57 protein-coding genes (1 of these 57 running past the window's edge) are annotated in these 56327 nt (G+C 64.7%); 28 read left to right on the top strand and 29 right to left on the bottom strand.

Features of this window, described 5'->3' with window-relative positions:
• The coding region (locus AWC27_RS07080; RefSeq protein ID WP_139836818.1) for a PE family protein at positions 1–990 on the bottom strand (990 nt) is incomplete at its 3' end.
• A 308-nt stretch (positions 991–1298) separates the two neighbouring features.
• On the opposite strand from AWC27_RS07080, the gene AWC27_RS07085 reads away from it, so the two are divergent.
• Positions 1299–2465: an MFS transporter gene (locus tag AWC27_RS07085; RefSeq protein WP_085669847.1), complete on the top strand. Its 1167-nt coding sequence runs from the start codon at positions 1299–1301 to the stop codon at positions 2463–2465.
• Here the strand turns inward: AWC27_RS07085 and moeA are convergent.
• Genes moeA through queC form a run of 4 tightly spaced genes read right to left on the bottom strand, consistent with a single transcriptional unit; the run spans position 2462 to position 5414 of the window.
• Positions 2462–3667, bottom strand: a complete 1206-nt coding sequence (gene moeA, locus AWC27_RS07090; RefSeq protein WP_085670054.1) for a molybdopterin molybdotransferase MoeA — start codon at positions 3665–3667, stop codon at positions 2462–2464. The two genes, AWC27_RS07085 and moeA, sit on opposite strands and share 4 nt — an antisense overlap.
• Before the next feature lie 19 nt (positions 3668–3686).
• A complete protein-coding gene (gene queD / locus AWC27_RS07095; protein WP_211281581.1) occupies positions 3687–4091 on the bottom strand; it encodes a 6-carboxytetrahydropterin synthase QueD in 405 nt (134 codons plus the stop codon).
• Positions 4088–4723, bottom strand: a complete 636-nt coding sequence (gene queE / locus AWC27_RS07100; protein ID WP_085669848.1) for a 7-carboxy-7-deazaguanine synthase — start codon at positions 4721–4723, stop codon at positions 4088–4090. Before queE ends, queD begins: the two co-directional genes overlap by 4 nt.
• A gap of 1 nt (position 4724) precedes the next feature.
• Positions 4725–5414 carry a 7-cyano-7-deazaguanine synthase QueC gene (gene queC / locus AWC27_RS07105; RefSeq protein ID WP_085669849.1) on the bottom strand — a complete coding sequence of 230 codons (690 nt, stop codon included), beginning with the start codon at positions 5412–5414 and terminating at the stop codon, positions 4725–4727.
• Between the two features lie 72 nt (positions 5415–5486).
• Here queC and AWC27_RS07110 point away from each other — a divergent pair, with 72 nt between their 5' ends.
• Positions 5487–5891, top strand: coding sequence for a hypothetical protein (locus AWC27_RS07110; protein ID WP_085669850.1), 405 nt, complete (start codon positions 5487–5489; stop codon positions 5889–5891).
• Between the two features lie 25 nt (positions 5892–5916).
• Here AWC27_RS07110 and AWC27_RS07115 read toward each other — a convergent pair whose 3' ends face one another.
• Positions 5917–6411 (bottom strand): cupin domain-containing protein, encoded by a 495-nt coding sequence (locus AWC27_RS07115; protein WP_085669851.1) that lies wholly within the window; start codon positions 6409–6411, stop codon positions 5917–5919.
• A 233-nt stretch (positions 6412–6644) separates the two neighbouring features.
• Between AWC27_RS07115 and groL the strand changes: the two genes are divergently transcribed.
• Entirely contained in the window at positions 6645–8270 is a 1626-nt protein-coding gene (groL, locus tag AWC27_RS07120) for a chaperonin GroEL (RefSeq protein WP_085669852.1), read from the top strand.
• A 147-nt stretch (positions 8271–8417) separates the two neighbouring features.
• On the opposite strand, the gene AWC27_RS07125 is transcribed toward groL, so the two are convergent.
• The 3 genes from AWC27_RS07125 to AWC27_RS07135 all read right to left on the bottom strand — a co-directional run bounded on the left by AWC27_RS07125 (position 8418) and on the right by AWC27_RS07135 (position 12137).
• Positions 8418–8819: a hypothetical protein gene (locus tag AWC27_RS07125; RefSeq protein ID WP_085669853.1), complete on the bottom strand. Its 402-nt coding sequence runs from the start codon at positions 8817–8819 to the stop codon at positions 8418–8420.
• Positions 8820–8841: 22 nt separating this feature from the next.
• The gene (locus AWC27_RS07130) at positions 8842–10329 is read right to left on the bottom strand and encodes a PPE family protein (RefSeq protein WP_085669854.1); all 1488 of its coding nucleotides are present in this window, start codon (positions 10327–10329) and stop codon (positions 8842–8844) included.
• A gap of 80 nt (positions 10330–10409) precedes the next feature.
• Positions 10410–12137, bottom strand: coding sequence for an N-acyl-D-amino-acid deacylase family protein (locus AWC27_RS07135; RefSeq protein ID WP_085669855.1), 1728 nt, complete (start codon positions 12135–12137; stop codon positions 10410–10412).
• Between the two features lie 17 nt (positions 12138–12154).
• Between AWC27_RS07135 and AWC27_RS07140 the strand changes: the two genes are divergently transcribed.
• From AWC27_RS07140 to AWC27_RS07150, 3 genes are read left to right on the top strand one after another with little or no spacing between them, the layout of a single operon-like run.
• Positions 12155–12526 carry a VOC family protein gene (locus AWC27_RS07140; protein WP_083113165.1) on the top strand — a complete coding sequence of 124 codons (372 nt, stop codon included), beginning with the start codon at positions 12155–12157 and terminating at the stop codon, positions 12524–12526.
• A gap of 10 nt (positions 12527–12536) precedes the next feature.
• Positions 12537–13052 carry a mycothiol transferase gene (locus AWC27_RS07145; protein WP_083113164.1) on the top strand — a complete coding sequence of 172 codons (516 nt, stop codon included), beginning with the start codon at positions 12537–12539 and terminating at the stop codon, positions 13050–13052.
• A gap of 9 nt (positions 13053–13061) precedes the next feature.
• Positions 13062–13928: a hypothetical protein gene (locus tag AWC27_RS07150; protein WP_085669856.1), complete on the top strand. Its 867-nt coding sequence runs from the start codon at positions 13062–13064 to the stop codon at positions 13926–13928.
• Between the two features lie 9 nt (positions 13929–13937).
• On the opposite strand, the gene AWC27_RS07155 is transcribed toward AWC27_RS07150, so the two are convergent.
• The 8 genes from AWC27_RS07155 to AWC27_RS07190 form a co-directional block, all read right to left on the bottom strand.
• Positions 13938–14642, bottom strand: a complete 705-nt coding sequence (locus AWC27_RS07155) for an anti-sigma factor (protein ID WP_083113162.1) — start codon at positions 14640–14642, stop codon at positions 13938–13940.
• Positions 14639–15202, bottom strand: coding sequence for a sigma-70 family RNA polymerase sigma factor (locus AWC27_RS07160; protein ID WP_085669857.1), 564 nt, complete (start codon positions 15200–15202; stop codon positions 14639–14641). Before AWC27_RS07160 ends, AWC27_RS07155 begins: the two co-directional genes overlap by 4 nt.
• Before the next feature lie 48 nt (positions 15203–15250).
• On the bottom strand, positions 15251–16042 hold the full coding sequence (locus AWC27_RS07165; protein ID WP_083113160.1) for a DUF1295 domain-containing protein: 792 nt from the start codon (positions 16040–16042) through the stop codon (positions 15251–15253).
• Entirely contained in the window at positions 16039–17301 is a 1263-nt protein-coding gene (locus AWC27_RS07170) for a class I SAM-dependent methyltransferase (protein WP_245846914.1), read from the bottom strand. The genes AWC27_RS07165 and AWC27_RS07170 overlap by 4 nt, the downstream gene beginning before the upstream one ends.
• Positions 17298–18008 carry a DUF1365 domain-containing protein gene (locus AWC27_RS07175; RefSeq protein WP_085669858.1) on the bottom strand — a complete coding sequence of 237 codons (711 nt, stop codon included), beginning with the start codon at positions 18006–18008 and terminating at the stop codon, positions 17298–17300. The genes AWC27_RS07170 and AWC27_RS07175 overlap by 4 nt, the downstream gene beginning before the upstream one ends.
• Positions 18002–19315, bottom strand: a complete 1314-nt coding sequence (locus tag AWC27_RS07180; RefSeq protein ID WP_085670056.1) for an NAD(P)/FAD-dependent oxidoreductase — start codon at positions 19313–19315, stop codon at positions 18002–18004. The genes AWC27_RS07175 and AWC27_RS07180 overlap by 7 nt, the downstream gene beginning before the upstream one ends.
• A gap of 61 nt (positions 19316–19376) precedes the next feature.
• Positions 19377–22268: an MMPL/RND family transporter gene (locus tag AWC27_RS07185; RefSeq protein WP_085669859.1), complete on the bottom strand. Its 2892-nt coding sequence runs from the start codon at positions 22266–22268 to the stop codon at positions 19377–19379.
• Positions 22265–22687: an MmpS family transport accessory protein gene (locus AWC27_RS07190; RefSeq protein ID WP_083113156.1), complete on the bottom strand. Its 423-nt coding sequence runs from the start codon at positions 22685–22687 to the stop codon at positions 22265–22267. The genes AWC27_RS07185 and AWC27_RS07190 overlap by 4 nt, the downstream gene beginning before the upstream one ends.
• Positions 22688–22935: 248 nt before the next feature.
• Here AWC27_RS07190 and AWC27_RS07195 point away from each other — a divergent pair, with 248 nt between their 5' ends.
• The 3 genes from AWC27_RS07195 to AWC27_RS07205 all read left to right on the top strand — a co-directional run bounded on the left by AWC27_RS07195 (position 22936) and on the right by AWC27_RS07205 (position 27115).
• Entirely contained in the window at positions 22936–23622 is a 687-nt protein-coding gene (locus AWC27_RS07195) for a TetR/AcrR family transcriptional regulator (protein WP_083113155.1), read from the top strand.
• Positions 23623–23762: 140 nt separating this feature from the next.
• A complete protein-coding gene (locus tag AWC27_RS07200) occupies positions 23763–24173 on the top strand; it encodes an MmpS family transport accessory protein (protein ID WP_245846931.1) in 411 nt (136 codons plus the stop codon).
• Positions 24170–27115 (top strand): MMPL/RND family transporter, encoded by a 2946-nt coding sequence (locus AWC27_RS07205; protein ID WP_083113153.1) that lies wholly within the window; start codon positions 24170–24172, stop codon positions 27113–27115. Before AWC27_RS07200 ends, AWC27_RS07205 begins: the two co-directional genes overlap by 4 nt.
• Before the next feature lie 5 nt (positions 27116–27120).
• Here AWC27_RS07205 and AWC27_RS07210 read toward each other — a convergent pair whose 3' ends face one another.
• The gene (locus tag AWC27_RS07210) at positions 27121–28017 is read right to left on the bottom strand and encodes an alpha/beta fold hydrolase (RefSeq protein WP_245846916.1); all 897 of its coding nucleotides are present in this window, start codon (positions 28015–28017) and stop codon (positions 27121–27123) included.
• Between the two features lie 221 nt (positions 28018–28238).
• On the opposite strand from AWC27_RS07210, the gene AWC27_RS07215 reads away from it, so the two are divergent.
• The 3 genes from AWC27_RS07215 to AWC27_RS07225 are packed head-to-tail and all read left to right on the top strand — an operon-like array spanning position 28239 to position 30766.
• Positions 28239–29363, top strand: a complete 1125-nt coding sequence (locus AWC27_RS07215; RefSeq protein WP_083113152.1) for an acyl-CoA dehydrogenase family protein — start codon at positions 28239–28241, stop codon at positions 29361–29363.
• A 12-nt stretch (positions 29364–29375) separates the two neighbouring features.
• The gene (locus tag AWC27_RS07220; protein ID WP_083113151.1) at positions 29376–29819 is read left to right on the top strand and encodes a thioesterase family protein; all 444 of its coding nucleotides are present in this window, start codon (positions 29376–29378) and stop codon (positions 29817–29819) included.
• Positions 29816–30766 (top strand): DMT family transporter, encoded by a 951-nt coding sequence (locus tag AWC27_RS07225; RefSeq protein WP_085669860.1) that lies wholly within the window; start codon positions 29816–29818, stop codon positions 30764–30766. The genes AWC27_RS07220 and AWC27_RS07225 overlap by 4 nt, the downstream gene beginning before the upstream one ends.
• Here AWC27_RS07225 and AWC27_RS07230 read toward each other — a convergent pair.
• The 5 genes from AWC27_RS07230 to AWC27_RS07250 all read right to left on the bottom strand — a co-directional run bounded on the left by AWC27_RS07230 (position 30761) and on the right by AWC27_RS07250 (position 35763).
• Positions 30761–31084 carry a hypothetical protein gene (locus AWC27_RS07230; RefSeq protein WP_083113149.1) on the bottom strand — a complete coding sequence of 108 codons (324 nt, stop codon included), beginning with the start codon at positions 31082–31084 and terminating at the stop codon, positions 30761–30763. The genes AWC27_RS07225 and AWC27_RS07230 overlap by 6 nt on opposite strands.
• Before the next feature lie 254 nt (positions 31085–31338).
• Positions 31339–31809 (bottom strand): DUF5078 domain-containing protein, encoded by a 471-nt coding sequence (locus AWC27_RS07235; RefSeq protein ID WP_083113148.1) that lies wholly within the window; start codon positions 31807–31809, stop codon positions 31339–31341.
• A gap of 66 nt (positions 31810–31875) precedes the next feature.
• A complete protein-coding gene (locus AWC27_RS07240; protein WP_083113147.1) occupies positions 31876–32814 on the bottom strand; it encodes a crotonase/enoyl-CoA hydratase family protein in 939 nt (312 codons plus the stop codon).
• Positions 32815–32846: 32 nt separating this feature from the next.
• Positions 32847–33530, bottom strand: coding sequence for a DedA family protein (locus AWC27_RS07245; RefSeq protein ID WP_083113146.1), 684 nt, complete (start codon positions 33528–33530; stop codon positions 32847–32849).
• A gap of 196 nt (positions 33531–33726) precedes the next feature.
• Positions 33727–35763 carry a prolyl oligopeptidase family serine peptidase gene (locus AWC27_RS07250; protein ID WP_211281589.1) on the bottom strand — a complete coding sequence of 679 codons (2037 nt, stop codon included), beginning with the start codon at positions 35761–35763 and terminating at the stop codon, positions 33727–33729.
• Between the two features lie 75 nt (positions 35764–35838).
• Here AWC27_RS07250 and exaC point away from each other — a divergent pair, with 75 nt between their 5' ends.
• From exaC to AWC27_RS07270, 4 genes are read left to right on the top strand one after another with little or no spacing between them, the layout of a single operon-like run.
• On the top strand, positions 35839–37362 hold the full coding sequence (exaC, locus tag AWC27_RS07255) for an acetaldehyde dehydrogenase ExaC (protein WP_083113144.1): 1524 nt from the start codon (positions 35839–35841) through the stop codon (positions 37360–37362).
• The gene (locus tag AWC27_RS07260) at positions 37362–37841 is read left to right on the top strand and encodes a DUF779 domain-containing protein (RefSeq protein WP_083113143.1); all 480 of its coding nucleotides are present in this window, start codon (positions 37362–37364) and stop codon (positions 37839–37841) included. The genes exaC and AWC27_RS07260 overlap by 1 nt, the downstream gene beginning before the upstream one ends.
• A 20-nt stretch (positions 37842–37861) precedes the next feature.
• Complete coding sequence (locus AWC27_RS07265; RefSeq protein WP_211281253.1) at positions 37862–38140, top strand: putative holin; 279 nt, start codon at positions 37862–37864, stop codon at positions 38138–38140.
• Positions 38133–38714 (top strand): hypothetical protein, encoded by a 582-nt coding sequence (locus AWC27_RS07270; protein ID WP_085669863.1) that lies wholly within the window; start codon positions 38133–38135, stop codon positions 38712–38714. Before AWC27_RS07265 ends, AWC27_RS07270 begins: the two co-directional genes overlap by 8 nt.
• A gap of 12 nt (positions 38715–38726) precedes the next feature.
• Here the strand turns inward: AWC27_RS07270 and AWC27_RS07275 are convergent, their stop codons facing one another.
• On the bottom strand, positions 38727–40412 hold the full coding sequence (locus tag AWC27_RS07275) for a helix-turn-helix domain-containing protein (protein WP_085669864.1): 1686 nt from the start codon (positions 40410–40412) through the stop codon (positions 38727–38729).
• Positions 40413–40606: 194 nt separating this feature from the next.
• Here AWC27_RS07275 and AWC27_RS07280 point away from each other — a divergent pair, with 194 nt between their 5' ends.
• The 3 genes from AWC27_RS07280 to AWC27_RS07295 all read left to right on the top strand — a co-directional run bounded on the left by AWC27_RS07280 (position 40607) and on the right by AWC27_RS07295 (position 43722).
• The gene (locus tag AWC27_RS07280) at positions 40607–41212 is read left to right on the top strand and encodes a TetR/AcrR family transcriptional regulator (RefSeq protein WP_083113140.1); all 606 of its coding nucleotides are present in this window, start codon (positions 40607–40609) and stop codon (positions 41210–41212) included.
• 839 nt (positions 41213–42051) lie between these two features.
• Positions 42052–43446, top strand: coding sequence for a dihydrolipoyl dehydrogenase (lpdA, locus tag AWC27_RS07290; protein WP_083113138.1), 1395 nt, complete (start codon positions 42052–42054; stop codon positions 43444–43446).
• A 3-nt stretch (positions 43447–43449) separates the two neighbouring features.
• Complete coding sequence (locus AWC27_RS07295) at positions 43450–43722, top strand: hypothetical protein (RefSeq protein WP_083113137.1); 273 nt, start codon at positions 43450–43452, stop codon at positions 43720–43722.
• Positions 43723–43724: 2 nt separating this feature from the next.
• On the opposite strand, the gene AWC27_RS07300 is transcribed toward AWC27_RS07295, so the two are convergent.
• Complete coding sequence (locus AWC27_RS07300) at positions 43725–44300, bottom strand: carboxymuconolactone decarboxylase family protein (protein WP_083113136.1); 576 nt, start codon at positions 44298–44300, stop codon at positions 43725–43727.
• Positions 44297–45721 (bottom strand): acetate metabolism transcriptional regulator RamB, encoded by a 1425-nt coding sequence (gene ramB, locus AWC27_RS07305; protein WP_083113135.1) that lies wholly within the window; start codon positions 45719–45721, stop codon positions 44297–44299. The genes AWC27_RS07300 and ramB overlap by 4 nt, the downstream gene beginning before the upstream one ends.
• Before the next feature lie 161 nt (positions 45722–45882).
• Between ramB and AWC27_RS07310 the strand changes: the two genes are divergently transcribed.
• The 3 genes from AWC27_RS07310 to AWC27_RS07320 all read left to right on the top strand — a co-directional run bounded on the left by AWC27_RS07310 (position 45883) and on the right by AWC27_RS07320 (position 49260).
• Complete coding sequence (locus AWC27_RS07310) at positions 45883–46677, top strand: acyl-[acyl-carrier-protein] thioesterase (RefSeq protein ID WP_083113184.1); 795 nt, start codon at positions 45883–45885, stop codon at positions 46675–46677.
• Between the two features lie 262 nt (positions 46678–46939).
• Complete coding sequence (gene aceA, locus AWC27_RS07315) at positions 46940–48226, top strand: isocitrate lyase (protein ID WP_085669866.1); 1287 nt, start codon at positions 46940–46942, stop codon at positions 48224–48226.
• Positions 48227–48396: 170 nt separating this feature from the next.
• Positions 48397–49260: a 3-hydroxybutyryl-CoA dehydrogenase gene (locus AWC27_RS07320; protein WP_085669867.1), complete on the top strand. Its 864-nt coding sequence runs from the start codon at positions 48397–48399 to the stop codon at positions 49258–49260.
• Positions 49261–49269: 9 nt separating this feature from the next.
• Here AWC27_RS07320 and pcaA read toward each other — a convergent pair whose 3' ends face one another.
• Both pcaA and AWC27_RS07330 read right to left on the bottom strand, forming a co-directional pair.
• Positions 49270–50133 carry a cyclopropane mycolic acid synthase PcaA gene (pcaA, locus tag AWC27_RS07325; RefSeq protein WP_085669868.1) on the bottom strand — a complete coding sequence of 288 codons (864 nt, stop codon included), beginning with the start codon at positions 50131–50133 and terminating at the stop codon, positions 49270–49272.
• A gap of 451 nt (positions 50134–50584) precedes the next feature.
• The gene (locus tag AWC27_RS07330) at positions 50585–51319 is read right to left on the bottom strand and encodes a TetR/AcrR family transcriptional regulator (RefSeq protein ID WP_085669870.1); all 735 of its coding nucleotides are present in this window, start codon (positions 51317–51319) and stop codon (positions 50585–50587) included.
• Between the two features lie 135 nt (positions 51320–51454).
• Between AWC27_RS07330 and AWC27_RS07335 the strand changes: the two genes are divergently transcribed.
• The 6 genes from AWC27_RS07335 (at position 51455) to deoC (ending at position 55709) form a co-directional block, all read left to right on the top strand.
• Positions 51455–52813 (top strand): DUF445 domain-containing protein, encoded by a 1359-nt coding sequence (locus tag AWC27_RS07335; protein WP_085670057.1) that lies wholly within the window; start codon positions 51455–51457, stop codon positions 52811–52813.
• Positions 52814–52909: 96 nt separating this feature from the next.
• Positions 52910–53332 (top strand): helix-turn-helix domain-containing protein, encoded by a 423-nt coding sequence (locus tag AWC27_RS07340; protein WP_085669871.1) that lies wholly within the window; start codon positions 52910–52912, stop codon positions 53330–53332.
• 285 nt (positions 53333–53617) lie between these two features.
• A complete protein-coding gene (gene hbhA, locus AWC27_RS07345) occupies positions 53618–54214 on the top strand; it encodes a heparin-binding hemagglutinin HbhA (RefSeq protein ID WP_083113182.1) in 597 nt (198 codons plus the stop codon).
• A 98-nt stretch (positions 54215–54312) separates the two neighbouring features.
• Complete coding sequence (locus AWC27_RS07350; RefSeq protein WP_085669872.1) at positions 54313–54600, top strand: DUF2516 family protein; 288 nt, start codon at positions 54313–54315, stop codon at positions 54598–54600.
• 3 nt (positions 54601–54603) lie between these two features.
• On the top strand, positions 54604–55029 hold the full coding sequence (locus AWC27_RS07355) for a DUF2599 domain-containing protein (protein ID WP_085669873.1): 426 nt from the start codon (positions 54604–54606) through the stop codon (positions 55027–55029).
• Positions 55029–55709 (top strand): deoxyribose-phosphate aldolase, encoded by a 681-nt coding sequence (deoC, locus tag AWC27_RS07360; RefSeq protein WP_085669874.1) that lies wholly within the window; start codon positions 55029–55031, stop codon positions 55707–55709. The genes AWC27_RS07355 and deoC overlap by 1 nt, the downstream gene beginning before the upstream one ends.
• Before the next feature lie 5 nt (positions 55710–55714).
• Here deoC and AWC27_RS07365 read toward each other — a convergent pair whose 3' ends face one another.
• Positions 55715–56327: the 3' portion of an LmeA family phospholipid-binding protein gene (locus tag AWC27_RS07365; RefSeq protein WP_211281582.1), read on the bottom strand. The gene runs 437 nt beyond the window's last position; only the last 613 of its 1050 coding nucleotides appear in the window; the start codon falls outside the window, past its right edge; it ends in the stop codon at positions 55715–55717.

Here is a 56327-nt window from a genome sequence, read left to right on the forward strand (position 1 = left end):
GGTCTCTGCTACGGCAATGGCGGCGCCCCCGGCGCCGCCATTGCCGTAGCAGAGACCGCCGTTGCCGTCGGTGCCCCCGGCCCCGCCGGCAGCGGCGGGGGTAACGCCGCCGGCGCCGCCGGCGCCGCCGACGCCGCCGTCGCCGTAGAAAGCGCCCGCGTTGCCGCCATGTCCGCCGACCCCGCCGAAGATTTGTCCCCCACCGCCGATCCCGCCGGCGCCGCCGTTACCGAACAAGAGGCTGGATCCGCCGGCCCCTCCGGCGCCACCGGAAGTGGCGCCGCTGAGCCCGCCGGTCCCGCCGGCGCCGCCGGCGCCGAACAAGCCGACGCCGCCGGCGCCACCGTTCCCACCGGCGCCGGTGAGGCTTATTCCGCCGGTGCCGCCGGCCCCGCCGACACTGAACAACCCGCCGGCCCCGCCTTGACCGCCGACCCCACCAGCCCCGGCGGCCCCGGTGCCTCCGGCGCCACCGGCGCCGGCCGTACCGAGCAACAGTCCGGCCGCCCCGCCTCGGCCACCAGCTCCACCGGTGGGGCCGACGGCACCGGATCCACCGGCGCCGCCGTTGCCGATCAATATCCCGCCGTCGCCGCCGTTGGCGCCGGTCCCCGCTGCGCCGCTGGTCCCGTTCCCGATCAACGGGCGCCCCAGCAGGGCCTGGGTGGGTGCGTTCACCAGGTCCAGGATGGGCTGCAATGGCGACGCTGCTGCCGCCTCTGCGCTGGCATATGCGCCTGCGCCGCTGGTCAGGGTTCGCACGAAGTGGTCATGCCAGGCCGTCGCCTGCGCGCTGGCCGCCTGGAACGCCTGACCGTGCGCGCCGAACAGCGCGGCGATTTGCCCCGAGATCTCATCGGCGGCTGCGGCGACAACCGAGCTCGTCGGGGTCGCCGCCACCGCGCCGGCCTGGCTGAGCGAGGAGCCGATGCCGGCCAAATCCGTTGCCGCCACGGTCAATAGTTGGGGCGTCACTACCACATAAGACATTTGCTTTCCTCATATTTCGATTCGGACCGCACAGAAGTTGAATGGATCATATTGAGGTGGTAATAACTCGCCCCGAATTGATGCCGAACGTTACCTAATGGTGATATTCAGCAGGCTAAATATAAAGCCATTTTACAGTGGACAAAGAAATGCAGATTAATTCGTCAAATGTAAAATTTTTTGTCCTGCTTACGGCCAAAAACGCACGTGTGCAGGGCGGAAGCGCCTACTGTCGTAGGTGTGGACTCGCTGGAGAGGTGTAAAGAATTTCGACGCACAGGCATGGTGATAGCTGTTCGGCGACACGGCTGCGCCGCGCAAAAATCGGCGTAACCGCTGCATTTATCGCCCACGCTGTGGTGTTTTCGTCGTGGGCCGCCCACATCCCGCATGTCAAGGCCGAGCTGGGCCTGTCCGACGCGGCGTTGGGCACTGCGCTCTTCGGCGCGCCGCTGGGCTCGGTGTTGGCCACCGTGCTCAGCCACTGGGCGCTGCCGCGGTGGGGTAGCCACCGGCTGGTTCAGGTCACCCTCGTCGGCTACACGGCGGCCGGTTCGACGGTAGGGCTGGCGGCCTCTGGGGCGTGGCTGTTCGCGGTGCTGGCGGTGTGGGGCTTTTTCCAGGGCGCAATGGACGTCGCGATGAACACCCAGGCCGCGACGGTCGAGCGGCTGGCGCGTGCCCCGATCATGGCGCGCTTTCACGGGATGTGGAGCGTCGGCGCGCTGCTGGGCGCCATGATCGGTGCAGCGTGCGTGAGTGTGGGCATCGGCCTTACCCCTCAACTGGCGGTCGTGGGGGTCGTCGTGCTGGTTGTCGTGGAGGTGCTCACTCGACACCTGGTTGCCGACCAGGCGGCAGAGCCCGCGCCAGCCGCCGGCCAGCCCAAGCGGGCGTGGCTGACCAGAACCGTGGCGATCCTGGCGGCGGTCTCGTTCGCGTCCTTCCTGTGCGAGGGCGCTGCCACCGACTGGTCGGCCAACTACCTGCACAACGTCGTCGGCGCCGGTGCAGGCGTCTCCGCGCTGAGCTATGCGGCCTACACCCTGACGATGGTCGTCACCCGGTTGGGCGCGATACGCCTTCATGCGCGGGTTTCCAGCCGCCGGCTGCTGCCCGCTCTTGCCCTGCTGGCCGTGGTGGGTATGAGCGTGATGCTGGCGACCGCCCACCCGGTGATCAGCGTGATCGGATTCGCCTGCTTGGGAGCCGGGGTGGCCCTGCTGGTGCCTACCGCGTTCAGCGCGGCGTATTCGGCCAGCAGCGCGGGCTCCGCGATTGCCATCGTCGCCGCAACGGGTTGGGTGGGCTATCTGCTGGGCCCGCCACTGATCGGCCGGCTCTCGGGATACTTCGGATTGCCGGCGGCGCTGGTCACCATTCCGGTGACCATCTCCATCGCCGGGATCGCCATCCTGTGCACCACCGCTTTCGATGCGGCCGACGAATTCCACCGCGAGGTTGCTAGCCGTTAGGTCAGGTCCCAGACCTGCAGCTCGGTTCCGGCGGCCACTTCTGCGACGTCCTCCGGGATGTCCAGCAGCGCGTTGGCCGACGCCAGCCAACGCAGATGATGCGACGCCGGCGGGCCGAAACTGATGACCGTGCCGCTGTCATGATCCAGAACCGCGCGCCGGAATTGTCGCTTGCCCCGCGGCGACGTCAACGCCTCGGTGAGCACCGCGGTCTGGTGCGGCCGTTGCGGATCGGGCAGGCCCATCGCCAGGCGCAGCGCGGGCCGGATGAAGACCTCGAAGGAGACCAGCGCGCTGACGGGATTTCCGGGCAGGGTGATGATCGGCGTGCCGGCCACGCGTCCGATGCCCTGCGGCATGCCGGGCTGCATCGCCACCTTGACGAACTCCACTCCTTGATCGCCACTGCGCCCGAAGGCGTCCTTGACAACCTCGTAAGCGCCGGCGCTCACTCCGCCGCTGGTGATGATCAGGTCGGCCTCGGCCGCATACCGGTCGAGAACCGAGCTGAACTGTGCGACGTCGTCGCCGGCGGTCGGGGTGGCGACCACCACTGCTCCGGCCTCGCGCACGGCGGCGGCCAGCATGATCGAGTTGGATTCATAGATCTGCCCCGGCAGTAGTGGGCTGCCCGGTGCCACCAACTCCGTTCCGGTAGAGATCACCAGCACCCGCTGTCGCGGGATTGCCGTCAGCTCCGCCAATCCCAGCGCCGACGCGAGCCCGAGCACCGCGGGCGTCACCAGCTGGCCCTTGCGCAGCACGGTGGTCCCGGCGTTGACGTCTTCACCCGCGCGGCGGATGTGCTGGCCGGGGTTGGAGGGCTGCCGGATCGTCACGGTCTCCGCGCCGCCGTCGGTGGCTTCGACCGGTACCACGGCCGTCGCCCCGGACGGCACCGGCGCCCCGGTCATGATCCGATGGACGGTGCCGGGTTGCAGTGCCAACACATCGGTGCGGCCGGCCGGAATGTCCTCGGCAACCGGCAGCACCACCGGGTGTTCGGCGGTGGCGCCTGCGACGTCTTCGGCGCGTACCGCATACCCGTCCATCGCCGAGTTGTCGAAAACCGGCAGCGACAGTGGCGCCACCACGTCATCGGCCAGGGCCAGCCCTTGTGCCTCCGTCAGCGAAACCGTGACCGGCGCACGGGCGCCGATCATCTCCCTGACGGCACGCTGATGTTCGTCGACTGACCGCAAGACTGATTGCACCTGGTCATTATCGCCACGCCAGTTCAACCCCCGAGTCCCCGCCATGTGGCCCACGGTAAACGCAGCAGCTCGTGCACGTCTCACGGACGGTTACCGCCGCAATCATCGGCAGCGAGTGCTCCAGTTCGTGCCAAATCCATTCCGCGAGCCGCTCGCTGGTGGGGTTCTCCAGTCCCGGGATGTCGTTGAGGTAGTAGTGATCCAGGCGGGAAAGCACGGGTTTGCAGGCATCCTTGATCGCCGCGAAATCCATCACCCAACCGCTCGCCGCATCCACCGGGCCACTGACGTGTACCGAAAAGCGGTAGGAGTGACCGTGCAGCCGCGAACATTTGTGAGTACCGGGCAGGTTCGGCAGCCGGTGAGCGGCTTCGAAGGTGAACTCCCGGATGATCTCCACTGCTGCGGTCACGGAATCTCCAGATACTTGTGGGTTTGCAGGCTTAGTCGCCACCGCGGGCGCCTTAGACAGAATTCGACTGCGGCGGCGGTGTTTTCGCGCAATGCGGACCCGTCCATCGGCGACAGGCGAAACGATCCGAAATCCAGCTGCTCGAACTGCTCGGGGTCTCCGCCGTCTTGGGGGTAAACCAATTTCAGCTCATCGCCTGACGTCACGGATAGCGGCGCGCCGATCTTCGGGCTGACGCAGATCCAGTCGATGCCGGGCGGTGGCAACCGTGTCCCGTTGGTTTCGATGGCGATGTAGAAGCCTTCAGCGTGCAGCGCGGCCACCAAGGCCGTATCGACTTGCAGTAGCGGTTCGCCGCCCGTGCACACCACCATCCGGTGCTCGCGGCCCGTCTCCGACCAGGCCTGGGCAATGGCCGACGCGAGGTTTTCAGCACTTGCGAAACGTCCGCCGCCGGGCCCGTCGATCCCGACGAAGTCGGTGTCGCAGAACTTGCAGATCGCGCGCTTGCGGTCCGCTTCACGGCCGGTCCACAGGTTGCAGCTGGCGAACCTGCAGAAGACTGCGGGACGGCCGGTGTGAAAACCCTCGCCCTGCAGCGTGTAGAAGATTTCCTTGACCGTGTAGCCCATGTCATGCCACGCGATCCAGCAGCGGATCCACGGCGCCGGCGTCGGCGAAGCCCTTGGCCCGCAACAGGCAGGAATCGCAGTGTCTGCAGGGTTTTCCGGCGTCGTCGGGGTCGTAGCACGACGACGTGCAGCCGTAGTCGACAGCCAACTTCAGCCCGGTGCTGATGATCTGGGCCTTCGTCATATGGATCAGCGGTGTGTGAATTGTCAGGGCAGCGTCGGTTATCGCGGCTTTGGTGGCCAGCCGCGCCAGTTCCTGGAATGCGGCGATGTACTCGGGACGGCAATCTGGATATCCCGAATAGTCCAGCGCGTTCACGCCGATGAAGACGTCCTGCGCACCGACGGTCTCGGCGTAGGCAAGCGCGAATGACAAAAAGATCGTGTTGCGGGCCGGCACGTAGGTCGACGGGATGTCCGCGGTCAATTCCTCGACACTGGCGTGCTTGGGTACATCGAGGTCGGCGGTCAGGGCCGATCCGCCGAAGACACGCAGATCTATGTCGGCAACGACGTGGCGTGCGACGCCCTGGGCTTGTGCGACGCGCCGCGCGGCGTCTAGCTCGACCGCATGGCGCTGGCCATAGCGAAACGAAAGCGCGTACGGCGTGTATCCCTCGTGCTTGGCGATGGCCAGCAGCGTTGTTGAGTCCAGACCCCCGCTGAGCAGGATGACCGCCGGCTTTTCCATGTTTTCAGGGTTGCCGAACAGGCGGTTCTTCGAATCAGTGAAGTCGCCAGCCGCGGCGCTTATGGTGGACCGATGGACCAGATGGGTGGGGTGAGCGACGGGCCGCCACCTGTAACGAGCCTCGGGCAGGCCGTCGACCCCGACGCCCCGGTGCGCCTGGAATTCTTCCCGGTGCATAAGCCTGTGCGGGTTACTTTTCACACGGCCGAGTTGCAGGCATTGTGCCCGGCGGTGGCCGGCATTCAGCCCGATGTCTACCAGGCCGAGATTTCCTATACCGCTTTAACCCACGCCATCGAGTCGAAATCGCTCAAGCTGTGGTTGGTGGCATTTCGGGATCGGCGGATCTTCGCCGAGCACTTGGCCATCGAGCTGCACGACGGCGTGGCGGCTCACGCGCCGGCGGTGGGTGACGTACGGATACGCCTGACCCAGAACGTGCGGGGCGGCATCGTCACGGTCATAGAGCATCCATGACTGCGGTTTCGGGCGCACGGCAGATTTAGGTCACCCAGTGGTTGTCGTGACGGACGAACCACTCGCGTCGTTCGTCGTCGGTCATGTCCGCCAACTCGGTGAATCCCTCGAAATAGGCCTCGCGCGGTGCGCCGGGGGCGAACAGCATCAGAATCGACGCCGGCTCGTCCGCCTCGTTGCGGAAACCGTGGATCCCGCCAGGCGGGACATAGAGGAAGTCGCCCTGACGACCGTCGACCCAATCTGCGCCGTTGTACAGCTGCATCCTCCCCGACAACACGAAAAACGCCTCCGACATGGCGCGGTGAAAGTGGGGTCCCGGACCGCCCCCGGCAGGTGCGATGTCGACCTGGTACAGGCCGTAGTCACCGTCGGTGGCCTGCTGGGTGGCAAGGTAGTGGTACTTGTTGGCAGAGGTCTGGTAATCCGGCGGTTCGTCCGCGCGCTTGAGCCAGGCGCTGACTTCGGGTTCGGCTTTGGTGTAGCGAGCTTTCGGATAGGGCGGTACGACGAGGGACATGCCTCAAGTCTGCCCGCGTTCAGATAGCCACGAAGCGACCTTGCACTCGGCATAGGCGAGTGCTAAGAATGACGTTGGCACTCGTGACAGGCGAGTGCTAGGTCGGGACGGTGAGGCCCAGCTCCAAGAAGCTGTGCCGTCCGTCGCGGGCACTGCGCCCGGCCAGCGTAAGTAACGGGGTGGCCCTCACCCGGTGACCCGTTTCATTCCCAATCCGGAGGAATCACTTCGCAATGGCCAAGACAATTGCGTACGACGAAGAGGCCCGTCGCGGCCTCGAGCGGGGCCTGAATGCCCTCGCCGACGCGGTAAAGGTGACGTTGGGCCCCAAGGGCCGCAACGTCGTCCTGGAGAAGAAGTGGGGCGCTCCCACGATCACCAACGATGGTGTGTCCATCGCCAAGGAGATCGAGCTGGAGGACCCGTACGAGAAGATCGGCGCCGAGCTGGTCAAGGAAGTTGCCAAGAAGACCGACGACGTCGCCGGTGACGGCACGACGACGGCCACCGTGTTGGCCCAGGCGCTGGTCAAGGAGGGCCTGCGCAACGTAGCGGCCGGCGCCAACCCGCTGGGTCTCAAGCGCGGCATCGAGAAGGCCGTCGAGAAGATCACCGAGACCCTGCTCAAGTCGGCTAAGGACGTCGAGACCAAGGAGCAGATCGCGGCCACCGCGGCCATCTCCGCGGGCGACCAGTCGATCGGCGACTTGATCGCCGAGGCGATGGACAAGGTCGGCAATGAGGGCGTCATCACCGTCGAGGAGTCCAACACCTTCGGCCTGCAGCTCGAGCTCACCGAGGGCATGCGGTTCGACAAGGGCTACATCTCGGGCTACTTCGTCACCGACGCCGAGCGTCAGGAGGCCGTCCTCGAGGACCCTTACATCCTGTTGGTCGCCTCCAAGGTGTCGACGGTCAAGGACCTGTTGCCGCTGCTGGAGAAGGTCATCCAGGGCGGCAAGCCGCTGCTGATCATCGCCGAGGACGTCGAGGGCGAGGCTTTGAGCACCCTGGTCGTCAACAAGATCCGCGGCACCTTCAAGTCGGTCGCCGTCAAGGCTCCCGGCTTCGGTGACCGCCGTAAGGCGATGCTGCAGGACATGGCCATCCTCACCGGTGGTCAGGTCATCAGCGAAGAGGTCGGCCTGTCCCTGGAGACCGCCGACATCTCCCTGCTGGGCAAGGCCCGCAAGGTGGTCATCACCAAGGACGAGACCACCATCGTCGAGGGTGCCGGTGACTCCGACGCCATCGCCGGTCGGGTGAGCCAGATCCGCGCCGAGATCGAGAACAGCGACTCCGACTACGACCGGGAGAAGCTGCAGGAGCGCCTGGCCAAGCTGGCCGGCGGTGTTGCGGTGATCAAGGCCGGAGCTGCCACCGAGGTGGAGCTCAAGGAGCGCAAGCACCGTATCGAGGACGCAGTCCGCAACGCCAAGGCGGCCGTCGAGGAGGGCATCGTCGCCGGCGGCGGCGTGGCCCTGCTGCAGTCGGCTCCGACGCTGGCCGAGCTGAACCTCACCGGTGACGAGGCTACCGGCGCCAACATCGTCAAGGTGGCGCTCGAGGCTCCGCTGAAGCAGATCGCCTTCAACTCCGGGCTGGAGCCCGGTGTGGTGGCCGAGAAGGTCCGCAACTCGCCCGCCGGTACCGGCCTGAACGCCGCCACCGGTGAGTACGAGGACCTGCTCAAGGCCGGCGTTGCCGACCCGGTCAAGGTGACTCGTTCGGCGCTGCAGAACGCGGCGTCCATCGCGGGCCTGTTCCTCACGACCGAGGCCGTCGTTGCCGACAAGCCGGAGAAGGCGGCCGCTCCTGCGGGCGACCCCACCGGCGGCATGGGCGGTATGGACTTCTAGGTCCCAACCACGAAAAAGCCCGGCCTGCCCTGAGCAGGCCGGGCTTTCTCGTTGCGCCGAGACTGCGCCCAACTGCCACCGAACGACCCTGGAGCACGCGCTCAGCGCAGCCTCGGCGGCACCACCGCAGTCTCGGCGCGGCAGCAGCTAGGCCGGTAGCGAAAACACCACGCAGTCATGCAGACAGCCCTTGGCAGCCGCGGGGGAGTCGGCCTCGCGGTGCAACAGCGCGCGGGTGGGCGCCACAACCAGCCGGGCCGTCTCAGCGCCGGCATCAACCAGCTCCGCCGTGCCGTCGACGATCAGCGAGTAACCGCCCGGCTCGCGCGGGGGCCACACCAGTGTCACGTCGCTGCGCTGGGCGAGATTGTTGCGGGTGCGCCCGCCGATAAGGCCCACGTCGACCATCGCTGCCCGCATCACAGGTTCGACGGTCACAGTGTGGGCGTGGTAGCTGTCATCGACAGTGATCAGGTAGGCGAACGGGAAGCTTGGCATTGCCGCGGACAAGCGTTCGAGGTCTACCTTTTTGGCCCTTTTGGCACCCATGGTTCGAGGATAGGTGGACGAGTCAGTCCGACCGGATCGGCAATGGGATGCCGTCCTCGGTCTCGCTGAGCTCACGTTCGCTCGGCGGGAAGAAGTTCGACTTCGGGATGCTGGCGCCGGTCCCCGTAGTGCCGCCGGTGCCGCCCGGCGCGATTCCCGCCTCACGCGGTGCGGCGGTGTTGCGTAGACCCGAGTCGCCGCTACCCGAGTTGTAGAAACCGCTGTAGCCGCTGGCGCTGGAGCGCAGGCCCGAGTTGGCAGCCGAGCCGCCGGTTGCACTGGCGGGAGCAGCAGCGCCGTTGGCGTGAGAGGACTCGAGACCGCTCACCGGCCCAGCCGCCGCAGGTGCCGCGGCCGGGGCCGCGGCAGCGCTGGTCATGCCGGAGTTCAAGGCGGTAGCCACGCCGGGGTGCAGGCTGCCCGTATTCGCCAGCGCCGAGTTGAGTAGACCTGAGCCCAGTGCCGCCGTCCCCAGGCCGCCCGTGGCGTTGGCCAGGCCCGCATCCGGGCTGACACTGCTGCCGTCCACTCCGGAATGCAGTGAGCCGGTGGTCATGCCGCTGCCAGTGCCCAGGCTCGCGCCGATGGATCCCGAGTTTCCCAGACCATTGTTGAGCGAGCCGGAATTGCCGATACCGGTGTTGCCGCTGCCGGAATTGAATAGGCCGGTATTGCCCGTACCGGAATTTCCGAAGCCGACATTGCCGCTGCCTGAGTTGAAGCCGCCGAAGCCGACCGCGTGGTCGCCGGTGAGCCCGAACCCAAGGGCCCAGCTGCCGGTATTGCCGAAGCCGACGTTGCCGCTACCCAGGTTGCCCATGCCCAGGTTGAAGTTGCCGGTGTTGCCGCTGCCCATATTGCGGTTACCGGTGTTGCCGCTGCCCCAGTTGTTGTTACCGATGTTGTTGTTGCCGATGTTTCCGCTGCCGGTGTTGTTGAAGCCCAAGTTGAAGCCGTTTTTGCTGATGTCGATGCCGAGGTTGCGCAGCACCTGCTGCCAGGGCGCCAGTTGTGCCGCCGCCGACGATGCATCGAAGTGATAAGCCGCCATCGCCGCGACATCCAGCGCCCACATCTGCTCGTATGCGGCCTCGATGTCCATGATTGCGGGAGTGTTGAAGCCCAGCCAGTTCGTGGCCGCCAACACCTGCATCAACCCGCGGTTGGCCGCGACAACCGCCGGCTGCACGGTGGCCATCAGCGCCGCTTCGAACGCGGAGGCGATGGCCGTCGCCTGTGCAGCCGCTTGTTCCGCTTGTGCTGCCGCCGCACTCAGCCACGTCATGTACTGCGTCGCGACGGCCATCATTGCCTGCGACGCAGGACCCAGCCACGACCCGCTGGTCATGTCTGCCGTCACGGAGCCGAACGACTCCACTGACGACAGCAAATCCGCGGCGAGGCCGTTCCAAGCCTCGGCCGCGGCAAGCAGCGGTCCCGACCCGGGACCGGCGAACATCAGTGCCGAATTGATCTCTGGCGGCAACCACGCGAAATGCGGGTTTGTCACCTACTCAAACTACCTGGCAGCGATCATTGCCGTGGGCATATCGGGATAATCGCGAGAGGGCGTTCAGCAACTCCCCAGTATCAGGTGCAAACGGGGGCAGACTGGCGACCGCGTACCAGTTTGCCAGGGCGAGCCTCAGTAGGAACACCGTTCTCAGCTATCACTTCACCCGACACCACGGTCGCGACGTAACCCTCGGCTGTCTGGTCCAGCCGGCGCCCGCCGGCGGGCAGGTCGTAGGTGATCACCGGCTTGTGCAGGCGCAGCGCGGCGTGGTCGATGACGTTGAGGTCGGCCTTATAGCCGACGGCGATGCGTCCCCGGTCGCCCAGGCCGGCGACGCGCGCCGGCACCGACGTCAGTTCGCGGACCGCCTCGCTGACGGTGAACCGTCCCGATGCACGATCGCGGGCCCAGTGCGCCAGGAAGTACGTGGAGTAGCTGGCGTCGCAGATCATGCCGTAGTGGGCGCCGCCGTCGCCGAGCCCGAGCACCACATCGTCGCGATGCAGCAATTTGCCGACGGTGTCCAGCGAGTTGTTCTCCAGGTTGCTCGTCGCCACCAACAGCATCGCGCGGCCGTCGTCGTCGAGTAGCCGGTCGTAGGCCTCCTCCATCGGGTTCACCCCGCGCGCGCGAGCCCGTGCTCCGATGCTGTCGGAGGGATTGGGTTCGTAGTCGGGGTTGTCGCCCAGCGGGAAAATCCAGTCCCACATCTGCGCCACGTACAAGATCGGGTGGCCCTGCCCGGGCTTGTCGGCCAGAATGCGGGCACGGACTTCGGGCTTGCGCATTTCGGCGACGCGTTCGGACAGCGGCAGGTGCGCGATCTCGCGGTAGCTCGGATACAGCACGAACGGGTTGGCGGTGAGCTGCAGCCCGATGATCAGACCGATCGGACGCGGCAGCAGCTGTGCGCTGACGTCGCCGCCTGCGGCGTTCGCCTTTTCGATCATGGTGATGGCATCCGGCCACGTCGGGTCTCCGGCGTTGGCGACCACCAACGTGAAGGTGACGGGCAGCCCGACGTCCTCGGCGACGTCGAACACCGTCTGCAGCACCGGCTGGTAGCCGCCGGCCGGAATGTCGGGTACGAACTGCAGTAGCCCGCCGCCGCCGTCGACGACACCGCGGGCGATCTCCTCGATCTCTTCCCGCGCCGCGTCGTAGCTGGGGATCGGTGAACCGCTTTCGGTCTTGTGGATCGTCAGTCGCGACGATGCGAAGCCCAGCGCCCCGATCTCCATCGCTTCCTTGGCCAGCGCCCGCATCTTCGCCAGGTCCTCGGCGGTGGCCGGCTCGCGGTCGGCGCCGCGCTGACCCATCACGTACACCCGCAACGGAGAGTGCGGCAGATAGGCCGCCACATCGATATCGCGCCGGCCGGCTTCCAGGGCGTCCAGATACTCCGGAAACGTCTCCCACGTCCACGGCAGGCCATCGGTCATGACGACACCGGGAATGTCCTCCACGCCGGCCATCACGTCGACGAGCACGTCGTGGTCCTCGGAGCGGCACGGCGCGAAGCCCACCCCGCAGTTGCCCATCACCACTGTCGTCACGCCGTGCGCCGACGACGGCGTCAGCCGGTCCGACCAGATGGCCTGGCCGTCGTAGTGGGTGTGCAGGTCGACGAAGCCCGGGGTGACCAGCAGGCCGCTGGCATCGATCTCACGCGAGGCGGTGGCACCGTTCACCGTCCCCACTGCGACTATGACGCCATCCTGTACCGCAACGTCACCCACATACGGCTCACCTCCCAGCCCGTCCACGATGGTGCCGTTGCGGATGAGGAGGTCGTAGCTCATCCAACTAATCTACGACCGTGATCGATCACCTAGGAATCAACTGCGCCGACTATCCGAAATCGCAAGAGTTCTACGACTCAGTGCTGGCCGTGCTGGGCTATTCGCGGCAAATGGATTTCGGAGTCGCGATCGGTTACGGCCACGACGGCAAGCCGTCATTCTGGATCGCCGAGGGCTCGACCATGGGCCCAAATCGAGAGACCCATATCGCATTTCAAGCCGCCGACGAGGCCGCGGTGCGCGCGTTCCACGAAGCGGCAGTGCGCGTGGGTGCCGAGTCGCTGCATGCACCACGGCTGTGGCCGGAATACCACCCGGGCTACTTCGGCGCATTTGTGCGCGACCCCGATGGCAACAACGTCGAAGCGGTCTGGCACGGCGGTCCGTAGTGTCGCTGGTATGGCTAGCACCGACCGCGCCGCGCAGGAACTGCTCCGGGACGCGTTCACCCGATTGATCGAACACGCCGAAGAACTGACCGACGGTCTTACCGACGACATCGCCGACTACCGGCCGACTCCGAGCGCCAACAGCATCGCGTGGTTGCTCTGGCACAGTGCCCGGGTCCAGGACATCCAGGTGGCCCATCTGGCCGGAGTCGAGGAGCTGTGGACCCGCGACGGCTGGGTCGATCGCTTCGGTCTGGACCTGCCACGCAACGACACCGGCTACGGCCACGGTGCCGAAGAGGTGGCTAAGGTGCGAGCCCCCGCCGATCTGCTGTCCGGCTACTACCACGCCGTGCACGGGCTCACCCTGGAATACGTGGGCACCGTGACCGCCGACGAACTGGCGCGCGTCGTGGACACCAACTGGGATCCGCCGGTCACCGCCAGCGCGCGACTGGTCAGCATCATCGACGACTGTGCGCAACACCTCGGCCAGGCGGCCTACCTGCGGGGGATAGCCCAGTAAGTTCTAAGCGTGCGATTCCTGCTTGCGGCGGTGTGCTGGCTGCTCGCCACGGCTGCGCTGGCGATCGCGATTCCTGCGCTGTGGGCGCAGCGCAACATCGTCGACGAGGACGGCTACGCCGCGCTGGCCCAGCGTGCGGCCGGCGACACCGCGCTGCAGTCGGCGATGGCCTCAGAACTCACCACCCGGGCCATGGCACTCATCGCCGAGCACGGCGGCGGGCGCTATGCCGTGGACGGTTCGGTGGTGCACGCCGCCGCGACTGCCTTCACCGCCAGCTCGTCGTTCCCGCCGCTGTTCGCCCAAGTGAACCGGGCGGCGCACCGGTGGCTGTTCAGCGATCCGCTGCCCAACGGTGAGCAATGGGCGGTCGACGTCGCCCCGATGCTCAAGGACAGCTCGTTTCGGCAAATCTTGAGCAGCCACAACGTGAAGGTGCCGGACACGCTGAAGGTCCCTCTGACGGTCACCGCGGTCTCCGGGGCGTCCGGGCCGCAATCGATTCGGCAAGGACAGCTGCACCGGCTCGCGGTGTGGGGGCCCTGGGTGAGTTTCGGGGCGGCCGCACTCAGCGGCGTCTTCGGGCTGCTGACCCTGCTCGCCGCACGCCGCCGCGGCAAGGCGATGACCAGCCTCGGGGTCGGCGCGCTACTGGTCGGTGCGGCCGGATGGGCCGTGATCGAGGCCGGCGGGGGCTATGTAAACGAGGCGCTGAATCGGACCACCGGTGACATCCGCCGGATCGCCGACGCGATGTTCGGCCATGCCGAGGGCAGCTTGCATCTGTGGCTGAACGTGACGCTGCTCGCCGGGGTGGCGCTGGTCGCACTGGGTGTGCTGCTCGCCGTACTGGGCGGCTTGTTCAAGCGGTCCTAGCGAGGCCGGTTATTTGAGCGGCAACTCGGCCAGTATCGGACTGGTCGGCTGCACCGATCCGGTGCCGGGTTCGACGGTGAACGCCAATGCCGTTGAGCCGCCGAGGTTGTCCAGCATCGCCTTGGTCGACGGCGTCACCGCCGCGGTGCCCATCGTGCCGGCCGACGTCGCGCCGTCGGCTCCGATCAACCACATCTGATAGACGGTGCCGGGTGAGGGTGGGGGCACATTGTTCATCACCAGCATTCCGGCATTGCGGTCACGGGAGAACATCACCGTGGCCGTGCCGCCGCCCAGCGGACGGGAGACCGTTTGCACATCCGGTGCCGCAAGGATCTGCTCGGCGACCGTCGGCGTTGGCGCCGGCCGGGTGAAGACCCCGACACCGAAGGCGGCCAGACCCACCACGATCGCCGCCGCTGCCGCGAAAAATGCGGTGCGCCAACGTGCTTGGCCTTGAGCGGCCGACTTGTCGGCCGCTGTGGCGGCCAGGATTTCGGCCCGCAGATGTTCTGGTGGTTCCGCGAGCGTTGCGGCCGAGAGCACGGCCATGGTCTCGCGGACGGCGCGAACTTCGTCGTTGAACGCAGCCGCGATCGGCGGCGAGGCGGCCGCCACCCGCCGGCCTATCTCGGCTCGTTCTTCATCCGATACGGCGTCCAGCGCATACGGGGCCGCCAGCTCGAGCAGTTCGAAGTCGGTCGGGTCGGTCATGACACGTCCAGACAGTTGCGCAGGCCACGCAGGCCATCGCGGATGCGTGACTTGATGGTCGAGAGGTTGGTGGCCAACCGCTGCGACACCTCGACATACGTCAGTCCGCCGTAGTAGGCCAGCTCGACGCACTCCCGTTGGGCATCGGTCAGGCCCTGCAGGCAGTCAGCCACCCGGCGCCGCTCGTCACCGGCGATCGCCGACTCGGCGACGACATCACTGTCGGGTACGACATTGGCCACGCCATAGCGCGATTCCCGCTGACTGCCGGCTTGCTCGCTGCGGACCCGGTCGACGGCGCGCCGGTGGGCCATGGTCAGCAGCCAGGCCAGCGCCGAGCCCTTGGTGGAGTCGAATTGCGACGCGCCTCGCCACACCTCGAGGTAGATCTCCTGGGTGGTCTCTTCGCTGTAGCCGGTATCACGTAACACCCTGGTCACCAGTCCGTACACCCGGGTTTTCGTCTGGTCGTAGAACACCGCGAATGCGGCAGCGTCGCCCCGGGCGACCCGGCGCAGCAAGGCGTCCAGGTCGCTGCTCAGCTGCGGCGGTCCGGTCATCGATCGGTAGCCTAGCGCCAGCCGGGGCCAAAACCGATAAGCCGGTATTCACCGTCGTGCCGATCGGGGTGGGCGCGGTATGAAATATGCTGTCCGATTTTGGTATTCGGAAAATCCGGGGCGGCCCTTCATGTACTTCTCGGTGAGCCGCGCCCCGCTCACATCCACCAGGAAATACGTCATCAACAACGGCGAGACGACCGTAATCAGCGGTACCCAGCCGTTGATGGTGATCAGCCAGAGCCCCCACCAGACACAGGCGTCGCCGAAGTAGTTGGGATGGCGCGTCCAGGCCCACAGCCCGCGGTCCATGATCACGCCGCGATTGGCGGGGTCGGCCTTGAATTTCCGCAGCTGCCGGTCGCCTACCGCTTCGAAGACGACGCCGATCAGCCACACGCACACCCCCACGCCCAGTACCGGCCACAACGGCTTGGGCGTCGGCCCGCCGACCGCGGACAGCTGCAGCGGGAAGGAGATGAACAGCGTCAAGAAGCCCTGCAACACGAACACCTTGCGCACCACCTGGCCCACCGAGGCGCCGCGCAGCAGGTCGACGTAACGCGGATCTTCACCCTTGCCCGCACTCTTGCGGTACATGTGCCAGCTCAGCCGGCAACCCCAAATGGTCACCAGCGCCAGCAACAGCCATCGGCGCGCCGGATCCCCATGCCCGATCACGGCGGCGACGGCGGCCACCGCGATAAACCCGATGCCCCAAGCGGTGTCGACGACGTTGTAGCGGCCGATCCTTCGGCCGATCAGGAAGGTGACCGAATGCACCACCGTCAGCGCCAGAGCCGAGGCGCCGGTTACCGCCAAGATGCCGGTCTCGGTCATGGCGTGCCGTCCCGTTCGAACGTCCACTGGTAGACGTCCAGATAACCCGACCGGAATCCGGCCTCCGAGTACGCCAGATACAGCTCCCACATGCGTCCGAACACCTCGTCGAAACCCAACTGCGCCAATCGATCTCGCCGCTGCAAGAATCGCTGCCGCCACAGCCGCAGGGTTTCGGCGTAATGCGGTCGCAGCGAGGCCGTGTCGACCGTGCGCAACCCGGTGTGGCGCTCGGTGATACCGACGATGGCCTCGGTGGACGGTAGCAGTCCGCCGGGGAAGATGTACTTCTGTATCCAGGTGTGGGTGTTGCGGGTGGCCAGCATCCGCTCGTGCGGCATGGTGATCGCCTGGATCGCGACCCGTCCACCGGGCCGCACGAGTTGTTCCAAGGCGGCGAAATACGTGGGCCACGAACGGTATCCGACCGCCTCCACCATTTCGACCGAGACCACGCAGTCGTAGCTGCCCCGCACATCGCGGTAGTCGCACAGCTCGATCTCAACCAGGTGAGACAGGTCCGCAAGAGCGACCCGCTGCTGCGCCAGCCGCTGCTGTTCGACCGACAAGGTCACCGAGCGGATGTGGGCCCCACGGGCGGCCGCCCGGATGCACAACTCGCCCCAGCCGGTGCCGATCTCGAGGACCCGGCTGCCGCGTTGCACCCCGGCCATGTCCAGCAGCCGGTCGATCTTGCGATGCTGGGCCGCCGCGAGGTCGGACCACGATGCCGGCAGTTGGGTGAACAGCGCACTGGAATAGGTCATGGTCTCGTCGAGGAACTCGGCGAATAACTCATTCGACAGGTCGTAGTGCTCGGCGACGTTGCGGCGGGCCTGATCCCGGCTGGGGTCTCGCCACGTCGGCTGAAAGGCCGGCGCGAGCGGGCGCAGCCAGTGCAGCCCGCGCGGAACCAGGTCGGCCACCGATTCGGCCAGCACGGTCAGCACCGCGGTGAGTTCGGTCGACGACCATTCGCCGGCCATGTAGGACTCGCCGAAGCCGATCAGGCCGTGGCGTCCGATCCGCCGGGCCATCGCGTCGGGCTGATGAATCCTCAGGGTGGGCAGGGTCGGGTCGGCGGCACCGACCACCATGCCATCGGGGTAGACCAGCCGCAGCGGCAGGCGGGCGGCCGCGCGGCGCAGCAGCCGGTCGACAATGCCCGCCGACAGCGTCGCCACAGGCCCGGAGGGCACCTGCGCGACCGCCGGCCAGCGCTGGTAATCAATTGCGGTGCAAGTAGTTTGGACACTCATCGCGGTACCACCGGAACTCCACGCAGCCATAATCTGATCCCCTGTATCCGAATGCGAGTGGCCACCAGCAACGGCTCCAGCGGCGCAATGATCTGCATCAGCACAACGTGTTTCACGCTCGCCGGTCGCCGCGTCCCGCGCAGGGTCGCTGTGAAGGCCAGTCGCTGCTCGCGGTGCAGCGACACCGCAATGTCGACGTCGTGGTCGGGTTGCGGTGCCAACACCAGGTAATGGCCGTCCACCGGATTGAAGGGCGAGACGTAGAACTCTTTGTTGACCGATACGGGCGCATCGGCCGGCGGCAGCAGGTAAGCATGGCGCTCGCCGTAGGTGTTGTGCACCTCGGCTATCACGTGGCGCACGCTGCCGTCGCGGTCGTGGCACCAGAACACGCTGATCGGGTTGAACACGTAGCCCAAGACGCGGGCCTGCAACAGCGCGGTGATGCGCCCGTTGGGCACGGCCACATCGCGATCGGCGAAGAACGCTTCCAGCCGGTCGCGCAGCGAGCCGTGTGAGCCCGGCGCGAAGTGGTCGTCGGCGTGGAACCGCGCGAACGCTCGCAGCCACCAGGGCAGCCGCGGCAGCTCGTCGACGTCGACATACCAGCTGTAGCCGCGGTACTCGAACGCGTGGTGCACCGGGACCTGACGGGCATGGCTGATGGTGGTGCGATAGATCGCCGGAGTGCGAGCTTGGGTCAGCACGGGACCACCACCTTTTGCCGGCTCGCAACAGGCCAGTCCGCGCCGAGGCGGCGGGCCGCGCGCAGTCCGGACGCCGCGCCGTCCTCGTGAAAGCCCCAGCCGTGGTAAGCGCCGGCGAACACCACCCGGTCGTCGTCGAGTGACGGCAGCATCTGTTGAGCCGCAACGGATTCCGGTGTGTACAAGGGGTGGCTGTAGGTCATCTCGGCCAGCACCGAGTCAGGGTCCACCAGGTCATGGCCGCCCAGGGTCACCAGAAACCGGCGGCTGCCACCGATGCGCATCAGCCTGCTGACGTCATAGCTGACCACCACGTGGTCCTGCTCGGGTGTCACCAGGTAGTTCCACGATGCGCGTGCGCCGCGGTGGCGGGGCAGCACCGACTCGTCGGTGTGCAGCTGGGCGCGATTGGTCGAGTAGGAGATCGCGCCCAGAACGGCACGCTCCCGCGTTGTCGGCTCGTCCAGTAGCAGCAGCGCCTGGTCGGGGTGGACGGCGACAACGGCGGCGTCGAACAACCGCGGCGGGTTGTTCCCGGCTCCCACCAGCACCCCGTCGGGCACCCGTCGCAGCGAATGCACCGGTGTCCCAACCAATACCTCGTCGAGCCGATCTGCGATGGCCCGCACGTAGGTGACCGAGCCCGACGTCACCGTGCGCCACGTCGGTGAGCCGAAAACCGTGAGCATGCCGTGGTGTTCGAGGAACACGAACAGGTACCGGGCCGGATACCGCAGCGCGTCCGCACTCGCACACGACCACACCGCGGCCACCAACGGCGTCATGAAGTAGTCGACGAAATACGACGAGAAGCGGTGCCGGTTGAGGAAGCTTTCCAGCGTCTCCTGATCGCTGTCGGCGCCCCCATCGGCCGCGCGCAGCAGCGCCGACGCGGCACGATGGAACCGCAGGATCTCACCGAGCATCAGCAGGTAGCGCGGCCGCAGCGACTGCCGGCAGGCGAACAGCCCACGGGCGCCCAGCGCGCCGGCGTATTCCAGGCCGATGTCGTCGGCCCGCACCGACATCGACATATCCGAGTCCTGGGTTGGCACACCGAGTTCGGCGAACAATCGGCACAACGTGGGGTAGGTCCGGTCGTTGTGCACCAAGAACGCCGAGTCGACGGCTACGACGTCGCCGTCACCGTTGTCCACCTGGTGCGTGTGGGCATGCCCGCCCAGCCGATGGTCCGCCTCATACAGGGTGACCCGGTCCTGTCCGGCCAGCAGGTAGGCGGCGGTAAGGCCGGCCACGCCGCTGCCGATTACCGCTACTGAGCGCTGCGGCCGGCCCGATGGATGTATCTGCTGCACATCCGGTATTCGAAGCCGACGGCCAGGCGGATGGGGTCCGGTTCAGCCCACGTCAGTCGCTGTAGGCCAGCGTGCGATCCTCGGGTTGGGGTTCCTTCGGGGCTGCCGGAGTTCTAAGCGGCCGGCTGCGCACCCGCATCGGCCACCAGAACCAGCGGCCCAGCAACGCGGCGATGGACGGCGTCATGAAGGAGCGCACGATCAACGTGTCGAACAGCAGGCCCAGCCCGATCGTGGTACCGACCTGACCGATAACCCGCAGGTCGCTGACCGCCATGGACGCCATGGTGAAGGCGAATACGAGGCCCGCGTTCGTCACCACCTTGCCCGTCCCGCCCATCGACCGGATGATGCCGGTATTCAATCCCGCGCCTATCTCCTGTTTGAACCGGGAGACCAACAGCAGGTTGTAGTCAGATCCCACGGCCAGCAACACGATCACCGACATCGCCAGCACCAGCCAGTGCAGCCGGAATTCCAGGATGTGTTGCCACAGCAGCACCGAGAGCCCGAACGACGCACCGAGCGAAAGCGCTACCGTGCCCACGATCACCGCGGCGGCGATAAAGGCTCGCGTGATGATCAGCATGATGACGAAAATGAGGCAGAGCGACGAGATGCCCGCGATCAGCAGGTCCCACTGCGCGCCCTGTGAAATGTCATGGAAGACCGCGGCCGTGCCGGCCAGATAAATCTTGGAGTCTTCCAGCGGAGTTCCCTTGAGCGCCTCCTCGGCGGCCGTGCGTATCTGGTCGATGCTGTTGATGCCCTCGGTCGATTGCGGATCGCCGCGGTGCAGGATGATGAAGCGGGCCGCATGTCCGTCGGATGACAAGAACGAATTCATAGCGCGCTGGAAGTCCTTGTTCTTGAAGACCTCCGGCGGCAGGTAGAACGAATCGTCGTTCTTGGCGGCGTCGAACGCGTGTCCCATGGCGGTCGCGTTGTCGCTCATCTCGTCCATTTGGTCGTAGATGCCCATCATGGTGCTGTGCATCGTCAGTATCTGGGTCCGCATTTCCGTCATGACTGCGATCTGCGGGGGGAGCTGCGCGACCATCTGCGGCACCAGCGCATCCATCACCCGCAGGTCGCCCAACAGCGCGGTTATCTTCTCCGCGATCTGGTCCACTCCGTCGAGCGCATCGAATATCGACCGCAACGACCAGCAGATCGGAATGTCGTAGCAGTGCTTTTCCCAGTAGAAGTAGCTACGGATCGGGCGCCAGAAATCCTCGAAATCCGCTATGTGGTCGCGTAATTCATCGGTGATTTCCTTCATCTGTTCGGTGTCGCCGACCATGCGGTGGGTGGTGTCGGCCATCTGCTGCATCAGCTCCTGCATGTGCTGCAGGATCGCGATGGTTTGACTCATCAAGTCGGCCTGTTTGAGCATGTCGTCCATGCGGTCGCGCTGGTAGCGCATGGTCTGCAGTTGACCCGCGTTCTGCATGCTCATCTGGAAGGGAATCGACGTGTGGTCCATCGTCGTTCCGTCCGGCCTGGTGATCGCCTGCACCCGTGAAATGCCGGGGACGCGGAAGATTCCTTTGGCCAGCCTGTCCAGGACCAGGAAATCCGCGGGATTTCGCATATCGTGATCGGATTCGATCATCAATATCTCGGGTTTCATGCGGGCCTGCGAGAAATGGCGATCTGCGGCCGCGTATCCCTCGTTGGAGGGGATGAACCCCGGGAGGTACGCCCGGTCGTTGTAGCTGACCTTGTATCCGGGCAGTGCGAGCAGGCCGATCAGGGCGACCGCGAGGGTGGCGGCCAGAATCGGCAGCGGCCAGCGAACCACCACGGTGCCGACGCTGCGCCAGCCCCGAGTCTTGAGCTGTCGCTTGGGATCGAAGAGCCCGATCCGGCTGCCCAGATGCAAAACCGCGGGTCCCAGCGTCATCGCGACGGCCACCGCGACCAGCATCCCAGCCGCGCAAGGAATGCCCAGGGTCTCGAAGTAGGGCATCCGGGCGAATCTGAGGCAGAAGGTGGCCCCGGCGATGGTCAAGCCAGAACCGACGATGACGTGCGCGGTCCCGCGGTACATGGTGTAGAAGGCCGCTTCTTTTTCCTCGCCTGCCTGGCGGGCCTCCTGGTAGCGGCCGATGAAAAATATCCCGTAGTCAGTTCCCGCTGCGATGGCGAGCGAAGTGAGCAGGCTGACCGCAAAGGTGGACAACCCGATCAGCCCGGTTTGGCCCAATAGCGCGACCACCCCCCGAGCTGCGGTCAGTTCAACCCCAACGGTTAGCAGCAGCAGAATCACCGTGATGATCGACCGGTAGACCAGCAGCAACATCACGAAGATCACGGCCACTGTCACCGCGGTGATCCTGATCATGGATTTGTCGCCGGCGGTGTGCATGTCGGCGGCCAGTGCTGCCGGCCCGGTGACATAAACGGTGATTCCGGGCGGCGCCGGCGTATCGGCGACGATCTTGCGCACCGCATCGACGGATTCACCGGCTAGCGCTTCACCCTGGTTGCCGCCGAGAGCCAATTGAACGTAGGCGGCCTTGCCGTCGTTGCTCTGCGCGCCCGCGGCGGTGAGGGGATCGCCCCAGAAATCCTGGACACTCTGTACGTGTTTGGGGTCGGCCCGCAATTTGCGGATCAGGGTGTCGTAGTACCTGTGGGCCTCCTCCCCGAGAGGTTCCTTGCCCTCGAGGATGAGCATCCCGATGCTGTCGCTGGTGCCTTCCTTGAACACCTTGCCGATGCGCTTCATGGCCTCGAACGAGGGAGCCTCCTTGGGGCTCAGCGACACCGAACGTGTTTGCCCCACCTGTTCCAGCGATGGGACGAACACGCTGAGGGCAACGCAAACCAGCAGCCAGAAAAGGATGATGGGTATCGAAAACGCGTGGATCAATCGCGCGACGCGGGGCCTCTCCGGGTGGCCGTTGGTTTCCACGTCGTTCGCGAATTTGGTACTCACGCGGATTTCACCAAGCAGAACGTATAGGCGTTTACCTCGTTGCTGATTCTTTCTGCTTTGACGACATCGTCCACCAAGATCCGGCAGCCGATGCTATTCGTATCGCCTTGCGCGACAAGGTTTCCCATCACCGCCGCCAAATTGGTCGTGATGTGGATCGACCATGGCAGCTGTGCATTATCGACTCGTTTCGGGTCGCCATTGACATCGAAATAGCTGATATCTGCGACCGTTCCGGGCGGCCCGAAGACCTCATAAACCAGCCGCTTGGGATTGAAAGGCTTAGTGCTTTCCAGGTTGCTGTCGGCATAGGACTCGCGCTTATCAGAGGCGAAGAAGCCGCGGACGCGGTATACGGTGAAGCCGCCGATGGTCACCACCACCACGATGACCAGTGGAATCCAAGTCCGCGAAAGCACCCTGAAAATCTTGGACCCCTCCTTACCGGTTGACGTGGTCGTTACGGGCGGACGATACCCGCTCTTACTGGGCTTGTTGGAAACAATTCAATTTCAGATCGCCCGGCCACGGGTGCCGCACCCCACCGGGGCCGCCCTGGACGGGGTTGGGGAGGCTGCGCACTCCTTTCCATCGGGTTTCCATCGGGTCAAGATTGTAACGCATATCACGTGCGTAACCTTAAGTAAACTCTTACAAATCACGTGATGTGCGTTATCCTCGGGCAGTGGCGCAACTCACATTCCGGCGCGCCCGCACCGAAGAAAACAAGCGCCAACGTGCGGCGGCGCTCGTGGAGGCCGCCCGCTCGCTGGCACTGGAAACCGGTGTCGCATCGGTGACGTTGACCGCGGTCGCCGGCCGGGCCGGAATTCACTACTCCGCTGTGCGCCGCTACTTCACCTCTCATAAAGAGGTGCTGCTGCATCTTGCCGCCGAAGGTTGGGTGCGCTGGTCGGACACGGTGCGTGCGAGCCTGAGCGAGCCCGGTCCGATGTCGCAATCGCGGGTGGCCGAGGCGCTGGCCAACGGCCTTGCCGCCGACCCTTTGTTCTGCGACCTGCTGGCCAATCTCCATCTGCATCTCGAACACGAGGTGGATGTCGAGCGGGTCGTCGAGGTGAAGCGGACCAGTACCACTGCCGCGCTCGCGCTCGCCGACGCGATCGAGCAGGCGCTTCCCGAGCTCGGGCGCTCGGGAGCCTTCGACATCTTGCTGGCCGCATATTCGTTGGCGGCCACGCTGTGGCAGATCGCCAATCCTCCCGAGAAACTCACCGATGCCTACGCCGAGGAGCCGGAGGTGCTGCCCCCGGAGTGGAACCTGGACTTCGCATCCGCACTCACCCGCCTGCTCACCGCCACCTGCAGTGGCCTGATCTCGCAATCCCCATGAGCCGGAGAGGGGGATCTTGCCGATGGGTCTAAGATACTTAGCGCAACAAAGCATCCAACGGAATGGCTTCGGGGCCCGGCCTTTTCGAAACGGAAGGTGATTGGGTGGCCAAGTTCTCGGTTGCCGGCGTCGTGCGGCGAATGTGGATGGTGCTGGTCATCGCGCTCGTCGTCGTGGTAGCGGCGTTCTGCGTTTCGCGGCTGCGGACTTTCTTCGGCGTGCACGACAGGGGACCCATCACCAGCGGCATGGCCGACGAGATCAAGCCGTTCAACCCCAAGCACGTGGTCTATGAGGTGTGGGGCCCCGCCGGAGCCATTGCCAACATCAACTATCTCGACATCAACGCCCAGCCGCAGCGGGTAAGCAACGCGCCCTTGCCGTGGACGCTCTCGGTCACCACGACGCTGCCCTCGGTGAGCGTCAATGTGGTGGCGCAGGCCGACGCCGACCAGGTCGGCTGCCGAATCATCGTGAACGACGTAGTCAAGGATGAAAGGTCGGCGAGCGGAGTGAAAGCCCAAACCTTCTGCATAGTGAAATCCGCATGACCGCCAACCAGACCGCCCAGCTTCCCACCAGCCCGCGGTTCGCCCGAGCGGTGCACAAGCTCGCGGTCCCGATCGTCCTGGCCTGGGTGGGCCTGGTCGTCGTCCTCACCGTCTTCGTTCCCTCGCTGGACGTCGTGGGAAAAGAACACACCGTGTCGATGAGCCCCAACGACGCGGAGTCGATGCAGGCGATGAAGCGCGTCGGCAAGGTGTTCAACGAGTTCAACACCGACAGCGCGATCATGATCGTGCTGGAAAGCGATAAGCCGCTCGGCGACGACGCGCACCACTTCTACGACCAGCTGATCAAGAAGCTGGAACAAGACACCAAGCACGTACAGCACATTCAGGACTTCTGGGGGGATCCGCTGACGGCGGCCGGTTCGCAGAGTTCTGACGGCAAGGCCGCCTACGTCCAGTTGTATCTGGCCGGCAACCAGGGCGAGAGCCTGGCCAACGATTCGGTCGCGGCGGTACGCAAGATCGTTGACAGCACCCCGGCACCGCCGGGGGTCAAGGCCTATGTAACCGGGGCGGCAGCGCTGACGGCGGATCAGTCGGCCGCCGGTGAGAAGGGTGTCAAAAAGGTCACCGCGATCACTTTTCTGGTGATCATCGTGATGTTGCTATTCGTCTACCGGTCCATTGTCACGGTGATTCTCACCCTGGTAATGGTCATGATCGAGCTGATGGCGGCCCGGGGTGTTGTGGCTTTTCTGGCCTACAACAACATAATTGGTCTCTCGACGTTCGCGGTTAATCTACTGGTGCTGATGGCCATTGCGGCCGGCACGGACTACGCGATTTTCGTCCTCGGGCGATATCAGGAGGCCCGCGGGCTCGGCGAAGACCGGGAACAAGCGTTTTACACCATGTTCCACGGAACCGCGCATGTGGTGATTGGTTCGGGCCTGACCATTGCGGGCGCGATGTATTGCCTCAGCTTTACCCGGCTGCCCTATTTCCAGACGCTGGGGGTGCCGTGCGCAGTGGGAATGCTGGTCGCCGTGCTCGCCGCTATCACGTTGGGCCCGGCCGTTCTCACTATCGGTAGTTTCTTCAAATTGTTCGACCCCAAGCGCAAGATGCGGACCAGGGGCTGGCGCCGGGTGGGCACCGCGATCGTGCGCTGGCCGGGGCCGATTCTGGCGGTGGCGATCGCGATCGCACTCATCGGATTACTCGCGCTGCCGGGGTACAAGACCAATTACGACAGCCGCAAGTATCTGCCGCCGTGGACGCCGGCGAATGTCGGGTATGCGGCCGCCGACCGCCATTTCTCCAATGCGCGGATGAATCCCGAATTGTTGTTGGTCGAGACCGATCATGATCTGCGCAATCCGGCTGGCATGCTCGTTTTGGACCGAATTGCGCGGGGCGTCTTTCATATCCCGGGTGTCGCGCGGGTGCAGGCGATAACGCGGCCGTTGGGCACGCCAATCGAGCACACTTCAATACCGTTCCAGATCAGCATGCAGAACACGACGCAGGTCGAAAATCAGCAATATATGCACCAGCGCATGGACGACATGCTCAAACAGGCCGATGCCATGCAGGAATCAATCGACACGATGCAGCATATGTACGAAATCATGTCGCAAACAGTCGCCGTGACCCACAACATGGACCAGCTGACTCAGGAAATGGTCGGTATTACCAGCACTTTGCGGGACCACATCGCCGATTTCGACGACTTCTGGCGTCCCATCCGCAGTTTCTTCTACTGGGAAAAGCACTGCTACGACATTCCCGTCTGCTGGTCGCTGCGGTCCATTTTCGACGCTCTCGACGGCCTGGACCAGCTGACGGAGAAGCTGACGCAACTCTCCGGTCAATTGGACAAGCTGGATGTCTTGATGCCGCAGATGCTGGCGCAACTGCCGCCGCAGATCGCGACCATGAAGACGATGAAGACCATGATGCTGTCGATGCACAGCTCGATGTCCTCGCTGTACGACCAAATGGACGTGATGAGTCAGAATTCGACGGCGATGGGCCAGGCATTCGATGCCTCCAAGAATGACGACTCGTTCTACATTCCGCCGGAGGTGTTCGACAATCCGGACTTCAAGCGGGGCCTGAAGATGTTCGTGTCGCCGGACGGGCACGCCGCTCGGTTCATCATCTCCCACGAGGGCGATCCGGCTACGCCCGAAGGGATTTCGCACGTCGATCCGATCATGAAGGCCGCCAAGGAAGCCATCAAGGGTACCCCGTTGGAGGGTGCGCACATCTGGCTCGGTGGAACGGCCGCGGTGTACAAGGATATGCGTGACGGGTCCAAATACGACCTGATGATCGCCGGCATTGCCGCGGCCAGCCTCATTTTGATCATCATGCTTATCATCACCCGCAGTCTGGTTGCCGCGGTCACCATTGTGGGCACCGTGCTGTTGTCATTGGGTGCCTCGTTCGGCCTTTCCGTGCTGGTTTGGCAGGACATTCTCGGCTTTGAATTGCACTGGATGGTGCTCGCAATGTCGGTCATTCTGCTTTTGGCGGTGGGATCTGACTACAACCTGCTATTGGTATCTCGATTCAAAGAGGAAATCCATGCCGGCTTGAAGACCGGAATCATCCGGTCGATGGCCGGAACCGGAGCGGTGGTGACCAACGCGGGCCTCGTCTTCGCCGCCACCATGGCGTCGTTCATCTTCAGCGATCTGAAGGTCATAGGACAGGTCGGGACCACCATCGGCCTGGGTCTGTTGTTCGACACCTTGATCGTGCGGTCGTTCATGATGCCGTCCATCGCCGCCCTGATGGGCCGGTGGTTCTGGTGGCCGCAGCAGGTGAAGACCCGGCCGGCCAGCCAGCTACTGCGGCCCTACGGGCCGCGCCCGTTGGTCCGTGCTCTATTGCTGCCACGGGACGGCAAGTCCGGCGACTCGGTGGACGCGGCGAACACCGACCGGTTCCCGGTGAGCACGCCGCATTACTAGCGGAGTCAACTGCGCCGGTGCGCGTGCAGAATGGCGGCGGCGAAGGCTTCGGGGTTTTCCTGGGGGACGTTGTGCCCGGATGCCACGGAGACGACGTCGAGCAGTGCCGGAAACCGCCGTTCGCGCTCGCTTCGAGGCGGTGCGGAGCCGACGAGCGGATCATCCTGCGGGTCGATCACCACGGTCGGTACTGCGATGGGCGGTTGCGTGCTGATCGTGTCTTCTAAGTGCTGGTAGGCCGGATCCCCGGCGGCAAGCCCGTAGCGGTGCCGGTAGGAGTGCACCACTACGTCGACGAAGTCGGGGTTGTCGAAAGACGTGGCGGTGGTGGCGAATTCGTCGTCGGTGAATGACCAGCGCGGCGACCATTCCTGCCACAACAGCCGGGCGAACTCACGGCGGCGGACTTGCAGCCCGGCTCGGCCGCGCTCACCGTGCAGGTAGTACTGGTACCACAGCCGCCGTTCGGACTCCGGTGCCGCCGGACTGGCCATGGCCGAAATGTCTTGCAGGTTATAGCCCGACACGCTCACCAGGGCACGCACCAGCTGCGGCCACAGCGCCGCAGTAACGCAGGCCGCCCGCCCGCCCCAGTCGAATCCCGCCACCACCGGTGCCCTCAGGCCCAAAGCGCCGATCAGTTCGTAAAGGTCGGCGGCGAGTGCGGCTTGCTGTCCGGAGCGCATTACCGCCGGATCGATGAAACGCGTCGCCCCGTAGCCGCGCAAATAGGGCACCACCACGTACGCGCCGACCGCAACCAACCGGGGTGCAACCTGGTCGTAGCAGCGCACGTCGTAAGGAAATCCGTGTAGCAGGACTGCCGGCCAGCCGCCCGGGTCGCCGTACTGCTCCAGCGCCACCTTCAAGACCCCGGCCCGCACCATCGTCACGGCAGTCACCGCACCACCCTGCCCGTCGAGAATCGCCGCGGCAACAGCGGCAGCTGTCGGGGCAGGGCACTTTGCACAGGAAAGCGCCCTGGGAAATATGTCAACCATAGTTGCGCAATTTCTCGGATCCTGCCATCATTCACGGGTCATCAAGCCATGAACACACCGATGGGCGGTAGGGATTGACACCCAAGTCGTTAACTCACCACGCGGAACGGATCCGCCGGGAGATGCAAGCGCTGCTTGACGGTGTCCCCGTCGGATCCGTCCGTGATTGGCCGGAGTTCCTGCGCGAGTTAGGGATATCCGGACTGCACATGCCCGCCAGGTGGGGCGGGGTTCCCGACGGGACCCTGCGCCGTGCGATCGCCATCGAAGAGCTGTCGCGGCGCAGCCCCGCCGCGGGCGCCACCTTGTCCGCGGCGACGCTGGGCACTGGGCTGATTCTGCTCGGCGGGAATCGGGCACAGCAGGACCGCTGGCTTCCCGAGTTGGCGGCCAGCCGCGAGATAATGACGATCTGCATGACCGAGCCGGACTCCGGCTCGCACCTGTTGGGCATGCAGACAACCGCCGAGCGTGACGGCGACGGATGGATCCTCAACGGCCGCAAGTGTTTCATCGGCAACTCGCACATCGCCACGGCGCACGGGGTGATCGCCCGCACCAGTCGGGGGCAGCATCACGGGGCGCTATCGGCCTTCGTCGTACCTACCGACAGCGCGGGCTGCCGCGTCGGAGACCGGCACAGCTTCGGCGGGCTCGGCGAATTCTCCATCGGCGAGCTGGTCTTCGAGAACTGTCGAGTCGACGGGGCAAACCTCGTCGGTTCGGTGGGCATGGGGGTTGCCCTGGCTCATGCGGTGATCGCTCGGCATGGCAAACCCAACATCGGATCACTGGCACTGGGCTTGCAGGCGGCCGCGATCGATCGGCTGTTGACCTATACCGAACAGCGTCAGTTGTACAACGCCCCGCTCGCCGATCTGGGCAGTATCGAGTCGCGGGTGGCCGAGGCGTATCGACAGCTCTACTTGAGCAGGATCGCGATGTACGAAGCCGCCGCTGCCGCTGATCTGGGGCACACCAACGAGATTGGGTTCACTGTGGCGAAGCTGTCGGCCAGTCAATCGGCATCGGCCACGGCCCTGTCGGTTGCCGAGGCGATGGGCGCGCGGGGTTGCGACTCGACGATAGGAGTGCTCGACCTGCTGGCCGATGCCTTGATGACCTCGGCGCCCTCGGGCACTCACGACGTCAATCGCAAGCGAATCGCCGAATATGCCCGGCGCATGCATTCCGAGTCCGCGGACCAGCAACGCTGCCGGGTCCCGCAGCTGAATCTGGTTAATTGAGAGGCGTTCTGGATGAAAGACACGATCAAGGTCGGCGATGCTGCCACCTTCCGCTACGTCGTGGCGGTCAACAAGACGGTGCCGGATCTGTATCCGGAGTCCGACGATTACCAAATCATGCCCCGGGTATTCGCGACGGGCTTCATGGTGGGTCTGCTGGAGTGGACGGCGATCATCGCGCTGCGCCGGGTCCTCGACGAAGGCGAAGGCAGTCTGGGGACGCTGGTGGACATCAAACACAGTGCACCCACCCCGCCCGGAGCGGAACTGACCGTGACGGCGGTGTGCACCAAGGTCGAACCGCCGTATTACGAATGGGATGTCACGGCGATCGACGGCGACGGCGACGTCGCGGCCTCGGGTCGGCACGGGCGCAACATCATTCAAACTGAGCGGTTCTTGCGACGCGTCGCAGCGAAAGCCGAACGGCTCACCCAAACACCCGCCAGCGCGTGAGCACGGTGACGCTGTCCGCGCGAGGACTTCGGGCGATCGCATTGGCGGTGCTGTGGGCTGCGCTGTGGGCCGGCGCCTTCGTCGCGAACAAGATCGCGCTGGATTACGCCAACGCCGCCGTGGTCGTCGCCCTGCGCTGTGAGCTCGCCGGCGTGGTGATTCTGGCCTTCACCTGGCGACAGGTCCGCCGGCACACAGCCGGCGAACTGTGTCGCACGACGGTCATCGGATTACTCAACAACGCCGGCTATCTAGGCGTCATCGCCGTTGCCCTGCCACACATCTCGGCCGGTATGGCGGCCATCTTGTCGTCGTTGACGCCGTTGGCAGTGCTGAGCCTGAGCGCGCTGGCCGATCGGCGGATAGGGCTGGTGCAAGCGACCGGCGTTCTGATCGGACTGGCCGGCATTGTTCTTTCCGCGCTGGGCCGCCTGCATTCCGGGCAGTTGAGTGGGTTTGCGATCAGCCTGGCGCTGTGCGCGGTCGCCTTCCTCACCGCGGCGACCTACCTCACCCCGCGCCTATTGCCGGCCGGCAATCCCTATTTCCTGACCGGCTGGCAAGCCGCCGTCGGCAGCCTGCCGGTCACCCTCATCGCGCTGGTGCGGCCGTCACATCCGGCCATCACCGGGACTTTCATCGCCGGCCTGGCCTACCTGGTGGTGGGTGCCGCCATCGTCGGGATGACGCTGTGGCTGACCCTGATCAAAGAAGTCGGACCGCAACGGGCCTCGGTAGCCCACTTCTTGCCGCCGGTGTTCGGCCTTGCCCTCGGGGCGATCGTGCTGCACGAGACGGTGACGGCGCTGGAGGTGTTGGCGGCCATTCCGGTTGCGCTGGGGGTGTTCCTGGCGACGCGGCCGGCGCGCGACAGGCCGGTCGCGATGGTCGATCCGGAACGGGTCGATGACCGTCCGGCGCGGGTACTGGTCGATGCGAGGCTATAGAGCGACGACGTCGCGCATGATGTCGCTGAGCTCGGAGACCGGTGCACCGCACGTCAAACAGGACGCACCGGAATGGCGACGTAGCCGGCCCACTTGCAGCAGGACTTCAGCCTCGGCGCGCCACAGGCAGGCGATGCAGAGAATCTCGACGGTATTCCCGAACGGATCCAGTTGCGGATGGTTGCATTCGTCAACCGCGTGCAGATGAACGATGAAATCCGCCCGATTGGTGCAACCGGCTCCGGATTGACAGGTGATATCACGCCAGTCGAGGGCCGCGAGCGTGTCAGGGATCTCGTTGCCAGTTGTTTGGCTCATGCCAGGACCTCCGACTTCCGGACCGCAGCCGCACCCGACACACGCATGCCCACTGCAAGATGATCAGCTGGCCGGGGCTTCATTATGGTTACCTTTGGCCTGCCGTGGCAAGAGTCGCGTTGGTATCGATAACGCTCACTATTCCGCGCGCGGGTGCGGGAATCAATCCTCCAAGCAGCCCAAAAGTAGGGGAACCGCCTTGTCCGCCGATCGGTGGACAAGTAGCGGGCGGTCATCGGAGGTGGTGAAGAAGGTTAGCCCCAGTTCCACACCGACATGTCGCCGGGCGGATAGTTGTTGCACACGTCGGTGGCCTTCGCGACGACGCCCTTGTTGTTGAAGAAGATCTTCATGTGATTGACCCAGGCGAAGGTCAGCGGATCGCCGTTGTAGAAGTGTTCGGAGTAATCCCGGCGCTGAGCTGGCGACAGCGAGTAGAACCAGTGCGCCTTGTCGATCGTCGCCTGCTGCAGGTTGGCGTGGTTGTTGAAGTCGATCATGTACCGCTCGTAATACACCGGGCTGGTGTCCCGGACGGCCGCCAAGTACTGCTCAGCGTCGCAGGTGGTCGCGATCTGCCGCCGGGGGACCGGGAAGTCTTCCGTGGAATCGGCCGCGGCGGTCGTCGGCAGCTGGATGACGGCGACGTCAAACAGGACGACGAAAGCGATCAGGAAAGCGAAAAAGGCGGCGACTGAGCGCAGGCTGAGATTCGGCCGAGACATATTGATTACCGTAGCACTTTCAACGATGTGGCGAACTGTCGGGAATGAAATCCCTAGCACACCTTACTAGCCGTCGTCACCAGGCACAATCACATGATTGGGGTCCGGCCGCAGCTCCGCGGGGGCCTGGCTGTAATCACCGAACGGACCGTCGCGGCGCTCGACGGCCGCTCGCACCCCCTGCGCTTCGGCGGTGCGGATGAATTCCAGCGCATCGGGGGTGTTGCGCATCAGGCCGTCCAGAATGCCGCCCAGCATCTGAGTGGACGCCAGGCCCATGTTCTCGTAGGCCTGATTCACGATCAGCTTCTGCGCCCGCAACTGCGACAGCGGGATCTGGCAGAGTTCGGCGGCGATCTCGGCGACGCGTGCTTCGAGCCGTTCGAAGGGCACTGCCTCGTTGATCAGCTCGACCTCGGCGGCCTGCACGCCGGTTAGCGGCCGGCCGGTCAGCGAGTGCCATTTCACCTTGGACAGGCTCAGCCGGTAGAGCCACATTCCGGTCAGATACGCCCCCCACATGCGGCTGTACGGTGTGCCGATTACGGCATCGTTGCTGGCGATGACGATGTCGGCGCACAGTGCGTAGTCGCTGGCCCCGCCGACGCACCAGCCGTGCACCTGCGCGATCACCGGCTTGGAGGCTCGCCAGATGGCCATGAATTTCTGGGTGGGGCCGGTCTCGTGCGCGGTAACCATGGCGAAGTCTTTACCGGGGTCCCACTTTCCGTCGGTCATCATGGCTTCACCCCACTGTTGGAAGCCGCCGCCGAAGTTGTAGCCGCCGGAAAATGCGCGGCCGGCCCCCCGCAACACGATCACCTTGATTTCGGAATCCCGTTCGGCCAGTCCGACGGCGGCCTCGATCTCGTCGGGCATGGGCGGCACGATCGTGTTGAGCTCTTCCGGGCGGTTCAGCGTGATGGTGGCCACCGGTCCGGCGGTGCGGTACAGCAGCGTCTCGAATTCGGGAACCGACTTGGAAAACGACTTGGAAAACGGCATAGCCGCAGCGAAGTCGCCGGCGCACTCAGGTGTCAAGCACCGGTGTTTTCCGGCGTGCCGCACGCCAGCTCCTCGTCGTCCTGGTCGTCCTGGTCGTCCTGGTTGGAGCCTCGTTTGAGTGCCCCGCCAACGATCACCGCGAGCAGTGCCGCGCCCAACGCCATCAGCACGTACTTCTGGTAGTCGCGAAGTTTGTCGTAGATCGCACCGATGTGATCACCGGCCAGGTATCCCAGCAATACCCACAGGCCCACCCATACCGCGGCTCCCAGTGCGTTGTAGGTCAGAAAACGCCACCAGCCCAGCTGGGCCATCCCGGCGACGATCCCGTTGGCCTGGCGTAACCCGTCGATGAAACGCGCGACCGGCACGACGATGCTGCCGTGTCTGGCGAAGAAGCGCTCGGTCGAGGCGACCCGCTGCTCGGTGAGCAATACATAGCGGCCGAAGCGCCGAAGCAGTGGCCGGCCGCCGCGCCGGCCGATGGCATAGCCGATATTGTCGCCCCCGACCGCCGCTACAAAGCCCAGCACCAGCAGCGCCGCGAGATTGAGCTGGCCGGTTCCTGCGTAGACCCCGGCCGCGATCAGGATGATTTGGCCGGGAGCGGGAATTCCGAAGCCCTCGACCGCGATGATGCCCATCACCGCCGCGTAGCCGTAGTGGTCCAGCACGGGCGCAAGCGATTGCAGGACCCCCGGCAGCTGCGAGGACATATAGAACCTTGTAGCCAAGAGCGCTTTTCATAAACATGCATGCCTTCGTGGCGGCCGAAGGAGAGTGCGCGTCCGGTTACATCCAGCGTGCCTTCAGGGTCGTGGAATCGCGATTTTCCCACCCCGGCTACACAATCAAAGCTCTAGCCGCACAGTCGATTCGCGACTGCGCCCAGCGACCGCCGCAGAACAACGGCTACCGTCGGCCGCCCAGGATCTGCCACAAGAAGCTGAAGCTCAATGCTGACTTGAACGCGAGCTGCTCGTTGTCGGCCGCACCGCCGTGTCCGCCTTCGATGTTTTCGTAGTACCACACCGGGTGGCCCGCAGCCGCTAAGGCGGCCGTCATCTTGCGGGCGTGGCCGGGATGTACCCGGTCGTCGCGGGTAGATGTAGTCATCAGGATCGGCGGGTATTGCGCGTCCACCGAAATGTTCTGGTACGGCGAGTATTCGGAGATGAACGCCCAGTCGTCCGGATTATCGGGATCGCCGTATTCGGCGACCCATGAGGCACCGGCCAGCAGCAGGTGGTATCGCTTCATGTCCAGCAGCGGCACGCTGCAGACCAGCGCGCCGAATTTCTGCGGGTACTTGGTCAGCATGATGCCCATCAGCAGCCCGCCGTTGCTGCCGCCCTGCGCGCCGAGCTGGGCGACCGTGGTGATGCCGCGGTTCACCAAATCGTCTGCTACGGCGACGAAGTCTTCAGCCACTTTGTGCCGGCCTTCGCGCATCGCCTGGGTATGCCAGCGGGGTCCGTACTCGCCGCCACCGCGGATGTTGGCCAGCACATAGGTACCGCCGCGGGCCAGCCAGAGCCTGCCCAATACGCCGCTGTAACTGGGCGTGTTCGACGTTTCGAATCCGCCATAGCCGTAGAGCAAGGTGGGTCCCGGACCGGCGGGGGCATCGGCGCCGATTGGCCGTACCACGAAGTACGGGATCGACGTGCCGTCGGCTGACGTAGCGAAATGCTGTGCCACGCTGATGTTTTCGGCGTCAAAGAAGGCGGGGGCGGACTTGATGGGGGCTAGTTCTCCGGTAGTGGTCCCGCGCATCAGGCGCGACGGTGCGGTGAATCCACTGGAATCCAGGAAGTACTCGTCGCCCTTGTCGTCGGCGGCCACCACCACGGTGCTGGTTGCGGGGGCGATGCCGGACAATGGGTCGCGCCGCCAGGAGCCCGGTGTGACGGTTTCCACCCGGCTGGCCACATCGGCCAGCGTGACGAGCAGTAAGCGATCGTAAGTCCACGAGTATTGGTGCAGGGCGGTGTGCGCATCGGGCTCGAATATCACCCTCAGTTCTGCTGTGCCGGAGAGGAATTCGTTGTAGTCGGAGGCCAGTAGCGAGCCCGCGCAGTAGGTGGTGGCGGCGCGGGTCCAATCGGTGCGTAGTTCGATCAGCAGCCAGTCGCGGTGAATCGACACGGTCGCGTCGGTTGGCACATCGATCCGGATTAGTTCCGAGCCGCGCAGCTCGTACACCTCGTCGTTCCAGAAGTCCAGGGCACGCAGCAGCAGGGTGCGCTCGTAGCCGGGCGTGCGGTCCACCGAAGCCGCGACGCGCACATCGGCGCGGGTGCCCTCGAACACCGTCTCCGCTTCCGACAGCGCTGTGCCCCGCCGCCAACGCTTGATGATGCGCGGGTAACCGGATTCGGTCAGTGAATCGGTGCCGAAGTCGGTGCCCACCAGCACGGTGTCGAGGTCTTCCCAGGCCATCTGCGATTTCGCTTCCGGCAGCTGAAACCCGTCGGCTACGAATTCGCGCGTCAGCATGTCGAATTCGCGGATGACGGAGGCATCCGAGCCGCCCGGGGACAGGGCGACCAGCGCGCGGGTGTAGCCGGGTTCGATGACGCCGGCGCCGGCCCACACCCACTTCTCGTCGTCGATCCGCCCCAGCTCGTCGATGTCGAGCAGCACATCCCAGGCGGGGGAGTCGGTGCGATAGCTGTCCAGCGTGGTGCGCCGCCACAGGCCGCGCGGGTTGGCCGCGTCGCGCCAGAAGTTGTAGAGGTACTCGCCGCGCCGGACCACGTAGGGGATTCGGGTGTCGGTGTCGAGCACTTCGAGCGCCTCGGTGCGCAGCTGCTCGAAATCGCCCGCGCAGAACTGCGCCTTGGTCGGTTCGTTGCGCGCGCGGACCCAGTCGAGAGCCTCCTCGCCGGTCACGTCTTCGAGCCATAAGTACGGGTCTTCGGAAGCCTCGGCCGCCTCGGGAGTCATGGAAGCCATGGAATCCCATTGTGGTCCCAGCGGTAGTGTGAGCTGTATTACATGACCTAACGAGGAGCCGAGCAAATGCCTGTCTTTGCACGTCCGGGTGCTACCGGGGCGCTGATGTCGTATGAAAGCCGATACGACAACTTCATCGGGGGTGAGTGGGTCGCGCCGGCGGCGGGCCGTTACTTCGAGAACCCGACCCCGGTTACCGGGCAGCCGTTCTGTGAGGTGGCGCGCTCTGAGGCGGCCGATGTCGAGAAGGCGCTCGACGCCGCACACGCGGCGGCACCGGCGTGGGGCAAGACTCCCCCGGCCGAACGGGCGGCGATTCTGAACAAGATCGCCGACCGGATCGATGCGAACACCGCCGCGCTGGCGGTGGCCGAGGTGTGGGACAACGGCAAACCGATCCGGGAGGCGATTTCGGCCGATATCCCGCTGGCGGCCGACCATTTCCGGTACTTCGCCGCCGCGATTCGCGCCCAGGAGGGTTCGCTGTCGCAGATCGACGAGCACACTGTCGCCTATCACTTCCACGAGCCACTCGGAGTGGTGGGGCAGATCATCCCGTGGAATTTCCCGATTTTGATGGGGGCCTGGAAACTGGCGCCTGCCCTGGCGGCCGGGAACACCGTCGTGCTCAAGCCCGCCGAGCAGACGCCCGCGTCTGTGCTCTATCTCATGTCGCTGATCGGTGACCTGTTGCCGCCCGGGGTGGTCAACATCGTCAGCGGGTTCGGTGTCGAGGCCGGCAAGCCGCTGGCATCCAGCGACCGGATCGCCAAAGTCGCATTCACCGGGGAGACCACCACCGGGCGGCTGATCATGCAGTACGCGTCGCAGAACCTGATTCCGGTCACCCTGGAACTCGGCGGCAAGAGCCCCAACATCTTCTTCTCAGACGTAATGGCGGCGAACGACGACTTCCAGGACAAGGCGCTGGAGGGCTTCACCATGTTCGCCCTCAACCAGGGCGAGGTGTGCACCTGCCCGTCGCGCAGCCTTATCCAGTCGGGCATCCATGACGAGTTCCTGGAACTGGCCGCGATCCGCACCAAGGCGGTCCGGCAGGGCGACCCCCTGGACACCGAGACGATGCTGGGATCTCAAGCCTCCAACGACCAACTGGAAAAGGTGTTGTCCTACATCGAAATCGGGAAGGAGGAGGGGGCCAAGATCATCACCGGCGGCGAACGCGCCGAGCTCGGCGGCGACCTGTCCGGCGGCTACTACGTCCAGCCGACGATCTTCGCCGGCAACAACAAGATGCGGATCTTCCAGGAGGAAATCTTCGGGCCCGTGGTGGCCGTCACGCCCTTCACCGACTACGACGACGCGATGGGCATCGCCAACGACACCCTCTACGGGTTGGGCGCCGGGGTGTGGAGCCGCGACGGCAACACCGCCTACCGCGCTGGACGTGACATCAAGGCCGGACGCGTGTGGGTCAACTGCTACCACGTGTACCCGCCGCATGCGGCCTTCGGTGGCTACAAGCAGTCCGGGTTCGGCAGGGAAGGCCACAAGATGGCCCTCGACCACTACCAGCAGACCAAGAACCTGATGGTGTCTTACTCCGACAAGGCGCTGGGATTCTTCTGATGAACTCGCCGCCCGGGGCGCTCATCACCGCCTCGGCCGCCGAGCTGCTGGGCCGGCTGCAGGAGCGCCACGGTCCGGTCATGTTCCATCAGTCCGGCGGCTGCTGTGATGGCTCCTCGCCGATGTGCTACCCGCGGGCGGATTTTCTCGTCGGCGATCGCGACGTCCTGCTGGGTGTGCTGGACGTGGGGCGCGAGGGCGTGCCGGTGTGGATCTCGGGTCCGCAGTACCAGACCTGGCGACATACCCAGCTGGTCATCGACGTGGTGCCGGGGAGGGGTGGCGGCTTCAGTCTGGAAGCCCCGGAAGGCGTGCGATTTCTCAGCCGCGGGCGGGTATTCACCGACGCCGAGAAGGCGCTGTTGCAACAGGTTCCGGTGATTACCGGCGCTGCGTATGAGCGCGGCGAGCGGCCGTCGGTGCGCGGTGAAGTGGTGGCCGACAACGCGCCGGGAGCATGCCAGCCAACCCGGCCGTAACCGAAGTAAGGTCGTACACCGTGATTCCCCTTCCACGTGCGTGGCTGCTGACCGGCGCCATGCTCGTTGGTAGCGCAGTCGGACAACTCGTCGGGGTCGCGTCCAACGTGCTGGTGCACGAACGCATTCGCCCGGACGTCGTCATCGCGCTGGTCGTCGGGATTCCGAGCGTTATCGGGCTGCTGGTGATCCTGTTCTCCGGTCGCCGGTGGGTGACCATGCTTGGGGCGTTCATTCTGGCGTTGGCGCCGGGCTGGCTGTTCGTACTCGTCGCGCAGCAGGTGATGTCCGGTGGCTGACGCGGATGCGGACAAAGATCGAGAGTCCAACCCAGGGACCGAGCCGTTCGTGCCCGACTTTGCGGATATTGAAGACACGGGCGAGCAGTCGGTGCCGTTCGTGCCGAATTGGGACGACACGGGTTCACAGCCCATAGCGTCGGCGGCGCTCCAGGGGCTCCCGGGGCTCGCGGGGCCAGCGCAAAAGCCGGACGACGAACCTGCTTCCGAGACCGAGACAGCTGCGGCGCCGGTACAGGTACCCGGCCGGTACCAATACCTCAAGTGGTGGAAGTTCGTTCTGGTGCTGCTCGGCGTGTGGTTCTTTGCGGGGCAGATCGGGCTCAGCTTGTACTACTGGTGGTACCACACGATCGACAAGACAGCGCCGGTGTTCGTGGTGCTGGTCTACGTCGTCGCATGCACCGTGGGCGGCTTACTGATTTCGATGGTGCAGGGCAGGCCGACCATCACGGCAATGTCGATTGCCGTAATGACCGGACCGTTCGCCTCCGTCGCGGCTGCGGCTCCGCTCTACGGTTACTTCTATTGCGAGCGGGCGACCCGCTGCCTCATCGGCGTACTTCCCTACTAGCCGGCTAGCGGTTCAAGCCGGGCACCCGACCCGTTGCCGGTTTCCCGTCGCCAGCGTGTCGAGCCTGATCGCCAGGCAAGCCGTGAACTGGTTCTCCGGTTCCCGGATGTCCAGACCGATCGCGCGCGAGATCCGGTCGAGTTTGGTCAACAGCGTGTTGCGGTGGACGTTGAGGGCGCGCGCGGCCTCGGTGACATTGCCGCCCTGAGCCAGGTAACTGGTCAGTGTCCCAAGGAGATTGGGGCCGGACCGCAACGGCTCGACGAACTGCTCAATCAGCTGGCGGCTGCTCTCGGTGTCGGAGATTCCGGCGAGCATCGTGAAGCTGCGCATCTCCTGATAAGAGGTGGCGCAGGTACGGCCGAGCTGATTGGCGACGTCCAAAGCGATTTTGGCTTCGTGGTACCGGTCGGAGACTTCCGTAGCGTCCTGCGCCGGGTGTCCGTAGGCAACGGCCACCGCCGTTCCGCAGCGCAGCTCGAGCGCATTGGACATCGTTTGGGCAAACACCGCCATTTCCCGGCTCAGCGTCGGCTCGTCGGCAGCATGCAGCGGGCGTATCACCACCAGGAGATCGCCGATGACGGTCGCATCGGCCGGTACCGCCTGGTCGGTGGCGACGCCGGCGGCGTAGCGGGCCAAGCGGAGCATTCTGGTCGCCCGATTTCCTCCTGCCTGCCCTGATAGGCCGCGGGCAACGAACACGCCGAAGGGTGAATCCGGGTCGATTTCGTGGTGCTCGGCGCGGGCCCGCAGTTCGTGGTCACTGAAGAAGGCGCCATGGAGCAGCGCCTGGATGAAGTCATCGCGGGCCCGCTCTTCGGCCTCCTCGACACTGCGCTGGCGCAGCAGCTCCAACCCGACAACGGCAGCCGCCTGCTCGGTGAGGACGCGGTGCCGGTCGAGGTCCTGGACGTTCAAGATGGCGAATGGGGCAAGGACTATCACCCAGCCCCCAGAGGCCTTGCCGAGTTTGATCTCGTGGGCAATCGACGTCCAGGCTCCACCATTGGCGCCAGCGACCCGGTCTACCCGGCTGCTCTGTGTCGTCGAACGTCGTGCAGTCCTGCCACCGGTTGCCAGCACGCGGCGAACCGAGTTGGTGATCGCGTCGAGTTCGTTGGCGTTCAGTCCGACATGGGCAAGGACCCGACCACGGTCGTCGAGGACCATCGCCGGGTTGCGGCCCAGATTGCACACCTCACGAATGAGGATCTCCAGGCCGGCCCCGCGGTGGAACAGCTTGGCCAGCATGGCCTGCACGTGCATCGAGTACCGCATCTGCTGCAGTTCCTCGTCGAGGGTCAGCTTCGCGAAAAGGCGGCTCAGCGCGGCAAACCCGACACGCGAGGGCAACTCGACGACGACTAACCCGGCGGGTAGCCCCGAGTGCAGAAGTTCTGCCGGTATCGGTCCGTCCACCAGCACCACGCCCAATCCTCGGGACACCAGCGCGGCAAGCAGGATGCCGCTGTCGGCCAACGCCTCGACGCGGGCATACACAGCCACGGCGTCCAGTCGATTCGGCAACGACGGCGCTTCGGTCAGCGGCAGGATCGAGGTCACCTCGCGGTCGAGCTGGTCAGCACCGCTCACGACACGGGCACCGGCCATCAGCACTTCGTCGAGCAGCCTTCGGATCGTCACCTCGCTGGCATTGATCGACGGCTCGGGAAAGGGGGTGATTGGGGCGGCCATGAGTACCCTCCTGATGCTGGTAAATGAGGCTCGACGGCGGTGTCGGTCAGCTTGGGTGGAGTCGCCGTGATCACGACGCTCTTGATTAGTTGACAGTTGTCATCATAATGGATGGGTGGCATGTGTCAACTATTTCCATCGATGTCAATACGGCACCTTCACGGGCTCGCCCACGGCGCGAATAACCTAGACAGGTGGCCCGCCCAAAGCTCATCGAGGAGGTGGAGCTTTTGGACCGCCTGCTCGATGCTTTCGCCGACCTGGGTTATGAGGGCACGAGCCTGCGTGAGCTGTGCCGCCACCTGGGGATGAGCCATAACCTGATCCATCGGCGCTACCAATCCAAGGACGCCGCCTGGCACGCCGCGGTCGACCACGGATTCGCGGATTTGTCTGCGGCGCTGCACGTGGCCCCCGAGGACGTGCCGCGCGACCTTTTCGCGGCACTGCGGCTGGTGATGATCAAGTACTCCGAAGCGACGCTGCGGCGGCCGGCCCTGGCGCGGATCATCCAGCATGAAGCGGCGATATCTGGTCCGCGGTTTGCTTACATGTTCAAGAACTACATCGGGCCCACCCGCCAGGCCACCGCCGCCATTCTGCAGCGACTGCAAGCCGACGGCGTGGTCCGCGAGGGTGCGGTCGAGGCGGTCTACTTCTTCCTGACCACGTGGGGAATCGGCGGGCTGGCCAGTGCTTCAGACGAGCTGCGGGGAACCGGCGAGCCCGGGTATTCGCGCGTGGAGCTGGCGCGACTGGCCGTCGACGTGGTGGTGGATGGGCTGCGTGCCCGCGGCTGATAGCCGCGCATCTTGGTCCAGGGCAGGTGGGGGTATGTGCGCCGCGCATACAGGAATGCGAGCGCCTCGAAGTCGACAAGGCGCACCACCAGACTTTCGAAAGGCGAGAGCGATATCGCCACCATTTGATCTGCTGCCGCGTCGATGTGCGGGGTCGCCAAGAGAACCACACCGCGCAATTTCTCAAGCGACAAAGAGGGCGCAACGAATGGCGAGACCATACCCGTCAGCAGTCCCAGCTCGGATTCCGGCGAATAGTCGACCGGATTGATTCGGCAGGCCTTCACAGTTCGCCGGGGGAGGTGCCAGCGATCGGCTATTTGACGCAAGAGCTGACGGCTGACGGTGAAATCGCCGGCGCCGGTGAGTAGGAAATGCGCCCTGTCGAGCCGTACCGTCACTGTCTTGTTGACTAGCAACGTTGCACCGTTGAGGCGTCCAGCGATCAGGTCTTGCTTTGCGCCGGCTTTGACCGATGGTGGATGCCGGATAATGACGTGATAAACGTTCAGGTCGCTGATGATTTGATGCAGTGATTCGAATGCGCAGCCGGAAAGGCTAGCGACACCGAGTAATCTTTCGCGTTGCTTCAGCTCAGCTACGGCAGCCATATTGGGCAGCGCCGCCCAAATGCTTTCGATCGGCGGAAGCGTCTTGATAAGTCGTTCGACCGCCGTGAATGACCGGGGCGGCGATGCGTCGACGGCGGACTCGTTGGCCATGGCGATCACTGGGTGCACTCCTTCACTTGCAGTGATTCAGAGTGCTGCCGCGCGCCCGCTGTCGAATCAGTGAAGTCGCCAGTCCTTTTCGACGTCGCTGCCGTTAGGGTAGGGGCCGTGACTCACTATGACGTCGTCGTTCTCGGGGCTGGCCCTGGTGGATATGTCGCGGCCATTCGTGCCGCACAGCTCGGCCTCAACACCGCAATCATCGAGCCGAAATACTGGGGCGGCGTCTGCCTCAACGTCGGCTGCATCCCGTCCAAGGCCCTCTTGCGCAACGCCGAACTCGCCTACATCTTCACCAAGGAAGCCAAGGCCTTTGGTATCAGTGGCGAGGCCACCTTCGATTACGGAATCGCATTCGACCGCAGCCGCAAGGTGGCCGAGGGTCGCGTCGCCGGTGTGCACTACCTGATGAAGAAAAACAAGATCACCGAGATTCACGGCTACGGCAAATTCACCGACGCCAACACGCTGTCGGTCGACCTCAACGAAGGTGGCACGGAAACTGTCACGTTCGACAACGTCATCATCGCCACCGGCAGCAGCACGAGGTTGGTGCCCGGCACGTCACTGTCGGACAACGTGGTGACCTACGAAGAACAGATACTGACCCGGGAACTGCCGAAATCGATCGTCATCGCCGGCGCGGGTGCGATCGGCATGGAGTTCGGCTACGTGCTGAAGAACTACGGCGTCGACGTGACCATCGTGGAATTCCTGCCGCGCGCGCTGCCCAACGAGGACGCCGAGGTATCCAAGGAGATCGAGAAGCAGTTCAAGAAGCTGGGTGTCAAAATTCTCACCAGCACCAAGGTCGACTCCATCTCCGACAACGGTTCCGAAGTCACCGTGGCCATCAGCAAAGACGGCCAGGCGCAAGAACTCAAGGCCGATAAAGTGTTGCAGGCCATCGGGTTTGCGCCCAACGTCGAGGGCTATGGACTCGATGTCGCCGGCGTCGCACTGACCGACCGCAAGGCGATCGGCATCAACGACTACATGCGCACCAATGTCAGCCACATCTACGCGATCGGCGACGTCACCGGTAAGCTGATGCTGGCCCACGTCGCGGAGGCGATGGGTGTGGTTGCGGCCGAAACCATCGCCGGCGCAGAGACTTTGGCGCTCGGCGACTACCGCATGCTGCCGCGCGCAACGTTCTGCCAGCCCAACGTCGCCAGCTTCGGGCTAACCGAGCAGCAGGCCCGCGACGAGGGTTACGACGTCGTGGTAGCCAAGTTCCCGTTCACGGCCAATGCCAAGGCGCACGGCGTCGGCGACCCCAGTGGCTTCGTGAAACTGGTGGCCGACGGCAAGTACGGCGAGCTGCTGGGCGGGCACCTGATCGGTCACGATGTTTCCGAGCTGCTGCCCGAGCTCACGCTGGCGCAGAAATGGGATCTGACGGCAACCGAGTTGGCGCGCAACGTGCACACCCATCCGACGATGTCCGAGGCGCTGCAGGAGTGCTTCCACGGCTTGGTCGGCCACATGATCAACTTCTGAGTCATGCGCAAGGAGACTGTGCTGGGTGGCCTCGCCGGATTGTTCGCCGGCTACATTCTGTGGCTGGTGGCGATTTCGGTCGGCGACGACCTCACTACCGTGAGTAAGTGGAGCCTGGCGGTCTTGCTACTTTCCGGTGCGCTGGCGGTCGGCGCGGTCATCGGGGGCATGCTGATGCGGCTGCGCCGCAAGCAAGTATGGGCGGCCTTTGCGTTCGGTCTGCCGGTTTTGCCGTTGGTGCTGACGCTCGCCGTGCTGGCTGATATCTACTTCTAGCGTTACCGCGGGTGGTCCAGGGGGATCTCGAGTGCGGTAATAGTTGCCGCCAGCCCGTCGTAATGTGTTGCCAGCATGCAGAATTCGATCAACCGATGCCGGTTGAGGTGAGTGGCCAGCTGTTGCCAGGTGTCCGTGGTGATCGACCGCTGCGTGATCAACTCATCCGTCGCATTCAGCAGCGCTTGCTGGCGCGCACTGAGAACCCTTCGGGGACCACCGGTTTCGGGAACGTCGGGCCACGCGAAAATCGTGGCCTGCGTCTGCGCGTCGAGCCCGGCGGCACGCGCCATGCGGCGGTGGTGCTGCAGTTCGTACTCACAGGACCGCAAATGCCCGACGCGCAGAATCACCAATTCGGTATCGATCCGGGGCAGCCGCCCGCGCAGTACCCGGCCGCCGTAGACGAGCCAGGCCCAAAACAACGACTGGCGATGCCCCAGCGTGGTGAACAGATGCATCTCCGGGGCCCGAACAGCGCGGGCACCCAATTTCGCCAGCACCCAGTTGACCGGCCCCAGCTGGCGCAATCTGCCCGATGGGATGCGCGTGACCTGGCCGTCCGAAGGGCCGCTCATGGTTGCTTCACCAGGTACGGGGACACGGTGCTGCGATGTTCGTCGATATCCAGGGCGCGCCCCAGCGCGGGAAAGGCCCGTTGCGGGCAGTTGTCCCGTTCACAGACACGGCAGCCCGCGCCGATCGGCGTCGCAGTGATGTTCGGGTCCCCCGACAAGTCGAGTCCTTCCGAGTAGACGAGCCGGTGCGCATGCCGAAGTTCGCAGCCGAGCCCGATCGCGAAGGTTTTACCGGGCTGACCATACCGGGCGGCGCGCCGTTCCACGGTGCGGGCTACCCACATGTAGTTGCGGCCATCTGGCATCTGAGCGATCTGCACCAGCATCTTGCCCGGGTTGGCGAACGTCTCGTAGACGTTCCACAGCGGGCAGGTGCCTCCGCTGGAGGAGAAGTGAAAACCGGTGGCGGACTGCCGCTTTGACATGTTCCCGGCACGGTCGACCCGGACGAAGGAGAACGGTACGCCGCGCATCGATGGCCGCTGCAGCGTGGAAAGGCGGTGCGCGATGGTCTCGTAACTCACCGAGTAGAACGCGGACAGCCGCTCGACGTCGTAGCGGAAGTTCTCGGCGACGTCGTGAAACTGGCGGTAGGGCAACACGGCTGCCGCGGCGAAGTAATTGGCCAGCCCCAGCCGGGCCAGGGTGTGGGACTCGTCGCTGGTGAACTTGCCTTCTTCGACCATGCTGTCGATCAGGTCGCCGAACTCGAGGTAGGCCAATTCGGCCGCCATCTTGAACACCTGCTGGCCCGACGAGAGGTGGTTGCTGATTTCCAGCGTCTTGGTCTTGGGGTCGAAGCGGTGCAGGACGGTATCGCCGAGATCGATCCTCCTGTTGATGCGCACCCCGTGCATCTCGGTGAGCCGGCGGGTCAACTCGCGGATCAGGTCTCCGTGATGCATCCGCATCTGGATCGTCAGGTCTTCGGCGGCGGTGTCCAGCTCGTGCAGGTAGTTCTGGCGTTGGTAGAAGTAGTCGCGCACCTCTTCGTGCGGCATCGTGATCGAGCCGCTGCCGCTGCCGTCGGAATAGCGCTCCTCGGTGGCGGCGGCCAGTTGAGCGGTCGTTATCCGGTAGCGGCGGTGCAGATTGACCACGGCGCGCGCGAACGCCGGATGAGCACCGACCAATTCGGCGACCTCGGGCGCGTCGATGTCGATATCCAGGTCGCGGTCCAGGGTCACCTCTCGCAGCTCGGCAACCAGCCGGGTGTCGTCCTGGGAGGCGAAGAACGTAGCGTCCACACCGAATACCTCGGTGATCCGGAGCAGCACGGCCACGGTCAGCGGCCGGACGTCATGTTCGATCTGGTTCAGATAGCTCGGTGAGATATCCAGCATCTGGGCCAGCGCAGCCTGGCTGAACCCGCGCTCATTGCGCAGCTGGCGAACCCGTGAGCCCACGAACGTCTTGGACACTCGGTTCAGCGTACCCGGAGTTGCGAAGGGATGGTTAGCAGACTTCGCATGGACTGTCTGGCGGGTGTCCGGTTGGAATTTCGGCGACGTCGTTGGCATGATTCGCATCGACGTGCTCAGGTTAGACCTGAGGTTCAGAGGAGGAAATGGGGAGTAGCGCCGTGAGCCTGGACAAAATATTGATGCCGGTGCCCGACGGTCACCCCGACGTATTCGACCGCGAATGGCCACTTCGAGTCGGCGACATCGACCGCACCGGGCGGCTGCGGTTGGATGCGGCTTGCCGGCACATCCAGGACATCGGGCAGGACCAGCTGCGTGAAATGGGTTTCGAGGAGACCCATCCGCTGTGGATTGTCCGGCGCACCATGGTCGACCTGATCCGGCCGATCGAATTCCAGGACATGCTGCGCTGCCGGCGGTGGTGTTCGGGCACCTCGAACCGGTGGTGTGAGATGCGGGTGCGGGTCGACGGCCGCAAGGGTGGCCTTATCGAGTCCGAGGCGTTCTGGATCCACGTGAACAAGGAAACCGAGATGCCGGCCCGCATCGCCGACGACTTCCTGGCCGGCCTGCACAAGACCACCTCGGTGGAGCGGCTGCGGTGGAAGGGCTACCTGAAGCCGGGCAGCCGGGACGACGCGACGGAGATCCACGAGTTCCCGGTCCGCGTCACCGACATCGACCTGTTCGACCACATGAACAACTCCGTGTATTGGAGCGTGATCGAGGACTACCTGGCCTCCCACGGCGAACTGCTCGCGGGACCGCTGCGGGTGACCATCGAGCACGAGGCGCCGGTGGCGCTGGGCAACAAGCTGGAGATCATCTCCCACGTGCATCCGGCTGGTTCGACTGAACAATTCGGTCCCGGCCTGGCCGACCGCACTGTTACAACGCTCACATATGCGGTCGGAGACGAAACGAAAGCCGTCGCTGCGCTGTTCAAACTTTAACCGGACAAGCGTCCCGGTAAATTAGCTGCTGACCTGCGGATTCGGGCCACCGGCCGGTATTTTCTGAAACGGTTCAGTAAATGCGAGGCTTCGCAAGCTTCGCAAAATGACCGCAAGTCATAGCGGAGATTCGCAAGTGAAATGGGTGGACCAGCGGGAATTGGGTATGCCATTGTCGGGTTAGCACACCAGTGAAGTTGAGTCGCAGCGCTGCTGGTTGGTGCGGCTTTTCGAACCTAGCCATGATCGTTAAGGAGTATCGATGTCTGTCGTTGGCACGCCCAAGAGCCCCGAGCAGATCCAGCAGGACTGGGACACTAACCCGCGGTGGAAGGGCATCACTCGCACCTACACCCCTGCCGACGTCGTCGCCCTGCAGGGCAGCGTCGTCGAGGAGAGCACGCTGGCCCGTCGTGGCGCCGAGGTGCTGTGGAAGCAGCTGCACGAGCTCGAATTCGTCAACGCGCTGGGCGCCCTGACCGGCAACATGGCCGTCCAGCAGGTGCGTGCCGGCCTCAAGGCCATCTACCTGTCCGGTTGGCAGGTCGCCGGTGACGCGAACCTGTCCGGCCACACCTACCCCGACCAGAGCCTGTACCCGGCCAACTCGGTGCCGCAGGTGGTCCGGCGGATCAACAACGCGTTGTTGCGTGCCGACCAGATCGCCAAGGTCGAGGGCGACACCTCCGTGGAGAACTGGCTTGCCCCGATCGTCGCCGACGGTGAGGCCGGCTTCGGCGGTGCGCTGAACGTCTACGAGCTGCAGAAGGCGATGATCGCCGCGGGTGTTGCGGGGTCGCACTGGGAGGACCAGCTCGCGTCGGAGAAGAAGTGCGGCCACCTCGGTGGCAAGGTGCTGATCCCGACCCAGCAGCACATCCGCACGCTGACCTCGGCACGCCTGGCGGCCGACGTCGCCGACGTCCCGACCGTCGTGATCGCGCGCACCGACGCCGAGGCAGCCACCCTGATCACCTCTGACGTCGACGAGCGCGACCAGCCGTTCATCACCGGTGAGCGGACCAAGGAGGGCTTCTACCGGGTCAAGAACGGCCTCGAGCCCTGCATCGCCCGGGCCAAGGCCTACGCGCCCTACTCGGACCTGATCTGGATGGAGACCGGTACGCCGGACCTCGAGCTGGCTGCCAAGTTCGCCGAGGGTGTCAAGGCCGAGTTCCCCGACCAGATGCTGGCCTACAACTGCTCGCCGTCGTTCAACTGGAAGAAGCACCTCGACGACGCCACCATCGCGAAGTTCCAAAAGGAGCTTGGCGCAATGGGATTCAAGTTCCAGTTCATCACGCTGGCTGGCTTCCACGCGCTCAACTACTCGATGTTCGATTTGGCCTACGGCTACGCCCGCAACCAGATGAGCGCCTACGTCGAGCTGCAGGAGCGCGAGTTCGACGCGGAGGAGCGCGGCTACACCGCGACTAAGCACCAGCGCGAGGTCGGTGCCGGTTACTTCGACCGGATCGCCACCACGGTTGACCCCACCTCGTCGACCACCGCGCTGGCCGGCTCCACCGAAGAGGGTCAGTTCCACTGAGCTGCGGTCACGCCGAGCGTGCATCTACTGCGAATATTCGTCCGAATTTTCGCGCTGACTACACGCTCGGCGCACCGAGTAGAAGTTGACAGCGTAGGCCCCGCCCAGCCAACCTGGGCGGGGCCTATTGCGGTGCAAGACAATACGACTCGCCAGAAAGAGAACGAACAGTGAGCGATGCAGCCATCCAGCGGGTAGGGGTCATCGGAGCCGGGCAGATGGGCTCGGGAATCGCCGAAGTCTCTGTGCGTGCCGGCGTCGAGGTGACGGTATTCGAGACCACCGAGGCGCTGATCACCGCGGGACGCAACCGGATAGTGAAGTCGCTCGAGCGCGGCGTCAGCGCGGGCAAAGTGACCGAACGCGAACGCGACCGTGCGCTTAGCCAATTGACCTTCACCACCGACCTCAACGACTTGGCCGACCGGCAGCTGGTCATCGAAGCCATCGTTGAGGACGAGTCCGTCAAGGCCGAGATCTTCGCGAAGCTCGATCAGGTAGTCACCGACCCTGAAGCGGTGCTGGCGTCCAACACCTCCAGCATCCCGATCATGAAGATCGCCGCTGCCACCAAGAACCCGCAGCGGGTGCTGGGGCTGCACTTCTTCAACCCCGTCCCGGTGCTTCCGTTGGTCGAACTGGTCAGCACGCTGGTCACCGACCCGGCCGCTGCGGCTCGTACCGAGGAGTTTGCCAGCGCAGTGCTAGGCAAACAGGTCGTGCGTTGTTCGGACCGCTCGGGTTTCGTGGTGAACGCGCTGCTGGTGCCGTATTTGCTGTCGGCGATCCGGATGGTCGAGGCCGGCTTTGCCACCGTCGAAGACGTCGACAAGGCCGTCGTCGCCGGTCTGTCGCATCCGATGGGCCCGCTGCGGCTATCGGATCTCGTCGGTCTGGACACGCTCAAGCTGATCGCGGACAAGCTCTACGAAGAGTTCAAGGAACCGCACTTCGGACCGCCGCCACTGTTGTTGCGGATGGTCGAGGCCGGCCAGCTGGGCAAGAAGTCCGGCCGGGGTTTCTACCAGTACTGAGCCGGCTGGCTACTTTTCCAACGTGAACTGGTCAATGTCGGTGTAGCCCTCGCGGAACAGCTTGGCGCAGCCGGTCAGGTACTTCATGTAGCGGTTGTAAACCTTCTCCGACTGGATTGCGATCGCCTGTTCCCGGTTGGCTTCCAGCGCGTCCGCCCAGGTCTCCAGGGTCCGCGCGTAGTGCAGCTGCAGCGACTGGATCCGAGTCACCTTGAAACCTGCTGCTGTCGCGTGCTCTTCGACAGATGGGATGGTCGGCAGCCAACCGCCCGGGAAAATCTCAGCGAGGATGAACTGGCTGAAGTGAACGACCTCGTGGGTCAGTGGCAGCCCCTTGGCCCTGGCCTCTTTAAAGGTGGGGCGGGCGATGGTGTGCAGCAGCATGATGCCGTCGCTCGGCAACGCCTCGTAGGCCATCTTGAAGAAGCGCGGGTAACGCTGGCGGCCGAAGTGCTCGAACGCACCGATCGACACGATACGGTCGACGGGGTCGTGGAACTTCTCCCAGCCTTCCAGCAAGACCTGCCGGCTGCGGCTGGTCTCCATCTCGTCGAACATCTTCTGCACGTGGGCGGCCTGGTTCTCCGACAACGTCAAACCGATCACGTTCACGTCGTACTTCTCGATGGCACGCCGCATGGTGCCGCCCCAGCCACAACCGATGTCCAGCAGCGTCATTCCGGGCTCGAGCTTCAGCTTTCCTAGCGCCAAGTCGACCTTGGCCAGCTGTGCCTCCTCCAGCGTCATGTCGTCGCGCTCGAAGTAGGCGCAGCTGTAGGTCTGCGTCGGGTCTAGGAACAGCCGGAAGAAGTCGTCGGAGAGGTCATAATGAGCTTGCACGTTCTCGAAATGCGGCTTGAGCTGCACGGCCATTACGATGTGAGCCTTTCTGTATCTCGGAGGCGTTCAGGCAGCTGATCCGATAAATGCCAAATACGCAACCTGGGCTGCCCCCGAATGCATCCCATGCATGCTAGCCGTTGAAAACGGTTAAAGCCGCATTCCGCTTACGAATCAGCCCAACCTGCGAAGCCATGACGTTGGCAGCGGGGAGCTGATGGCCGGGCCGCGACCAACAGGGCACCGGCTTGGCACCGGGGTGGCCGAGCGAGCGCGCCGTGCCACTGGGGCCACGGCGAAAGTCCGTCCGGCGGCTGGTCAGGGCGCTGTTAGGAAATTGCGGTCAGGCTTTGGCCAGCCGCGGCAGCGCCCAGACGACCAACAGCGCGAGGCGCGGCATCGCTGCCGACGCCACGGCAACGGCGACCAGTACGCAGCAGCCGGCCATCATGGCCAAGGTCACAGCACCGGCGCGCTGTCCCGGTCAGGACTGCAGGGTAAGGCCCTGGTCCGGGCTGGCAGGGTCGCGTCGTGACACGATCGGCGACGGGTGTGGCCGCGCGCGGAACTCGTCCAGCGATCCGCCGACCTCGACGATCCCGCACAGCGCGTTCCAGCTGAGCATGGTCAGGTAGTCGATGAGCTCATCGCGGCTCATCCGCGGATCCGACATCCACGAGTGGGTGGCCAATTGCACGCCACCGACGATCAGGTAGGCCCACGGCTCGACTCCGCCGGTGTCCATGCCGATTTGCTGCATACGCCGGCGCAGCAACACCGCGATCATGCGGGCGATGATTCGCTCGGAGTCGGCGATGACCTTGCTCTTGCTGGCCGAGCTGTTGGCCATCACGAATCGGTACGGCTCGGGTTCGTCGGCCACGGTGTCGACGTAGACCCGGATGATCTCGCGGGTCAGATCGAAACCGTCCAGGTTCGACGTCAATGCAGCCGCCATATTGGGGATCAGGGTCGTCTGGGTGAACCGCATCATCACTGCGGTCGTGAGGTCGTTCTTATCGACGAAGTAGCGGTACAGCACCGTCTTGGAGACCCCGATCTCCGCGGCGATCTCGTCCATGCTCAGATACCGGCCGTGTCGGCGAATGGCCACGATCGTGCCATCCACCAACTCATTGCGGCGCTCTACCTTGTGCTGATGCCAGCGCCTCTTCCGGCCATCCGTTTTCACTGTCACGGCTGAGATATGCTCCGCCACTCTCGCCAATTTCCCTCGATTGGACGCCTTGCATACTACGGCTTACGGCTCCGCGTTTGGCGGATGCGCCGCCCTGGGTGAGCTTTTGACCAGTGTGGGTAACACTAATCGGTGATCGCGATGGCGGATGATGGTGTGGTGGCACATAGGGCTTTTCCAACAGGGGGGCCGACGGGAGGCGCGCCGCGTACGCCGGGTCCGCAAGCCCGCACCTCGCTCGCGGAATCGTTCGCCGGAGCCGACCCTCAGGCAGACGCCGAGCGGCGGACGGCGCTGCGCCGGATGAAAGTGGTGGCGCTGGGGTTTCTGGTCGGCGCCACGGTCGTCTTTTTGGTTTGCCGGTGGGTGCAGGCGCACGGTGCCGCGCCGATGTGGGTCGGTTACGTCGGGGCTGCCGCGGAAGCCGGCATGGTGGGTGCTCTGGCGGACTGGTTCGCCGTGACCGCACTGTTTAAGCATCCGCTGGGCATTCCGATCCCGCACACCGCGATCATCAAGCGGAAGAAGGATCAGCTCGGCGAGGGCCTTGGCACCTTCGTGCGGGAGAACTTCCTGTCGGCGGCGGTCGTAGAGACCAAGCTGCTGGACGCCCAGGTGCCCGGCCGGCTGGGGAAGTGGCTGTCTGAGCCGGCACATGCCGAGCGGGTGGCATCCGAGGCGGCGACGGTGCTCAGAGTGCTGGTGGAGTTGCTGCGCGACGAGGACGTCCAGCAGGTGATCGACAAGATGATCGTGCGCCGCATCGCCGAACCGCAATGGGGCCCACCGGTGGGCCGGGTCCTGCAGACTCTGCTGGCCGAGAACCGGCAGGAGGCGTTGCTGCAATTGCTGGCCGACCGGGCGTTCCAGTGGTCGCTGAACGCCGGCGTGGTCATCCAGCGGGTAGTCGAGCGCGATTCGCCGACCTGGTCCCCGCGGTTCGTCGACCACCTCGTGGGCGACCGGATTCACCGCGAGTTGATGGACTTCACCGACAAGGTGCGCCGCAACCCCGACCACGAGCTGCGCCGTTCGGCGACCCGCTTCCTGTTCGAATTCGCCGATGATCTGCAGAACGACCCGGACACCATTACCCGCGCCGACGCTGTCAAAGAGCAGCTGATGGCCCGCGATGAGATCGCCAACGCCGCGGCGACGGCTTGGAAGACCCTCAAGCGGCTGGTCCTCGAGGGTGTCGACGATCCTTCCAGTGCGCTGCGTACCCGCATTGCCGACGCCGTGATCCAAATCGGCGAATCGCTGCGCGACGACGCCGAACTGCGGGACAAGGTTGACAATTGGATGGTGCGGGCCGCGCAGCATCTGGTCTCGCAATACGGGGTGGAGATCACCGCGATCATCACCGAAACGATCGAACGCTGGGATGCCCAGGAAGCCAGCCGGCGTATCGAACTTCACGTCGGTCGCGACTTGCAGTTCATTCGGATCAACGGAACCGTGGTAGGAGCGCTGGCCGGGCTGACCATCTACGCCGTCGCGCAGTTCCTGTTCTGAGAGGGTGCTAACAAAGCGCTTGCAAAAGCAAGCACCTGTACGTACCCTGGGGCCGTAATCGACGAAGCTGGTACTAGCTGATACGAGGAGCAACCGATGTCGCCGGAGGAGAACTTGGGCACGAAAGTGTCCACTAAAGCCTCCGACATCGGCAGCTTCATCCGAACCCAGCGCGAGACGGCCCAGGTTTCGATGCGGCAGCTCGCCGAGCGGTCGGGAGTCAGCAACCCATATCTGAGCCAGGTCGAGCGTGGACTGCGCAAGCCGTCCGCCGATGTTCTGGCTCAGATTGCCAAGGCGCTGCGGGTTTCCGCCGAGGTTCTCTACGTTCGAGCCGGGATTCTCGAACCCAGAGAAACCAGTCAGGTGCGTGACGCCATCATCACCGACACGGCGATAACCGAGCGTCAGAAGCAGATTCTGCTGGACATCTACGCGTCGTTCACCCAGCAGAACGAAGCGGCCCGCGACGAGTGTTTGAGCGATCCGTCACCAGACGGGTGCGCCGGCGACGTCTAGACCGCCGACAGTCGGTTTACCCGACAGAGGGGATGAGTTAGTGGCTGCAGATACGAGGGCAAACCGCCCGGCGTCTTAGGCGCCTTCCGATAAGAAGCGCTCATCAGAGAACTCGACAACAACCGACCCGACCAATCAGGAGGTTTTCCAGCAAGCCGCGTGCCACGTCAATCCGCGGGTCTTGATTCTCCCCCAGAGGAGGCGCCGCTTGCCACAACTCCGCAGACTTAATCGCAATTACGCCCAATAACGCCGATAACGAAACAATCCATGAAAGGAAACACCATGGCCGAAAACACGAACATCGACGACCTGAAGGCTCCGTTGCTCGCCGCGCTTGGCGCCGCCGACTTGGCCCTGGCCACCGTCAACGACCTGATCGCCAACCTGCGTGAGCGTGCCGAGGAGACCCGCACGGACACCCGCAGCCGGGTCGAGGAGAGCCGTGCTCGCCTGACCAAGCTGCAGGAAGAGCTGCCCGAGCAGGTCGCCGAACTGCGTGAGCGCTTCACCACCGACGAGCTGCGCAAGGCCGCTGAGGGTTACCTGGAGGCCGCCACCAGCCGCTACAACGAGCTGGTCGAGCGCGGCGAGGCCGCTCTGGAGCGGCTGCGCAGCCAGTCGGCCTTCGAGGACGCCTCGGCGCGCGCCGAGGGCTATGTCGACCAGGCTGTGGAGCTGACCCAGGAAGCGCTGGGCACCGTCGCCACCCAGACGCGGGCCGTGGGTGAGCGTGCCGCCAAGCTGGTTGGTATCGAGCTGCCGAAGAAGGCGGAAGCCAAGAAGGCCCCGGCCAAGAAGGCTGCTCCGGCCAAGAAGGCCGCTCCGGCCAAGAAGGCTCCGGCCAAGAAGGCTCCGGCCAAGAAGGTCACCCAGAAGTAGTTCTGGCTGACCCTTTAACCGGAAACAACATCGACTCCGAGTCGCCTGTGGGCGACTCGGAGTCGACGTTTTTGGCGCAACCCGCATAGTCTTATTGCGTGAGCCACCTCGTAGGTACCGTCATGTTCGTCTTGCAGGTCGCCGTCCTGGTGATGACGGTGTATGCGTTTGTGCATGCAGCGCTGCAGCGACCGGACGCCTATACCGCCGCCGAAAAACTGACCAAGCCGGTCTGGCTGGTGATCCTCGGCGCGGCGGTCGCACTGACCTCCATCCTCGGCTTCGTGTTCGGTGTGCTGGGGATCGCGATAGCCGCCTGCGCGGCCGGTGTCTACCTGGTTGACGTGCGTCCCAAGCTTCTCGATATTCAGGGCAAGTCGCGCTAGAGGATGAAGTCAGTAATTGCCGCATCGGCGACGGCGCTGGTTGCCGTGCTCGGTGCCGCGCCGGTCGCCGCTGATTCCGGGGCCGGTGCGCCGGGACCGCAGCCGTCGCCGCCCTATGTCGACCACACCCAATGGGCGGCATACGGGCGTGGCAACAGCTTGCGGGTCTATCCGACCCCCGCGGGACGGCTGGCTTCCCGGCAAACCGGCACGACGGGCGCTGAAGAAGCCTGGGCCGAGGTGCTCGCCCTGTCACCCGAGGCCGATACGCCCGGCATGCGTGCGCAGTTCGACTGTCACTGGCAGCTGGCCGAAATCGGCGCGCCCGGCAAGACCAGCTGGAACCTCGAGCCGTGGCGGCCGGTGGTCGACGACGCCGAGATGGTGGCATCCGGTTGCAATCCGGGCGGCCTGGAAGAACCATTTTAGTGCCGGGCCGGCCCACTCGGGAGCAGTTGGCGGCACTGGTCGACCACACCCTGCTCAAGCCGGAAGCGACCCATGAAGACGTCGTCTCACTGGTTGTCGAAGCCGCCGAACTCGGCGTCTACGCAGTTTGCGTGTCGCCGCCGCTGGTGCCCGTCGCGGTGCAGGCCGGTCGGATGCGCGTCGCGGCGGTCGCCGGATTCCCGTCGGGTAAGCACATCTCCGCCGTCAAGGCGCTAGAGGCTGCTGAAGTGGTCGCAGCCGGGGCCGGCGAGGTCGACATGGTCATCGACGTCGGCGCCGCGTTGGCGGGCGACTTCGACGCCGTCCGGTCCGACATCGCGGCGGTCCGCGCCGCCGCGGCCGAAAGCGTGCTCAAGGTGATCGTGGAGTCGGCGGTGCTGCTCACCCACGGGGATGCAGGCACGCTGGCAGACACGTGTCGCGCCGCTGAGGACGCCGGTGCGGACTTCGTCAAGACCTCCACGGGCTTTCATCCCGCGGGCGGGGCGACGGTGCAGGCCGTCGAATTGATGGCGAAGACGGTCGGCGGACGGCTCGGAATCAAGGCCAGCGGTGGCATCCGGACCGCGGCTGATGCCGTCGCGATGCTGGATGCCGGGGCAACCAGGCTGGGCTTATCGGGTACCCGAGCCGTGCTGGACGGCCTCGAGCCGGCCTGAGCGGCTCAGATATTCGCGAAACAGGGGTTCTGGCCGCCGGTGGGGATCGTCGCGTTGCGGGTGGAGAAATGGCTCACCACACCGGTTGACGTGACTTGCACGGTGTCAGCATGAATACCCAACGGATAGTTCTTGGTCAGGTTGCCCATGTATTCGTTGAGGGTGGACTGCACGGTTTCTTTCGGCAGTGAGAAGCCGAGCGTGTTGAAGCTGACGATCTGCAGGTCGATGCCGTTACCGGAGATCACCGGCTTGGCCACGATGTCGTTGAGCATCCCCTTTAATTCGATCGTGCCGTCGCTGGGGTGAGTGGTCACGCTGCTGGTAACGAATTCACCCAGGATCGGTATCGCGTTCTGCACCGACTGCTTGATGCCGTCCGCCGACCAGGTGATGGTGGCATCCAGCGCGCCGAGCGTGCCCGCGGAAGTGGGAGTCTCTTTGAGCTGCACGTTCTGGATGGAGATTTGCAGCTTCATGCCCTTGGCGTCGCGTACCTGATTGCCTGCCGTCTCCACCGAGATGTTGGTGAAGTGGCGGGTCGCAAGCTGCCACAGCAGCAGCGGCGCCACCCCGAACGAAGCGGTGGCCTGGTCCTTGACCTCGCAGGCAACGGCC

This window comes from Mycobacterium szulgai (assembly GCF_002116635.1).
Classification (GTDB): Bacteria; Actinomycetota; Actinomycetes; order Mycobacteriales; family Mycobacteriaceae; genus Mycobacterium; species Mycobacterium szulgai.

Coding starts and splice junctions, on each gene's coding strand:
- queE (WP_085669848.1), bottom strand. CDS start 4,723: ATGGGCTACACGGTCAAGGAAATCTTCTACACGCTGCAGGGCGAGGGT.
- queC (WP_085669849.1), bottom strand. CDS start 5,414: ATGGAAAAGCCGGCGGTCATCCTGCTCAGCGGGGGTCTGGACTCAACA.
- AWC27_RS07110 (WP_085669850.1), top strand. CDS start 5,487: ATGGACCAGATGGGTGGGGTGAGCGACGGGCCGCCACCTGTAACGAGC.
- AWC27_RS07115 (WP_085669851.1), bottom strand. CDS start 6,411: ATGTCCCTCGTCGTACCGCCCTATCCGAAAGCTCGCTACACCAAAGCC.
- groL (WP_085669852.1), top strand. CDS start 6,645: ATGGCCAAGACAATTGCGTACGACGAAGAGGCCCGTCGCGGCCTCGAG.
- AWC27_RS07125 (WP_085669853.1), bottom strand. CDS start 8,819: ATGGGTGCCAAAAGGGCCAAAAAGGTAGACCTCGAACGCTTGTCCGCG.
- AWC27_RS07135 (WP_085669855.1), bottom strand. CDS start 12,137: ATGAGCTACGACCTCCTCATCCGCAACGGCACCATCGTGGACGGGCTG.
- AWC27_RS07145 (WP_083113164.1), top strand. CDS start 12,537: ATGGCTAGCACCGACCGCGCCGCGCAGGAACTGCTCCGGGACGCGTTC.
- AWC27_RS07155 (WP_083113162.1), bottom strand. CDS start 14,642: ATGACCGACCCGACCGACTTCGAACTGCTCGAGCTGGCGGCCCCGTAT.
- AWC27_RS07160 (WP_085669857.1), bottom strand. CDS start 15,202: ATGACCGGACCGCCGCAGCTGAGCAGCGACCTGGACGCCTTGCTGCGC.
- AWC27_RS07165 (WP_083113160.1), bottom strand. CDS start 16,042: ATGACCGAGACCGGCATCTTGGCGGTAACCGGCGCCTCGGCTCTGGCG.
- AWC27_RS07170 (WP_245846914.1), bottom strand. CDS start 17,301: ATGAGTGTCCAAACTACTTGCACCGCAATTGATTACCAGCGCTGGCCG.
- AWC27_RS07200 (WP_245846931.1), top strand. CDS start 23,763: ATGTGGATGGTGCTGGTCATCGCGCTCGTCGTCGTGGTAGCGGCGTTC.
- AWC27_RS07205 (WP_083113153.1), top strand. CDS start 24,170: ATGACCGCCAACCAGACCGCCCAGCTTCCCACCAGCCCGCGGTTCGCC.
- AWC27_RS07215 (WP_083113152.1), top strand. CDS start 28,239: ATGCAAGCGCTGCTTGACGGTGTCCCCGTCGGATCCGTCCGTGATTGG.
- AWC27_RS07220 (WP_083113151.1), top strand. CDS start 29,376: ATGAAAGACACGATCAAGGTCGGCGATGCTGCCACCTTCCGCTACGTC.
- AWC27_RS07230 (WP_083113149.1), bottom strand. CDS start 31,084: ATGAGCCAAACAACTGGCAACGAGATCCCTGACACGCTCGCGGCCCTC.
- AWC27_RS07235 (WP_083113148.1), bottom strand. CDS start 31,809: ATGTCTCGGCCGAATCTCAGCCTGCGCTCAGTCGCCGCCTTTTTCGCT.
- AWC27_RS07240 (WP_083113147.1), bottom strand. CDS start 32,814: ATGCCGTTTTCCAAGTCGTTTTCCAAGTCGGTTCCCGAATTCGAGACG.
- AWC27_RS07245 (WP_083113146.1), bottom strand. CDS start 33,530: ATGTCCTCGCAGCTGCCGGGGGTCCTGCAATCGCTTGCGCCCGTGCTG.
- AWC27_RS07250 (WP_211281589.1), bottom strand. CDS start 35,763: ATGACTCCCGAGGCGGCCGAGGCTTCCGAAGACCCGTACTTATGGCTC.
- exaC (WP_083113144.1), top strand. CDS start 35,839: ATGCCTGTCTTTGCACGTCCGGGTGCTACCGGGGCGCTGATGTCGTAT.
- AWC27_RS07260 (WP_083113143.1), top strand. CDS start 37,362: ATGAACTCGCCGCCCGGGGCGCTCATCACCGCCTCGGCCGCCGAGCTG.
- AWC27_RS07275 (WP_085669864.1), bottom strand. CDS start 40,412: ATGGCCGCCCCAATCACCCCCTTTCCCGAGCCGTCGATCAATGCCAGC.
- AWC27_RS07295 (WP_083113137.1), top strand. CDS start 43,450: ATGCGCAAGGAGACTGTGCTGGGTGGCCTCGCCGGATTGTTCGCCGGC.
- AWC27_RS07300 (WP_083113136.1), bottom strand. CDS start 44,300: ATGAGCGGCCCTTCGGACGGCCAGGTCACGCGCATCCCATCGGGCAGA.
- aceA (WP_085669866.1), top strand. CDS start 46,940: ATGTCTGTCGTTGGCACGCCCAAGAGCCCCGAGCAGATCCAGCAGGAC.
- pcaA (WP_085669868.1), bottom strand. CDS start 50,133: ATGGCCGTGCAGCTCAAGCCGCATTTCGAGAACGTGCAAGCTCATTAT.
- AWC27_RS07340 (WP_085669871.1), top strand. CDS start 52,910: ATGTCGCCGGAGGAGAACTTGGGCACGAAAGTGTCCACTAAAGCCTCC.
- hbhA (WP_083113182.1), top strand. CDS start 53,618: ATGGCCGAAAACACGAACATCGACGACCTGAAGGCTCCGTTGCTCGCC.
- AWC27_RS07355 (WP_085669873.1), top strand. CDS start 54,604: ATGAAGTCAGTAATTGCCGCATCGGCGACGGCGCTGGTTGCCGTGCTC.